Source organism: Nonomuraea cypriaca, from assembly GCF_015645445.1.
Taxonomy (GTDB): domain Bacteria; phylum Actinomycetota; class Actinomycetes; order Streptosporangiales; family Streptosporangiaceae; genus Nonomuraea; species Nonomuraea cypriaca.
The window spans coordinates 1-46,471 of the sequence record NZ_JADOGI010000065.1 but is presented as its reverse complement, the minus strand read 5'-3'; the positions used below and the strand labels follow the sequence as shown (position 1 = coordinate 46,471).

Annotated in this window: 42 protein-coding genes and 1 pseudogene; 22 read left to right on the top strand and 21 right to left on the bottom strand. The window is 70.4% G+C overall.

Annotated features, from left to right (window positions below; genetic code table 11):
• The 4 genes from ITP53_RS22255 to ITP53_RS22240 form a co-directional block, all read left to right on the top strand.
• On the top strand, positions 1–859 hold an 859-nt coding region (locus ITP53_RS22255; protein ID WP_207756268.1), incomplete at its 5' end, for a glycoside hydrolase family 18 protein.
• 36 nt (positions 860–895) lie between these two features.
• The gene (locus ITP53_RS22250; protein WP_195897351.1) at positions 896–2,011 is read left to right on the top strand and encodes a sensor histidine kinase; all 1,116 of its coding nucleotides are present in this window, start codon (positions 896–898) and stop codon (positions 2,009–2,011) included.
• Complete coding sequence (locus ITP53_RS22245) at positions 2,008–3,102, top strand: sensor histidine kinase (protein ID WP_195897350.1); 1,095 nt, start codon at positions 2,008–2,010, stop codon at positions 3,100–3,102. Before ITP53_RS22250 ends, ITP53_RS22245 begins: the two co-directional genes overlap by 4 nt.
• 148 nt (positions 3,103–3,250) lie before the next feature.
• The gene (locus tag ITP53_RS22240) at positions 3,251–3,850 is read left to right on the top strand and encodes a response regulator transcription factor (protein WP_195897349.1); all 600 of its coding nucleotides are present in this window, start codon (positions 3,251–3,253) and stop codon (positions 3,848–3,850) included.
• Positions 3,851–3,884: 34 nt separating this feature from the next.
• Here the strand turns inward: ITP53_RS22240 and ITP53_RS22235 are convergent, their stop codons facing one another.
• Positions 3,885–5,162, bottom strand: a complete 1,278-nt coding sequence (locus ITP53_RS22235) for a class I SAM-dependent RNA methyltransferase (RefSeq protein WP_328815368.1) — start codon at positions 5,160–5,162, stop codon at positions 3,885–3,887.
• A 65-nt stretch (positions 5,163–5,227) separates the two neighbouring features.
• Here ITP53_RS22235 and ITP53_RS22230 point away from each other — a divergent pair, with 65 nt between their 5' ends.
• Entirely contained in the window at positions 5,228–6,862 is a 1,635-nt protein-coding gene (locus ITP53_RS22230; RefSeq protein WP_195897348.1) for an alpha/beta hydrolase, read from the top strand.
• Between the two features lie 5 nt (positions 6,863–6,867).
• Here the strand turns inward: ITP53_RS22230 and ITP53_RS22225 are convergent, their stop codons facing one another.
• Positions 6,868–8,916: an APC family permease gene (locus ITP53_RS22225; protein ID WP_195897347.1), complete on the bottom strand. Its 2,049-nt coding sequence runs from the start codon at positions 8,914–8,916 to the stop codon at positions 6,868–6,870.
• A gap of 103 nt (positions 8,917–9,019) precedes the next feature.
• On the opposite strand from ITP53_RS22225, the gene ITP53_RS22220 reads away from it, so the two are divergent.
• The 4 genes from ITP53_RS22220 (at position 9,020) to ITP53_RS22205 (ending at position 12,818) form a co-directional block, all read left to right on the top strand.
• Positions 9,020–9,685 (top strand): potassium channel family protein, encoded by a 666-nt coding sequence (locus ITP53_RS22220; protein ID WP_195897346.1) that lies wholly within the window; start codon positions 9,020–9,022, stop codon positions 9,683–9,685.
• Positions 9,685–10,344 (top strand): potassium channel family protein, encoded by a 660-nt coding sequence (locus tag ITP53_RS22215; RefSeq protein WP_195897345.1) that lies wholly within the window; start codon positions 9,685–9,687, stop codon positions 10,342–10,344. The genes ITP53_RS22220 and ITP53_RS22215 overlap by 1 nt, the downstream gene beginning before the upstream one ends.
• Before the next feature lie 146 nt (positions 10,345–10,490).
• On the top strand, positions 10,491–11,279 hold the full coding sequence (locus ITP53_RS22210; protein ID WP_207756266.1) for a class I SAM-dependent methyltransferase: 789 nt from the start codon (positions 10,491–10,493) through the stop codon (positions 11,277–11,279).
• 225 nt (positions 11,280–11,504) lie between these two features.
• Positions 11,505–12,818 carry a cytochrome P450 gene (locus ITP53_RS22205; RefSeq protein WP_195897343.1) on the top strand — a complete coding sequence of 438 codons (1,314 nt, stop codon included), beginning with the start codon at positions 11,505–11,507 and terminating at the stop codon, positions 12,816–12,818.
• 39 nt (positions 12,819–12,857) lie between these two features.
• Here the strand turns inward: ITP53_RS22205 and ITP53_RS22200 are convergent, their stop codons facing one another.
• The 6 genes from ITP53_RS22200 to ITP53_RS22175 form a co-directional block, all read right to left on the bottom strand.
• Complete coding sequence (locus ITP53_RS22200; protein WP_328815364.1) at positions 12,858–13,529, bottom strand: DUF3159 domain-containing protein; 672 nt, start codon at positions 13,527–13,529, stop codon at positions 12,858–12,860.
• A 4-nt stretch (positions 13,530–13,533) separates the two neighbouring features.
• A complete protein-coding gene (locus tag ITP53_RS61715; protein WP_225289212.1) occupies positions 13,534–13,740 on the bottom strand; it encodes an OB-fold nucleic acid binding domain-containing protein in 207 nt (68 codons plus the stop codon).
• Positions 13,741–13,948: 208 nt separating this feature from the next.
• Positions 13,949–14,590, bottom strand: coding sequence for a DUF3710 domain-containing protein (locus tag ITP53_RS22190; protein ID WP_328815362.1), 642 nt, complete (start codon positions 14,588–14,590; stop codon positions 13,949–13,951).
• Positions 14,591–14,704: 114 nt separating this feature from the next.
• Positions 14,705–15,145 (bottom strand): dUTP diphosphatase, encoded by a 441-nt coding sequence (gene dut, locus ITP53_RS22185; protein WP_195897341.1) that lies wholly within the window; start codon positions 15,143–15,145, stop codon positions 14,705–14,707.
• Positions 15,142–15,342 carry a hypothetical protein gene (locus ITP53_RS22180; protein WP_195897340.1) on the bottom strand — a complete coding sequence of 67 codons (201 nt, stop codon included), beginning with the start codon at positions 15,340–15,342 and terminating at the stop codon, positions 15,142–15,144. The genes dut and ITP53_RS22180 overlap by 4 nt, the downstream gene beginning before the upstream one ends.
• 225 nt (positions 15,343–15,567) lie before the next feature.
• Positions 15,568–16,845: an AI-2E family transporter gene (locus ITP53_RS22175; RefSeq protein WP_195897339.1), complete on the bottom strand. Its 1,278-nt coding sequence runs from the start codon at positions 16,843–16,845 to the stop codon at positions 15,568–15,570.
• A 183-nt stretch (positions 16,846–17,028) separates the two neighbouring features.
• Here ITP53_RS22175 and ITP53_RS22170 point away from each other — a divergent pair, with 183 nt between their 5' ends.
• A complete protein-coding gene (locus ITP53_RS22170) occupies positions 17,029–19,200 on the top strand; it encodes a DUF6351 family protein (RefSeq protein WP_195897338.1) in 2,172 nt (723 codons plus the stop codon).
• Here ITP53_RS22170 and ITP53_RS22165 read toward each other — a convergent pair.
• Entirely contained in the window at positions 19,194–20,447 is a 1,254-nt protein-coding gene (locus ITP53_RS22165) for an MFS transporter (protein ID WP_195897337.1), read from the bottom strand. The genes ITP53_RS22170 and ITP53_RS22165 overlap by 7 nt on opposite strands.
• Positions 20,448–20,501: 54 nt before the next feature.
• Between ITP53_RS22165 and ITP53_RS22160 the strand changes: the two genes are divergently transcribed.
• Positions 20,502–21,020, top strand: coding sequence for an ArsR/SmtB family transcription factor (locus ITP53_RS22160; RefSeq protein WP_195897336.1), 519 nt, complete (start codon positions 20,502–20,504; stop codon positions 21,018–21,020).
• Positions 21,021–21,099: 79 nt separating this feature from the next.
• Here ITP53_RS22160 and valS read toward each other — a convergent pair.
• Positions 21,100–23,577: pseudogene (valS, locus tag ITP53_RS22155) on the bottom strand (valine--tRNA ligase).
• Between the two features lie 107 nt (positions 23,578–23,684).
• Between valS and ITP53_RS22150 the strand changes: the two are divergent.
• Positions 23,685–23,969: a DUF4235 domain-containing protein gene (locus tag ITP53_RS22150; RefSeq protein ID WP_195897335.1), complete on the top strand. Its 285-nt coding sequence runs from the start codon at positions 23,685–23,687 to the stop codon at positions 23,967–23,969.
• Here the strand turns inward: ITP53_RS22150 and ITP53_RS22145 are convergent.
• From ITP53_RS22145 to paaN, 4 genes are all read right to left on the bottom strand, one after another.
• Entirely contained in the window at positions 23,902–25,335 is a 1,434-nt protein-coding gene (locus ITP53_RS22145; RefSeq protein ID WP_195897334.1) for an alpha,alpha-trehalose-phosphate synthase (UDP-forming), read from the bottom strand. The genes ITP53_RS22150 and ITP53_RS22145 overlap by 68 nt on opposite strands.
• Before the next feature lie 17 nt (positions 25,336–25,352).
• Complete coding sequence (locus ITP53_RS22140; RefSeq protein ID WP_328815355.1) at positions 25,353–26,912, bottom strand: FAD-dependent oxidoreductase; 1,560 nt, start codon at positions 26,910–26,912, stop codon at positions 25,353–25,355.
• A gap of 74 nt (positions 26,913–26,986) precedes the next feature.
• Positions 26,987–27,850: a 3-hydroxyacyl-CoA dehydrogenase family protein gene (locus tag ITP53_RS22135; protein WP_195897333.1), complete on the bottom strand. Its 864-nt coding sequence runs from the start codon at positions 27,848–27,850 to the stop codon at positions 26,987–26,989.
• Positions 27,804–29,450 carry a phenylacetic acid degradation protein PaaN gene (gene paaN, locus ITP53_RS22130; RefSeq protein WP_195897332.1) on the bottom strand — a complete coding sequence of 549 codons (1,647 nt, stop codon included), beginning with the start codon at positions 29,448–29,450 and terminating at the stop codon, positions 27,804–27,806. Before paaN ends, ITP53_RS22135 begins: the two co-directional genes overlap by 47 nt.
• A 99-nt stretch (positions 29,451–29,549) precedes the next feature.
• Between paaN and paaI the strand changes: the two genes are divergently transcribed.
• From paaI to ITP53_RS22115, 3 genes are read left to right on the top strand one after another with little or no spacing between them, the layout of a single operon-like run.
• Positions 29,550–29,927: a hydroxyphenylacetyl-CoA thioesterase PaaI gene (gene paaI / locus ITP53_RS22125; RefSeq protein ID WP_195897354.1), complete on the top strand. Its 378-nt coding sequence runs from the start codon at positions 29,550–29,552 to the stop codon at positions 29,925–29,927.
• 1 nt (position 29,928) lies between these two features.
• A complete protein-coding gene (gene paaK, locus ITP53_RS22120) occupies positions 29,929–31,239 on the top strand; it encodes a phenylacetate--CoA ligase PaaK (protein WP_328815351.1) in 1,311 nt (436 codons plus the stop codon).
• Positions 31,240–31,243: 4 nt separating this feature from the next.
• Positions 31,244–31,846: a TetR/AcrR family transcriptional regulator gene (locus ITP53_RS22115; protein WP_195897331.1), complete on the top strand. Its 603-nt coding sequence runs from the start codon at positions 31,244–31,246 to the stop codon at positions 31,844–31,846.
• Positions 31,847–31,864: 18 nt separating this feature from the next.
• Here ITP53_RS22115 and ITP53_RS22110 read toward each other — a convergent pair whose 3' ends face one another.
• From ITP53_RS22110 to ITP53_RS22095, 4 genes are all read right to left on the bottom strand, one after another.
• Positions 31,865–32,692: a hypothetical protein gene (locus ITP53_RS22110; RefSeq protein ID WP_328815348.1), complete on the bottom strand. Its 828-nt coding sequence runs from the start codon at positions 32,690–32,692 to the stop codon at positions 31,865–31,867.
• A gap of 72 nt (positions 32,693–32,764) precedes the next feature.
• Positions 32,765–33,064 (bottom strand): DUF4193 domain-containing protein, encoded by a 300-nt coding sequence (locus ITP53_RS22105; protein ID WP_195897330.1) that lies wholly within the window; start codon positions 33,062–33,064, stop codon positions 32,765–32,767.
• Between the two features lie 309 nt (positions 33,065–33,373).
• Positions 33,374–34,642 carry a sensor histidine kinase gene (locus ITP53_RS22100; RefSeq protein WP_195897329.1) on the bottom strand — a complete coding sequence of 423 codons (1,269 nt, stop codon included), beginning with the start codon at positions 34,640–34,642 and terminating at the stop codon, positions 33,374–33,376.
• A gap of 38 nt (positions 34,643–34,680) precedes the next feature.
• On the bottom strand, positions 34,681–35,334 hold the full coding sequence (locus tag ITP53_RS22095; RefSeq protein WP_195897328.1) for a response regulator transcription factor: 654 nt from the start codon (positions 35,332–35,334) through the stop codon (positions 34,681–34,683).
• A 253-nt stretch (positions 35,335–35,587) separates the two neighbouring features.
• On the opposite strand from ITP53_RS22095, the gene ITP53_RS22090 reads away from it, so the two are divergent.
• Positions 35,588–35,752: a hypothetical protein gene (locus ITP53_RS22090; protein ID WP_195897327.1), complete on the top strand. Its 165-nt coding sequence runs from the start codon at positions 35,588–35,590 to the stop codon at positions 35,750–35,752.
• 53 nt (positions 35,753–35,805) lie between these two features.
• On the opposite strand, the gene ITP53_RS22085 is transcribed toward ITP53_RS22090, so the two are convergent.
• Positions 35,806–36,594, bottom strand: coding sequence for an inositol monophosphatase family protein (locus tag ITP53_RS22085; RefSeq protein WP_195897326.1), 789 nt, complete (start codon positions 36,592–36,594; stop codon positions 35,806–35,808).
• A complete protein-coding gene (locus tag ITP53_RS22080; protein WP_328815345.1) occupies positions 36,594–38,573 on the bottom strand; it encodes a S9 family peptidase in 1,980 nt (659 codons plus the stop codon). Before ITP53_RS22080 ends, ITP53_RS22085 begins: the two co-directional genes overlap by 1 nt.
• Before the next feature lie 116 nt (positions 38,574–38,689).
• Here ITP53_RS22080 and ITP53_RS22075 point away from each other — a divergent pair, with 116 nt between their 5' ends.
• Entirely contained in the window at positions 38,690–39,658 is a 969-nt protein-coding gene (locus ITP53_RS22075) for a ferrochelatase (protein WP_328815343.1), read from the top strand.
• Here the strand turns inward: ITP53_RS22075 and ITP53_RS22070 are convergent.
• A complete protein-coding gene (locus ITP53_RS22070) occupies positions 39,649–40,818 on the bottom strand; it encodes a lytic transglycosylase domain-containing protein (RefSeq protein ID WP_195897324.1) in 1,170 nt (389 codons plus the stop codon). The two genes, ITP53_RS22075 and ITP53_RS22070, sit on opposite strands and share 10 nt — an antisense overlap.
• A 92-nt stretch (positions 40,819–40,910) precedes the next feature.
• Between ITP53_RS22070 and ITP53_RS22065 the strand changes: the two genes are divergently transcribed.
• From ITP53_RS22065 to sepH, 5 genes are all read left to right on the top strand, one after another.
• Positions 40,911–42,113: an MFS transporter gene (locus tag ITP53_RS22065; RefSeq protein ID WP_195897323.1), complete on the top strand. Its 1,203-nt coding sequence runs from the start codon at positions 40,911–40,913 to the stop codon at positions 42,111–42,113.
• A gap of 105 nt (positions 42,114–42,218) precedes the next feature.
• A complete protein-coding gene (locus ITP53_RS22060) occupies positions 42,219–42,890 on the top strand; it encodes a polysaccharide deacetylase family protein (protein ID WP_236051072.1) in 672 nt (223 codons plus the stop codon).
• Positions 42,891–42,935: 45 nt separating this feature from the next.
• Entirely contained in the window at positions 42,936–44,213 is a 1,278-nt protein-coding gene (locus tag ITP53_RS22055; RefSeq protein WP_195897321.1) for a D-arabinono-1,4-lactone oxidase, read from the top strand.
• Between the two features lie 92 nt (positions 44,214–44,305).
• Positions 44,306–45,364 carry a S8 family serine peptidase gene (locus ITP53_RS22050; RefSeq protein WP_195897320.1) on the top strand — a complete coding sequence of 353 codons (1,059 nt, stop codon included), beginning with the start codon at positions 44,306–44,308 and terminating at the stop codon, positions 45,362–45,364.
• Between the two features lie 160 nt (positions 45,365–45,524).
• Positions 45,525–46,471 (top strand): septation protein SepH (sepH, locus tag ITP53_RS22045; RefSeq protein ID WP_195897319.1); only part of this gene is annotated, 947 nt, incomplete at its 3' end.

Below are 46,471 nucleotides of genomic sequence, written 5' to 3'. Positions count from 1 at the left end.
GCCCTCCCCCGCCGCCTCTCCCACGGTCGCCCCCACGGTGACGGCCAGGCCCGCCGTCGAGTTCGTGGGCTTCGTCGACACCGTCCGCGAGCCGCGCTTCGACCTGCCCGCCGAGTCCCGCCGCACCGGAGTGCGCCGTTACGCGCTCGGCCATCTCGTCGCCGGCGGTGACGGTTGCGTACCGAAGTGGACCGGCGCGCTCGACCGGGGCGGCGACCCGTTGCCCGGCCGGATCGCCAGGCTGAGGGCGGTGAGCGGCGAGGCGACGCCCGTCTTCGGCGGTCCCGGCGGCCGGGAGCTGGCCGCCGCCTGCACCAGGCCGGGCGCTCTCGCCGCCGCCTACAGCGGGGTGGCCGGGGCGTTCGGCTCCGGAGCCGTCGACTTCGAGGTCCGCGACGGCGAGGCGGGCGCCACGGTGCTGCGCAGGGCCAAGGCCATCCGCGCCCTGCAGCGGGAGCGCGACCTGCGGGTGACCTTCACGCTGTCCATGAAGCCGTACGGGCTGGCCGCGAGCGACGTCGCGATGCTGCGTACCACGCGGCGGGCGGGCGCGGAGATCGACACCGTCAACCTGCTGGCCACCGTGGAACCGCCAGGCGGCGACCGGCTGCGCGGGATCGCGGCGGGCGTACGGGCCGCCAGCGGGCAGATCGCGCGGGCCCAGGCCCTGGCCGGCCCCGAAGAGGCGTGGCGGCGCATCGCCCTCACGCCGGTTCTGGGGCGCGCGCGAGGCCTGACCGAGACCGAGGCCCGCAAGCTGTCCGCCTACGCCGCCCGCCACGGGCTGGCCTGGCTGTCGCTGCGCGGCGACGGCGCGGAGCCGGCCGCTTCGCGGATTCTTTGGCGGGGCCTTACCTGAATATAGGATTTGGGCTGAGAATCCCAGGGAGGTGGCATGGCGACGCGCCCGCAGAAGGCGAGGAAGCTGCTGCTCCTCTGGATGGACTCCGCGATGGCACTCCAGGCCGTGGTCTTCGTGGTAGTCATCGTCCAGCACGCCCTGAACGGCAGGATCGGCGCCCTGCAGGCGGCGGTCGCCCTGGCCGGCCAGCTCGGCTTCTTCGGCCTGTTCCCCTTCCTGCTCAGCGAGGCCTACGACGCCCGGCCGCGGCCCACCCTGAAGCTGCTGATCGCCGGGGTCTGCACAGCGGTCGCGATGCTGATCGTGCCGAATCATTCGGCGGACATGCCCACCTGGCTGGCGGCCAGCGCCCTGTGGCTGTCGACGGCCGCGCTCTACCTGCCGCTGATCGCCACCGTCTGCCTCAGCGTGGTCGTGGTCGGCCTGGTCAGCGGCTACGTCGTCCTCGTCACCGGCGCGGCGTGGCCGGGCGTCCTGATCCCCGAGGTGTTCAGCACCGTTCTGACGATCGGGTGCATGCTGCTGTGGCGCTGGATCTGGTGGGCCATCAGGGACGCGCACGACGGCAAGGAGGCCAAGGCCAGGCTGGCCGTGTCGGAGGAGCGGCTGCGCTTCGCCCGCGACCTGCACGACCTGCTCGGGCACAGCCTGTCGGTCATCACGCTGAAGAGCGAGCTGGCCGCCAAGCTGGCGACCAAGGACGAGGCGCGGGCGGCCGCCGAGATGGCCGAGGTGCGCCACCTGGCCGCGGAGTCGCTGGCCGAGGTGCGGCTCGCCGTCGACGGCTACCGGACCCTCGACCTCGACGAGGAGCTGTCGGGGGTGCGGGCCGCCCTGGAGGCGGCCGGCGCCCGCTGCGTGATCGACGCCAGAGCCGAGGACCTGTCGCCCACCGCCAGGACGCTGCTCGCCTGGGCGGTGCGGGAAGGCGCCACCAACGTGCTCAAGCACAGCAAGGCGGAGCGTTGCACGATCACGATCGACGGCGGCGTGCTCGAGATGCGCAACGACGGCGTGAACGGGCGGTCCTCGGTCCCCGGCAACGGCCTGCACGGCCTGTCCGAGCGGCTGGTCACGGCGGGCGGCTCGTTCTCGGCGGAGCCGACGCCGACCGGAGAGTTCGTGCTGCGCGCGGCGGTCCCCACGTGATCCGGCGCGCGACGAGACTCGACAAGATCCGCTGGGTGGTCGTCTACTCCACCGACCTCGTCCTGCTCGCGGCCGCCCTCGCCTATCTCGACCTGTTCCTTCGTTGGCAGGCGGGCATTCCCGTGCCCATGTTGATCATCGCCGCCGCCGTCCTGACCCTGGTCTTCAACGTGCTGGGGACGCGGCCGTTCAGGGTGGCCGTCAGGGACGGCCCTCGGCCCACGGCGATCCTGGCCGTGACAGGCGTGATCATGCTGCTGCTGTGCGCGTTCCTGGTCATTTGGGCGCTGCCGGCATGGCTGGGGATGCTGGCGCCGTTCGTGCGCAGACGCACCATCGTCGTGTTGTCCGCCGGGTCGATCGTGCTCGTCAACCTCTGCCTGGTCCTGATCACCGGCCTGTTGTGGGAGCTGCTGCTGGCCCAGACGATACTCACCGGGCTCACGGTCGGCGGCGTGCTGGCCAACCTGTGGTTGTGGCGGGTCGCCAAGGAAGGGCACGAAGGGCAGGAGGCCAGGGCGCTGCTGGCGGTCTCCGAGGAGCGGCTGCGCTTCGCCCGCGACCTCAACGACCTGCTCGGGCAGAGTCTCACCGACATCTCGGCCGGGGCGGCCGGCGCCGCCGAGACGCTGCGCGCCGATCCGGCCGCGGCGGCTCACGAGATGTTCGCGGTACGCGACCTGGCCAGGCGGTCGCTCCGCGAGGTGCGCACGGTCGTACAGAACTACCGGGCCATCGACCTGGACGAGGTGCTCGCCGGCGTGCGGGCGGTGCTGGAGGCGGCGGACGTACGCTGCACCGTGCGGGTGCGGACCGCCTCACTGACGCCGGAGATCCGCACCTTGCTGGCCACCGTCGTGCGGGAGGGCGCCACCAACGTGCTCAAGCACAGCAAGGCGGAGCGTTGCACGATCACGATCGAGGACGGGGTGCTGGAGATGTCCAACGACGGGGTGAGCGGGCCGGTGGGCGAGCACGCGCCGAACGGCCTTGCGGGGCTGGCCCAGCGGGTCCGCGCGGCCGGCGGCACCCTGGAGGCCCAGCCGGCCGGCGAGGGCCGCTACCTGCTGCGCGCGGCGCTACCCGCATGACCACGTACGCACTCAGAGGCCGCTGGAGCCCGCATGACCACCCTGCGTATCGCACAGGGGGTCGGAGCCCGCATGACCGACCGGCTACCGCACAGGGGGTCGGAGCCCACATGACCACCCGCGTACCGCACAGGGGGTTCGAGCCCGCATGACCACCCGCGTGCTGCTCGCCGACGACGAGCACCTGATCCGTGGCGCCATCGCGGCGCTGCTCGACCTCGAGGACGGCATCGAGGTCGTCGCCCAGGTGGGCCGGGGCGACGAGGTCGTGGCCGCGGTGGCCGCGCACCGGCCCGACGTCGCCGTGCTCGACATCGAGATGCCGGGCATGGACGGCCTGACCGCGGCCGAGCGGATCAGCTCCCAATGCAAGATCGTCATCCTGACCAGCCTGGGCCGCCCCGGCTACCTGCGCAGGGCCATGGCCGCCGGCGTCAGCGGCTTCCTCGGCAAGGACGCCTCGGCGGAGGAGCTGGCGATGGCCATCCGCAAGGTCCAGTCCGGCGGCCGCTACCTGGACGCGGAGCTGGCCGCCGCCGCGATGGCCGCAGGCGACAGCCCGCTGACCGAGCGCGAGCGCGACGCGCTGCGGCTGGCCGGCGACGGGGCCACGATCTCCAGGATCGCCGGCGAGCTACACCTCACCGAGGGCACCGTACGCAACTACCTGTCGAGCGCGATGACCAAACTCAACGCCCAGAACCGACTGGAGGCCATCCGCACCGCCCAGCGCATGGGCTGGCTCTGACGCGGGGGGCGTGCCCCCCGCGGGGCCTTTGACTTTATGGGGAGGTCGCGGGGGGCGTGCCCCCCGCGGGGGAGAGGAGTGCAACGACCTCGACATGGTGGGTCATCGGGAAGGCGTCGAAGGCGCGCAGGTCCGTCAGGGCGTATCCGCGCTCCCCGAGCCACTTCACATCCCGTGCGAACGTGGCCGGGTCGCACGACACGTACACGATCCGGAGTGCCTCCAGCCCGGCGATGCGGTCCACCACGTCGCGCCCGAGCCCGGCGCGCGGCGGGTCGACCACGACGAGGTCGGCGCGTTCGATCTGGAAGCGGTCGAGCGCCTCCTCCACCCGTCCGCGCTCCACCCGGGCCTGGGGCAGGTCGCGGAGGTTGGCGCGGGCGTCGCGGACGGCGGACGCCTCGGACTCCAGCCCGAACACCGCACCCTCCGGCCCCACGGCCTCGGCGAGGCCGGCGGCGAACAGGCCCACCCCGCAGTAGAGGTCGAGCGCCCACTCCCCAGGCTCAGGGGCCGCGTACGCGAGGACCGCGTCGAGCAGCGTCTCGGCGGCACCCGGGTGCACCTGCCAGAACCCGCTGCCCGCGACCCGGAACTCGCGGTCGCCCGCCTGCTCGTGCAGCACCCCCGAGCCGCGGCGCGGCACCGTGCGGCCCTTGCCCTGGTCGAGCAGGACCGAGGCGGGCGCGTCGAGGTCGGGGACGGTGACGCTGCGCCGGGGCCTGGGCGTGACCACCACGGCCCGGTCGCCAGAGGAGGAGGCGATGACCTCGATGCCGGCCGCCCCAGGCCAGGCGTGGACCTCCGCCCCGACCGCCTCCACCTCCGGATGGGCGATCAGGCAGGCGTCCACCACCTGGACGTCGTGGGAGCGATGCTTGCGAAAGCCCAGCTCGCCGCCGGGCAGTGCGGCGAACTGCACGCGGGTGCGCCAGCCGAGCCCGTCCGGGGCCCCGGGCACCTCCTCGACCACGACCTTCCGGTCGAGGCCCGCGAGCCGCTGCAGCTGCTCGGCCACGACCTGCGACTTGAGCTCCCGCTGGGCCTGGGGGGTGGCGTGCTGCCAGTCGCAGCCGCCGCAGCGGCCCGGCCCGGCGTACGGGCAGGGCGGCACGACGCGGTCCGGCGACGCCTCGAGGATCTCCACGGCGTCGGCCCGCAGGAACCGGGTCGTTTCCTCGGTGACGGCGGCGATCACCCGCTCGCCGGGCAGTGCGTGCCGCACGAAGACCACGCGCCCTTCGTGGCGTGCCACACACCAGCCGCCGTGCGCGACCGGACCGACCGTCAGCTCGAGAGATGCCTGTTTCACACCGATAACCCTATGCCCAGACCTGGACCGCTCCCCTCCGGCTCGAACCAGTACTGTAGATCGGCATGGAGAGGGTGGTACGGCGGCGGCTCGGCTTCGGCGGGACGCTGCTGGCCACGTTGTTCGCCTGCGCCTCGCTGACGCCGTCGCTGCTGCCCCGCGCGTGGGTGTACCAGGGGCTGATGTGCGCCGTCACCGGCATACTCGGATATGCCGTCGGCGCCACGCTGGGTGCGCTGGGCCGGGCGGTGATCTCGTACCGGCTGCCGGAGCGGGGCAGGCGGATCGCCTGGCGGATGCTGGCCGGCGGCTGCCTGGCGCTTACCGCGGCGACGCTCTGGTACAGCTTCTACTGGCAGCGTGACCTGCGCACCCTCATGGGCATCGAAACCCGCGACACGTGGTTCCCGCCGACGATCCTCGCGGTGACCATCACCCTGTTCACGCTGATTCTCCTGGTTTCCAGACTCGTACGCCTGGGCGGCCGCAGGCTCAACTCCTGGCTCGGCCGCTTCGTCCCCTCCTACGTGGGCCAGACCATCGGCGTGCTCGTCATCGCCCTGCTGGTCGCGGTCTTCGCCAACGACGTGCTGTTCTCCGGATTCATGGCCAGGACGAACGACTGGTCCTCGGTCACCAACAAGGGCACCGACCCTGGCGTGCGCAGGCCCGTCTCCACCGACCTGTCAGGCGGCCCCGGCTCCCTGGTGAGCTGGGATTCGCTGGGGCGGGAGGGCCGCCGCTTCACCGGCACCGCCCCCACGCCCACCAGGATCGCCGCGTTCTCCGGCCGTCCGGCCGCCACGCCCATCAGGGTCTACGTCGGGCTCGACGCCGCCTCCTCGCCGGAGGCGCAGGCCGCCCTGGCGGTGCGCGAACTGGAGCGCACCGGTGCGTTCGACCGGCCGGTGCTGGCCGTACTCGGCACCACCGGCACGGGCTGGGTCGACCCGCATGTGACGGACTCGCTGGAGTTCATGTACAACGGCGATTCCGCCATGGTCGCGCTGCAGTACTCGTACCTGCCGAGCTGGGTGTCGTTCCTGGTCGACAGGGACAAGGCGGCGGCCGCGGGGCGGGCGCTGTTCGAGGCCGTACGCGCCAGGTGGGCCGTCCTGCCGGCGGGGGACCGGCCCCGGTTGCTGCTGGCGGGCGAGAGCCTGGGGTCGTACGAGATGGAGGGGGCCTTCCACGACCTGAGCGACCTGGCGGCCAGGGCGGACGGGGCGTTGTTCATCGGCCCGCCGAACGCCAGCCCCATCTGGGACGAGCTCACGTACGGCCGCGATCCCGGCAGCCCGGTGTGGCGGCCCGTCTACCAGGACGGGAGGACGGCCAGGTTCGCGCTGCGTCCCGCCGACCTGGCGCGCCCCGCCGGCCGCCCGTGGCCGCACCCGCGCGTCGTCTATCTGCAGAACGCCACCGACCCCGTCGTGTGGTGGTCGCCCGAGTTGCTCTACAGCAGGCCGGCCTGGCTGGAGGGCACGCGAGCCCCCGGCGTGAACCCGGACATGGACTGGTACCCGGTGGTGACGTTCTGGCAGGTGCTGGTGGACCTGACGGCGGCGCTGTCCGTGCCGCCAGGGCAGGGGCACCGCTACGGCGCCAACGTCGTGGACGGCTGGGCCGCCGTCGCCCCGCCTCCGGGCTGGAGCGCGGACGACACCGCCAGGCTGCGCACCCTGATCGGCTCGTCCTGACCTGGTCAGCTCGACCTGACCTGGTCCTCTTCCTCCTTGACCGTCTGGTGCCACGGGCGGCGCACCGAGCCGGGCGCGAACGGCTCCGGCCTGCCCTTGAGCCGGTCGGACGAGTGGAGCTGCCACGGCACGCTGGTCACCATCACTCCCGGCTTGAACAGCAGCCGGGCCTTCAGCCTGAGGGCGCTCTGGTTGTGCAGGAGGTGCTCCCACCAGTGGCCGACGACGTACTCGGGGATGAAGACGGTCACCACGTCGCGCGGCGAGCGCCTGCGCAGCGTCTTGACGTAGTCGAGCACCGGCTGCGTGATCTCGCGGTACGGCGAGTCGAGCATCTTGAGCGGCACCGGGATGCCCCGCCGCTCCCACTCCTCCTGGAGCTTGCGCGCCTCCTCGCCCTCGACGCCCACGGTCACGGCCTCCAGCGTGGACGGCCTGCTGGCGCGGGCGTACGCGAGCGCCCGCAGGGTCGGCTTGTGGATCTTGGAGACGAGCACGATCGTGTGGTTGCGCGCGGGCAACATGGACGGCTCGTAGTCCTCGGTGATCTCCAGCTCGGCCGCCACGTTGTCGTAGTGGCGCCTGATCGCCTTCATCATGAGGAACAGGACCGGCATCGCGATCACCACGATCCACGCCCCGACCAGGAACTTCGTCAGCAGCACCACGATCAGCACGAGCCCCGTCATGACGCCGCCGAAGAAGTTGATCACTCGGGAGCGGTGCATCTGGAGGCGCGTCTTGGGATCGGTCTCGGTCTTCAGGTGGCGAGTCCAGTGGATGACCATGCCGGTCTGGCTGAGGGTGAAGGAGACGAAGACGCCGACGATGTAGAGGTTCAGCAGGCGGCTGACGTCGGCGTTGAACCCCCACAGCAGCAGGCACGCGCCGAGCGCCAGGATGACGATGCCGTTGGAGAAGGCCAGCCGGTCGCCCCTGGTGTGAAGCTGGCGCGGCAGGTAACGGTCCTGGGCCAGGATCGAGCCGAGCACGGGGAAACCGTTGAACGCGGTGTTGGCCGCGAGGAACAGGATCAGCGCCGTCACCGCCGAGATCACCACGAACGGCAGCGACCCGCCGCCGAACACCGCGTCGGCCACCTGGGAGATGATCGGCTGCTGGTAGTAGTCCTGGCCGACCGGCGTGCCGTCGGGCCTGAGCAGGTCCTCGGCGACCACGGAGGGCTCGGCCACCTTCACCCCGGAGGCCAGCCCGAGCGCGATGATGCCGCCGAACATGGTGATCGCGACCAGGCCCATCATGAGCAGCGTCGTGGCGGCGTTCTTGCTCTTGGGCTTCCTGAAGGCGGGCACGCCGTTGCTGATGGCCTCGACCCCGGTCAGGGCCGCGCAGCCGCTGGAGAACGCGCGCAGGACCAGGAACGCCGCGGCGAAGGCGGTGAGGTTGGCCTGCTCGGGCTGGATGGTGAAGTGCGCGCTCGGCGCCTCGATCTGCTCTCCCAGCACCAGCAGCCGGAACGCGCCCCAGACGATCAGCCCCAGCACGGCGATCATGAAGGCGTACGTCGGCACGGCGAAGGCTGCGCCGGACTCCCGGATGCCGCGCAGGTTGACCACGGTGAGCAGGATGACGATGGCGATGGCGACGGCAGGCCGGTGCTGCGCCACGAACGGGATCGTGGCGCCGACGTAGTCGACGCCGTTGGCCACGGAGACCGCGACGGTCAGCACGTAGTCGACCATGAGCGCGCTGGCCACGGTGAGCCCGGCGTTCCCGCCGAGGTTGGTGGTCGCGACCTCGTAGTCGCCGCCGCCGCTGGGGTAGGCGTGCACGTTCTGCCGGTACGACGCCACCACCGTGAGCATCACGACGATGACGGCGATGGCGACCCATGGACTGTAGGCGTAGAAGGAGACTCCGGCGAGCGACAGGATGACCAGGATCTCCTGGGGGGCGTACGCCACGGAGGAGAGCGCGTCGCTGGCGAAGACAGGCAGGGCTATGCGTTTGGGCAGCAGCTGCTCGTGGAGCTGCCCGCTTCGCAGGGCGCGCCCCACGAGCACGCGTTTGACAAGATCCGTCACCTTCGCCACGTAACGAGATGCTAGCCCCATGCCAAGGCGATAAACGAGCCGCTCCCCCATCGGGGTCATACTGGTGTGCAGCAACCGGCCGACCGCGAGGGTGCGGGGAGAAATGCATATTGTGATCATGGGATGTGGCCGGGTGGGATCCACCCTCGCGCACATCCTCGAGGACAGCGGCCATTCCGTCGCCATCATCGACCGTGACCCCCAGGCGTTCCGCCGGCTGCGTTCCGGGTTCCGGGGACGGCGGGTGACGGGCGTGGGCTTCGATCGCGACGTGCTCATCGAGGCCGGCGTCGAGTCCGCCGCCGCGTTCGTGGCCGTCTCCAGCGGCGACAACTCCAACATCATCTCCGCCCGCGTGGCCCGCGAGACGTTCGGCGTCGACAACGTGGTGGCCCGCATCTACGACCCCCGCAGGGCCGAGGTCTACCAGCGGCTGGGCATCCCGACGGTGGCTACCGTGCGCTGGACCGCCGACCAGATCATGCGCCGCATCCTCCCCGAGGGCGCCGAGCCGCTCTGGCGCGACCCCACCGGCACCGTCATCCTGGCCGAGGTCCCCGCCAATCCCGCCTGGATCGGCATCCGCGTCGTCGACCTCGAACGACGCGCCAGGACCCGCACCGCCTTCATCAACCGCATGGGAGAGGCCCTCACCATCGCGGACGACACGGTGGTGCAGGAGGGCGACGTGCTGCACGTCATCGCCGCGGAGAACGACATGGACCGGATCAACAAGGTGCTCGCCGCGGCACCGGAAGAGGACGAGTGATGCGCGTCGCCATCGCAGGAGCGGGTGCCGTCGGCCGCTCCATCGCCGCCGAGCTCCTGGAGAACGGCCACGAGGTCCTGCTCATCGACAACGACCCGCACGCCATCAAGATCGACAGCGTGCCGCGCGCCGAGTGGCTGCTGGCCGACGCCTGCGAGATCGCCTCACTCGACGAGGCCGGGCTCAACAACTGCCACGTCGTGGTCGCCTCCTCGGGCGACGACAAGGTCAACCTGGTGGTCTCGCTTCTGGCCAAGACGGAGTACGGCGTGCCGCGCGTGGTCGCCCGCATCAACCACCCCAACAACGAGTGGCTCTTCAACGAGTCGTGGGGCGTGGACGTGGCCGTCTCGACCCCCCGCCTGCTCAGCGCGCTGGTGGAGGAGGCGGTGAGCGTGGGCGACCTCGTACGCCTGATGACCTTCCGTCAGGGCCAGGCCAACCTGGTGGAGCTCACCCTGGCCGAGGACGCCCCGGTGGTGGGCCAGCGAGCCGGCTCCGTGCCGTGGCCGGTGGACGCCGCCCTGGTGGCCATCCTCCGGGAGGGCCGCGTCCTGGTCCCCACGGCGGACGACCCCCTGGAGGCCGGCGACGAACTGCTCTTCGTGGCCAACCAGGAAGTGGAACAAGAACTCGCCCACCTCCTCTCCCAGCACTGAAAGCTCCTGGGGGCGCTATGCGCTCGGGACAGCGCCTCCCAGGGGGCTGCCGGCTGACGAGGACCGCGCCAAGGGAGTCAGACCATGCCGATGTGGGACCGGTGGGCCGAGATCAGGCGCGGCGCACGGCCGCGGGAAGAGGAGCGATGATGATCAGCCTGACCGCCGAACAGGAGACCCTCCTCATCCCGCTGTACGACAAGGCGACCATGAAGGAGATCATCGACGACCCGACGGCCGCGTCCATCGTGGCGCAGGTCGACTACGATTTCTCCGCGCTCCGCCAGCCATGGGTGACCAGGGCGACGCTGGCGATGCGGGCCAGGAAGCTGGACCAGTGCGTACGCGACCACCCGGCGCCGCTGGTCCTCCACCTGGGCTGCGGCCTCGACGCCCGCGTCGACCGGGTCGCCCCCGCGCAGGGGACACGCTGGTACGACGTCGACTTCCCCCAGGTCATCGAGTTACGCCGGCGGTTCTACCGGGAGACCGCCGATAATCGCATGATCGGCTCCTCGGTCACCGATCACTCCTGGATGGCCCAGGTCGACGGCGAAGGACCGGCCCTCGTCATCGCCGAGGGGCTGCTCATGTATCTCCACGTGGCGGAGGTGAAGGCGCTGGTGCTCGCCCTGCGCGACCGCTTCCCCGGCGGCCAGATCGCCTTCGACGCCTTCACCACGTTCGTCACCCGGCGCATGTCGCGGCATCCCTCGTTACGGAAGACCGGCGCCCAGGTGCACTGGGGCGTCGACGATCCCATGGAGATCACCCGCTGGGCGCCCGGCCTGGAACTGGCCGAGGAATGGACGTTCGGCGACCCCACCGCACTGACCGGGCTCGGCCCGTTGCGGCGGATGCAGATGAAGGCGATGTTCGCTCTCCCCGTCGCCAGACACACCCACCGCATCCTGCGCTACCGGCTGGGCGCCTGACTCCGTCGTGCGAGTGAGGGGCGGTTCGCACGGAGGTGTTCTCTGGAACGGTCTCCCGCTGAGGTCTTTCGACCTGCGATCCGGGCTCCGATGCCACGCTTACCTATCCGCCAAGCAAGTCCGAAATATTGCTCTGGTGGATATATCTGTTTCTGAGTAGCCCGATGATACGGGCGTTATCCGAAACGGGGCCGGATCGTGCCAAAATCCTTGAATTCTGTTCCGATGGCCCGGGGCCGCCTGCCGCTGGCGGGTCACCTCCTGAGTCTGGCGAGGGACCCGCTCCGTTTCCTGACGTCGGTGGGCTCGGACGGGTCCGGTCTGGTGCGCCTTGACCTGGGCACCACGCCGATGTACCTCGTCACCGCGTACGAGCCCGCCGACGACATCCTGGCAGGACAGGCCGGCGCGTTCGGCGTGGGCCGGATGTTCAAGCAGCTCAGCTCCCTCATCGGGGACAGCCTGGCGACGCTGGAAGGCGAGTCGCACCTCAAGCGGCGCAGGTTGCTGCAGCCGCCGTTCCTCAGCCGGGAGCTCCCCGGATACGGCGGCATCATGGTCCGCCGCGCCCAGTCCCTGAGCGACTCGCTGCGGGAGGGCCGGTCCACGCTCATGGACCGCTCCTTCTACCGGCTGACCCTGTCGGCGGCGGCCGAGGCGCTGTTCTCCGTGGACCTGGCCGGGCCGGTCGTCGCGGAGGTGGACCGTTCCCTTCCCGTGGTGACCAACGGGGTGGCGCTGCGGGCCTTCCTGCCGAAGGCGTTCGAGTCGTTGCCGCTACCCCTGAACCGCCGCTACGACCTGGCCGTACGCCGCCTCCGCGCGGTGATAGAGACCGCCATCGATCAGCACCGGGCCGCCGCGCCGGCCGGGGCGAACCTGCTGTCCGCGCTGATGGCGAGCCGCGACGCGGACAGCGGCGAGGGGCTGAACGACGGGCAGATCCGCGACGAGATCATCACCATCATGCTGGCCGGCACCGACACCCCCGCCGCGCTGCTGTCCTGGGCCCTGTACGAGCTAGAACGCCACCCCGCCGCCGAACGCAGGCTGCACGAGGAGCTCGACGAGGTCGTCGGCGACCGCCCGGCCGAGCTGGCCGACGTGCCGAGGCTCCCGTTCACCGCGCAGGTGCTGAACGAGGTCAGCCGCCTCTACTCGGCCCTGCTGATCATGCGGCGCTCCACGTCACCGGCGCTGGTCGGCGGAGTGGAGGTGCCGCCAGGCACCGACCTGCTCATCTGCCCGTACGTGATCCACCGCGACCCCCGTTTCTTCCCCGAGCCGGGCAGGTTCGACCCGGACCGCTGGTCGTCCGAACGCGCGCACAGGCTGCCCAGGAAGGCGTATCTGCCGTTCGGCGCGGGCCCGCACAAGTGCATCGGGGACTCCTTCGCCTGGGCCGAGCTGGTCATCGTGCTGGCCACGGTCTGCTCGCGGTGGCGGCTCAGGACCGCGACCGGGCACGCGGTGTCAGCCGTGCCCGGCGTCGTGCCCCGCCCGAACAGCCTGCCGATGATCCCCGAGCCGCGCTCCTGAACCCTTGGAACGCTCTCGTGCGGTCTCCCGGCCGGGCTCTCAGGCTGGGGCGACCGGCGGCTTGATGGGTGTGCGCCCGCGACCGAGCAGCCACAGCATGGCACCGAGCGCGGCCACCTGGAGCGGCCACCCCATCACGATCTTGGCGAAGCCGAGCGCGGCCACCGCCTGATCCCCGCCGCCGAACAGGTAGACCGGCCCCTGGACGGCCACCCTGACCGCGCACGGCAGCATCAGCAGCCAGGTCAGCCGCGTGCACAGCTTCACGATGCCGGGGTCCCTGTGCCAGGCCGTCGGATCGCCGGTGACCGACCCGATCAGGAAGCCGACGACCGGCCACCGGGTGACGATCGACAGGAGCATCCCCACCATGTAGCCGGCGTTCCACAGGATGCCAGGCAGGAAGTAGTCTTTCGCGTCACCCGTGCGGCTGGCGAAGAACGCGCCGATCGCGATGCCGATCAGGCTGTTGATCACGAACTGCGGCGTGGACCGCTGCACGATCCGGCCCAGTAGCAGCAGGACCGACAGCGAGATGCTGACGATGAGCGACAGCTTCAGGTCCTCGGCGATGATCCAGCACACCGTGAACGCGATGGTCGGGATCGCCGCCTCGATTATGCCGCGCACGCCGCCGAACGCCTTGGCGAGCTGGGCTCGCACCGCGGCCTCGACGGTGTCGTGGGCGACCTCTTCCGCCTCAGCACTCACCTGATCAACTCCCTGGGCGCAGTTCGTAACGCGGATTGAACATCACCTTGCGCCCGTCCTGCATGCTGACGAGGCCCTCGGCCTTGACCGTGCGGCCGGGCTCGATGCCCGCGATCTTCCGGCGGCCGAGCCAGACCAGGTCGATCACATCTGACCCGTCGTAGAGCTCGGCCTCGAGAGCGGGGGCACCACCCCTCGGACGCAATGTCACCGTACGTAGCGTACCCGCCACGCAGAAGCGCCGGCGCCCGCCACACCTGACAATCGGCGTCGCACCGACCTCATCGGCGTCCTCACGCAGTTCCTGGGCTTCGATTTCGGACTGGGGGGACGCCAGTCGGCTGAAGAACCCACGCAATCCTCCACGTTTCGGAGGCTCTGCCGTACTCATGATGACTCAGCCTATGTGATGTCAGCCCTTAGCGAATCTCGCTGATTTCAGGTCCTCGTTTGAACGGGCTGAGGCCGGGCCCCTCCGCCTCCGTCTCGGCCGACTGCTCGTTGGGGCGGCTCAGCGGAATCGGGGCCTCGCGCGCCATGGGGTCGTCGCCGCGTACGACCACGACGTCCTTGATGTACTCCACGAACGCTCCGGCGATCGACTCGTCGAACGCGCCCTTCCCCGAGATCACCCCGAGCAGCAACCAGCGCGGGCCGTCGACGCCGAGGTAACGAGCCGGCCTGACGTTGCCGTCGGCCTTGAGCTCGCCGTGCAGTTCGGTGCCGAACGGGCCCTCCTGCTCCTCCAGCTGGCCCTTCGCCTGCGCCATGATCTTGGTCTTGGTGTCGTCCCACAGGCCCGAGCTGCGCGGCGCGGCCAGGGCCTGCAACTGCAGCGTGGTGTCCTTGTAGATGACGACGACCGCGACGTGCTGGTCTCCGAGGGAGGCCAGGCGTAGGTCGAAGTCGGGGTTGTGCGGCAGCCGCAGGCCGCCGAGATCGATCCTGTCGCTCTCCGGGTGGGGCTCGTCGGCGTCCCACGGACCGGACTCGCGCGTGGGGGCGGCAGGCTCCTGCTCGGCCACCGGTTCCGGCTGCTCACGACGACGACGTCGGAACACGTTCCTCACTCTCCCTGTTCGGCGGGCCCGCGTGCGACCCGCTGCTCACCGGGCCGCAGCGCGACCCGCTACTCCCCGGGCCGCGATGGCGGCCCATTGCTCCCTGGGCGCCAGTCAGCGTCCCGTCGATCCGAATCCGTTGGCGCCGCGTATCGAACCCGGCAGGCGTTCGACCTCGTAGAAGACCGCGCGCTCGACCCGCTGGACCACGAGCTGGGCCACGCGGTCGCCACGCTGGAGCCGGAACGGCTCCTTGGCGTCCGTGTTGATCAGCGTCACCTTGATCTCACCCCGATAGCCCGCGTCGACCGTCCCCGGCGCGTTGACCATCGTGACACCGTGCTTGGCCGCCAACCCCGAACGCGGGTGAACGAACGCCGCATATCCGTCAGGCAGGGCGATCGCCACCCCCGTCCCGACGACGGCCCGCTCGCCGGGCGGCAACTCGACGTCCTCCGCCGCGAAGAGGTCTGCCCCCGCGTCGCCCGGATGGGCGTAGGACGGGAGCGGCAGCTCGGCGTCGAGCCGGTGGATGAGGACCTCCGTACTGCTCAAGGATTCACCTCGTAGTCCTGGTGTTCTGCGGCGATGGCGGCCGGATCGGCGCGCTGGGCGAAGTGTCGCATGCTCACCTCGATCAGCGCCGCCGCGCGGACGGCGTCGGGGACGCCCATGCACCCCTCAACCTCAAGGTACGCCTTCCCGCCTGTGATGCCGTTGCACCAGGCACGCAGGTGGAGTGTCGTACCCATGGGAACCGGGAGTCGGGCACCCGGCGCCGGAGCGGTGAGGGAGGAACGGGTCACGAGTGACGAGGTTACTCCCAGTTGGGGACCGACCTCGTCCACACCGCCAGAAGCGGCGACCCCGCCAGCACATCCGCACCGCCACACGCCCATCCCGGAGGCCGGATCACCGCGCCCGGCGGCTGCATCCCTGCGGGCGGATCGCCGCCGTGTGTGCGCATCCTGCCCGCGCTATACCCGTGCCCCGCCAGGCGGGACCTCGCTCTCGCCATGGGGGCTGTCGTGGCCGGCGGGGCGCGTGCCGCCAGGGCGCTCGCCGGTTCGCCGGGGACGGTCTCCGCCGGACGGCCTGTCGTCGCGTGGGCGGTCCGGGCCGGGGCGTTCGGCTCCGGGGCCGCCGCGCCCGGGCGGAGGCTGGTCGCCGGACGGCAACTCCTCGTGGTCCGGCGGTGGCAGGGCCGGTTTGTGCCGGAGCTCAGGCAGCGCTCGGTAGAGCACCGCGGCCACCGGCACGGCCACGGCGGCGCCCGCGATGCCCGCCAGAATGCCCCCGATGGCCAGCACCAGGATGATCGCCAGAGGATGGAAGTTGAGCGCCCGCCCCACGATCAGCGGCTGCAGCACGTGGTTTTCCAGCTGCTGCTCGACGATGAGGATGCCCAGGAAGATCAGCGCGTAGACGAGCCCCTTGGCCCCCAGCGTGACGAGGGTCGCGACGGTGCCCGCGAAGAAGATGCCGACGATGGGGATGAAACTGGCGAAGAAGATCAGCACGGCCAGCGGCGCCCACAACGGCACCCCCATGCCCGCGAGCACGATCCCCATCACCAGCCCGTGCACGGCGGCCACCGCCACCGTGCCCTGCACGTAGTGGGAGAGGGTGGTCCACGCGGCCCGCCCCGCCCGGTCGACGCGCGGCGACACGTCGCCGAACCCCCTCAGCACCCACGCCCAGATCCGGTCGCCGTCCTTGAGCAGGAAGAACGTCACGAACAGCAGGAGCACGATGGAGGCGAGCACCTCGACGGCCACCGCGCCGGCGCTGAGGACGGTGCCGGTGATGGCCGTGCGTTGCGCGTTGACCAGGGCGACGATCTCGTCGACGTAGCCGGTGATCTGCGCCTGCTGGAGATGCAGCGGGCCGGTGATCAGCCAGTCCTGCACGGACCTGGCGGTCACCTGCACCTGCTTGACCAGGTTGGGGAACTCCTCGCTGGCCCGCACGCCGACCAGCCAGCCGGTGCCGGCGAGCACGGCGATCGCCACCAGCATGGTGATCCATGTGGCGTAGATCGGCCGCATCCCCGCGCCGCGCAGCATCCTGGTCAGCGGGAACAGCAGCGCGGTCAGCAGCAGCGCGATCGCCACGGGCAGCGCCACGAAGGTGAGCCTCGCGATGACCTGGACGAAGAAGTAGACGACCACGCCGACGAGGATCAGGCATACGCACCATGCGGCCATCTTGGCCAGCACGGGTGGCACGAGCTTGGTTGGGCGGTCGGGCAGCACATGTTCAAGACTGGCATGTCCGCGCCCGGGATGCGCGCGGTTAAACGATCGGGCCTGGCCACGGGGCGTGTTCGCCGTACACGAATGGCGTGTTCGCCGTACACGAACAGGGAAGAGGGCCGCCTCTCACAACGGCGAGATCGGGCCTGTGCAAGTGCCGGACCGCGTGTCACCGTCATGGTCATGAAGGCTGTGGTGGTCCTCATCATGCTCGCGTCCCTCATCGGCTACCCCACCCCCGCGTACGCCTCCCGCGCCGACCTGGCGCTGGAGGTGCTCTCCAGCCGCCCCGACCAGGTAACGGGCGGTGACGCCCTCGTCAGGGTGCGCCAGACCGGCGGCGCACAGGTCCGGATCCTGCGCAACGGCCAGGACGTCACCTCGTCCTTCACCCGGACCGGGGACGGGCTCACGGGCCTGGTCACCGGCCTGGCCGACGGCGACAACACGATCACCGCGGTGGCCCGGCCGCGGAAAGAGACCCTGAAGCTCCGCAACCACCCGATCGAAGGCCCGGTCTTCTCCGGCGCGCACCAGTACCCGTTCCTGTGCAAGACCGAGCGTGGCGGCCTCGGCCCGCCCACCGTGGACAACCAGGACGGCCAGGGCATGCGCGTCACCGGCGGCTGGAGCAGGGACTGCTTCGCGCCGACAGTCAAGGACCGGCTGTACCGGTCGACGGACGGCACGTTCAAGGCCATGCCCACCGAGGGGCCCACCGAGGGGCCTACCGAGCGGCCCGCCGACATGGCCACGACCACGCTGCTCGACGGCCGTACGGTCGACTTCGTGGTCCGCAGGGAGCGCGGCGTGATCAACCGCTTCCTCTACTCGACAGCCATGATCGAGGACGGCTGGAACGGCCGGGCGATCTACCGGTTCGACGGCGGCGTGGCGATCGGCCACGACCAGGGCACGCTGGGGAGCGGCGCCCTCGACCCGTACGGTCTGGGCCAGGGCTACGCGATCCTGCACTCCTCGGGCACCCGCACCTCCACCCACTACAACCTGATCCTGGGCGGCGAGACGGCCCTCATGGTCAAGGAGCGCTTCATCGAGCAGTACGGCGTCCCGCTCTACACGGTGGGCGTGGGCGGCTCGGGCGGCGCCATCCAGCAGTACATCTACGGCCAGAACCTGGGCGACAGGGTGATCGACGCCGCGATCCCGCAGTATTCCTATCCGGACATGGTCACCCAGACCATCCACGTGGGCGACTGCGAGCTGCTCGAACGCTACATGGACCACGACCCGCGCTGGGCCAGGTGGGACGACAGGACGGCGCTGATCGGCATGAACGCCAGCGACACCGTGGCCAACCCGTACACCGGCCGGGCGGGCTCCGACGAGTGCGTCAACGGCTGGCGCGGACTGACCCCGCTGACCATGAACCCGCTGTGGACCTCCAACGACGACCCCGAATGGGAGCGCATGGACCCGCCGGGCGTCAAGGACACCGTCCAGTGGACCCACTGGGACGACCTGCGCAACATCTACGGCACGGACGAACGCGGTTACGCCCGCTCGACCTGGGACAACGTGGGCGTCCAGTACGGACTCGCGGCGCTCACCGGTGGCGTGATCACACCGGCCGAGTTCCTCGACGTCAACGCGAAGGCGGGCTCGTGGAAGGACTCGGCCGACATGGTCCAGGAGGGCTGCCCGTTCGTCAGCACCGCCTGCCCCGCCGACTTCGACCCGTGGAGCGCCCGCAACGCCGACCTGGGCGACCCGGCCCCCAGGCGCGCCGGGGACCCGATCGCGATCAGGAACGTGCAACGCAGCGGCCTGGTGTTCACGGGCGACATCGACATCCCGGTGATCGACTGGCGCCACTACCTGGAGGACCAGCTCGACATGCACAACGCCCACCAGTCGTTCGCCTCCAGGCAGCGGATGCTGAACCACGACGGCCGGGCGGGCAACCAGGTCATCTGGTTCACCGATGCCCGCCCTGACGGGCCGAGGTTCGAGCAGACGCCGGAGGCGCTGCGGGTGATCGACGCCTGGATGGCCAACATCCGGAAATATCCGGCGCGCGGCGTGACCGGCAACAAGCCGCCCCAGGCCGTGGACCGCTGCTTCGCCACGGACGGCACGCAGATCGCGGCGGGCCCGCACGTGTGGGACGGCGTCCTCGACCGCCGCGCCCCAGGCGCCTGCACACAACGCTTCCCGCTCTACTCCACCACCCGCGTCGTGGCGGGCGGCCCGCTGGAGGGAGGCGTCTACAAGTGCCGGCTCCAGCCGGTGGACAGAGCCATCGCCAAGGGCCTGTACGGCGACTGGCGGCCGACGCGGGACGAGCGGGCGAGGCTGAAGCAGATCTTCCCCACGGGGGTCTGCGACTACTGAGGACTCCCGTGGGCGTCCACTGACGCGGCGGGCAGTTCGCGCATCGTGCGCAGGGGCGAGGTGAGCAACCACAGGACCGCCAGGCCGCCGCCGCACGCGGCGACCAGCAGCGTGTTCCTGATCCCGATCACCTCGCCCAGCACGCCGCCGAGCAGCCCGCCCAGCGGCAGCGTGCCCCAGACGAAGAACCGTATGGTCGCGTTCATCCGGCCCAGCAGCGGCGCGGGGGTGATGGACTGGCGGAAGCTGACCTGGGTGACGTTGTAGACGACCGTCCCCGCTCCGATCCCGAACTCCGACAGCGCGAACAACCCCAGCCGCCAGTCGGCCTCCATCCACGGCAACGCGAACATCAGCGGCACCGGCACGGCGATGCCCAGCCACATCGTCGGCCCCTGCCCGAGCCACCGGGCCAGCCTGGCGTTGACCAGGGCCCCGGTGATCCCGCCGAGACCGCCCGCGGCCATCAGCAGCCCGATCGTGCCCGCGCCCAGGCCGAGCTCCCTGGCCAGCAGCAGCAGGATCATCGGCTGGGCCATGGCGCCGAACAGGTTCGCGGTGGCGGTGCAGCCCGCGATGCGGCGCAGCAGCCGCTCCCCCAGCACGAACCTGACGCCTTCCGCGATCTCCTTGCCCAGGTGGGCGCGGCGTTGCCGAGGGCGGGTCTCCCGCCGCCGTATCGTCCTCAGGCACAGCGCCGACCAGGCGAACCCGGCCACCGTGGTGACCAGCGCGAAGGGCGCGGTGAGGAACTGGATCAGGTAGCCGCCGACGCTCGGGCCGCCGAGCATCGCCACCGTACGGACGACCTCGAGGGCCGAGTTGCCCTCGACGAGCCGCTCGCGCTCGACCAGGTACGGCAGATAGCTCTGGTACGCGACGTCGAAGAACACGGTGAACACGCCGAGCACGAGCGCCACGGCGTACAGCTGGTAGATCGACAACAGCCCCAGCCACCACGCGACCGGCACGGACGCGAGGGCCAGGGCCCGCGCCCAGTCGCTGACCACCAGTACCGCGCGCTTGCTCAACCGGTCCACGACAGCGCCCGCGGGCAGCCCGATCACCGCGAACGCCAGCGTCTGGCACGCGCCCAGCAGGCCGACCTCGAACGCCGAGGCCCGCAGCGCCGTCACCGCGACCAGGGGCAACGCCAGCATGAGGACCTGGGTGCCCGCCTGGCTGGCGGTGTCGGCGAGGAACAGCCGGCGGAAGTCGTGCTCGCGTAACAGTCCGAATCGGCTCACCCGATGAGAGTCGTTGACTGGTTGGGAAAAGTCAATCGGAACTAGAGTCTCTTCATGGCCACCAATCGCCGCCCCGCCACCGAGGCAGAGGCCCGTGCCCTGGCCTCCTCGGTTCGCCTGCGCATCCTGCGGCTCTGCCTGGAGCAGGCCCTCACCAACAAGGAGATCGCCGCGCGCCTCGGCGCGCACCCGGCCACCACGCTGCACCACGTGCGCAAGCTCACCGGCACCGGCTTCCTGGTCGCCGAGCCCAGCCGCCCGGGTCCGCGCGGCTCCACCGAGATCCCCTACCGGGCCACCGGCAAGTCGTGGGCGATGGACGTCCGTGAGAGCGGCGTGACCGGGGGCAACGCGGCGATACTCGACGCCTTCCTCGAGGAGGTCGAGCTCGTCGACATCGAGGAGTGCGACTTCACCAGGCTGGGCCTGCGGCTCAACGCCGAGGGGCGGGCCGAGCTGCACCGGCGGATGGCGGAGGTGCTGGAGGAGTTCCGGCGGATGCGACCGCCGCCGGACGGGGAGGCGTACTCGCTGTTCCTGGCGCTGCACAGGGACGTCGCCCGCGACGCCTGAGCACCGGCGCCAGACGCGGGGACCGCAGAAACGCACCGCGCCGGACACAGGGAGCGCAGAAGAGCGCGGGCACCGGACGTCAGCCCAGGTGGACCTCGGTGGCGAGCACCTCACCGTATTCCAGGACGAACTCCTCCACGTTGCCGGCCGCGCAAAGGTCGTCCTGCGCCTGCCGCACCAGCTCGATCTCGGGCGCCGAGACGGTCAGCCTGGAGACCTCGGCCCGCATCGACAGCTTGGCCCCGGACTTGGCCTTGCGCACCTGCCCGAGCACCTCGGACGCCACGGCCAGCACCGCCGGGTCGCCGGCGCCGCGTTCGGCGGCGGGCCAGGCCGCCCGGTGCACCGAGCCCTCCCGCCACCACGACCACACCTCTTCGGTCACGAACGGCAGGAACGGCGCGAACAGCCGCAGCAGCACGTCGAGCGCCTGCCGCAGCGCGGCGTGGGCGGAGGCGGCCGCCGGACCGGACTCGTACGCCCGCGTCTTGACCAGCTCCAGGTAGTCGTCGCAGAACGCCCAGAAGAAGCGCTCGACGGCCTCGATCGCCCTGGTGTGGTCGTAGGCGCCGAGCGCGTCCCCGGCCTCGCGCACCACGCCGGACAGGGCCGCCAGCATCGACAGGTCGAGCGGCTCGGTGACCTCACCGTCGGTCGCGGCCAGCCCGAGCACGAACCTGGACGCGTTGAGGATCTTGATGGCCAGCCGGCGGCCGATCTTGAGCTGCCCGGGGTCGAAGGCGGTGTCGACGCCGTAGCGCCCGTTGGCCGCCCAGTAGCGCACGGCGTCGGAGCCGTGCTGCTCCAGCAGGTCGAGCGGAGTGACGACGTTGCCCTTGGACTTGGACATCTTCTTGCGGTCGGGATCGAGGATCCAGCCGGAGATCGCGACGTCGCCCCACGGCAGGACGCCGAACTCGTAGTGCGACCTGACCACGGTCGAGAACAACCAGGTGCGGATGATCTCGTGTGACTGCGACCGCAGGTCGGCGGGGAAGACCCGGCGGAACAGGTCGTCGTCGGTCTCCCAGCGGCCGGCGATCTGCGGCGTCAGCGACGAGGTGGCCCAGGTGTCCATGACGTCGGGGTCGGCCATGAACCCGCCGGGCACGCCGCGCTGGTCCTCGGTGTAGCCGGGCGGCACGTCGGACGACGGGTCGATGGGCAGCAGGTCCTCGGCCGGCACGATCGGCGCGTCGCGGACGGGCTACCCGGACTCGTCGATGGGATACCACACCGGGAACGGCACGCCGAAGAACCGCTGGCGCGAGATCAGCCAGTCGCCGGTGAGCCCCTCGACCCAGTTGTCATAACGCACCCGCATGTGCGGCGGGTGCCACACCGGCTCGCCCCCGCGCGCCAGCAGCCGCGCGCGCAGCTCCTCGTCGCGGCCGCCGTTGCGGATGTACCACTGGCGGGTGGTGACGATCTCCAGCGGCTTGTCGCCGCGCTCGTAGAACTTCACCGTCCGCCGCACGGGCGTGGGGTCGCCGTCGAGGTCGCCGGACTCGCGCAGCAGCTCCACGATCCGCTCCCTGGCGCTGTGCACGGTCTTGCCTGCCAGCTCTTTGTACGGCTCCCCGTCCACGCCCTCCGGCGGCTCGGGCAGCAGCCGCCCGTCCCAGCCGATGACCGGCCGGGTCGGCAGGTGCAGCTCCCGCCACCAGGTGACGTCGGTGATGTCGCCGAACGTACAGATCATCGCGATGCCGGAGCCCTTGTCCGGCTCGGCCAGCCGGTGGGCCAGCACCGGCACCTCGACGCCGAACAGCGGCGTCAGCACCGACGTGCCGAACAGCTCCTGGTAGCGCTCGTCGTCGGGATGGGCGACCAGCGCCACGCACGCGGGGATCAGCTCGGGCCTGGTCGTCTCGACCCAGACCGGCCCCTTCTCGCCGTAGAACGAGATGCGGTGGAAGGCGCCGGGCCACTCCCGGTCCTCCAGCTCGGCCTGGGCGACGGCGGTGCGGAAGCTGACGTCCCACAGCGTCGGCGCCTCGGAGAGGTAGGCCTCGCCGCGCGCCAGGTTGCGCAGGAACGCGCGCTGCGACACGGCCCGCGACTCGTCGCTGATCGTGGTGTAGAGCAGCGACCAGTCGACCGACAGGCCGACCCGCCGCCACACCTCCTCGAACGCCTGCTCGTCGACGGCGGTCAGCTTGTGGCACAGCTCCACGAAGTTGCGCCGCGAGATGGAGACCTCGCGTTTGCCCGGCTTCTCCGGTGGAACGAAGTCGGGGTCGTAGGGCATCGACGGGTCGCAGCGCACGCCGTAGACGTTCTGCACCCGCCGCTCCGTGGGCAGGCCGTTGTCGTCCCAGCCGATCGGGTAGAAGACCGACTTACCGATCATCCGCTGGTAGCGGGCCATGATGTCGGTGTGGGTGTAGGAGAAGACATGACCGACGTGCAGCGCGCCGGACACGGTCGGCGGCGGCGTGTCGATGGAGTAGATCTGCTCGCGCGGCTTGGACCGGTCGAAGCGGTAGATGCCCTCGGCGTCCCAGCGAGCTACCCATACCTGCTCCAAGCCGTCGAGGGTCGGCTTTTCCGGCATGGATGCATGGTGTAGTCGCTGTTGAGTCATGCCTCCTTATGGTACGGCTTCGCAGCCCTACAGGCGGTACAGACTAGTGTTCGTAACCTACGGGAAGGGAGATCGGCATGGCGGAGGACAAGCCCGACGTCGCCTGGCGGGTCATCGGCGGCCTGACGGGCCTGGCGACCGCGTGGGCGGCGAGGAAGATCCTCGCATACGTCTGGGTGAAGGCGACCGGGAAGGAGCCGCCCGTCGACACCGACTCATCCGAGGTCAGCCTGGGGGAGGCGATCGGCTACGCGGTCCTCATGGGCGTCGGCATGTCCGTGGCGCAGATCGTGGTCAACCGGACCGCCAAGAAGCGCTACGACGCGTGGAAGTCTGTGAAGCAGGTGTCTCAAGAGCATTGAGGAACTCGCTCGCCCAGCGGTCCACGTCGTAGGTGGCCACCCGGCGGCGCATGGTGCGCATGCGCCGGGCCAGCTCGTGCGGCGTGGCCCGCATCGCGGCCAGCATCTGGCGCTTGACGTCCTCGACGTCGTACGGGTTGACCAGATACGCCTGCCGCAGCTCGTCGGCGGCCCCGGCGAACTCACTGAGCACCAGCGCGCCGTGCAGGTCGTGGTGGCAGGAGACGTACTCCTTGGCGACCAGGTTCATGCCGTCGCGCAGCGGGGTCACGACCATCACGTCGGCGGCCAGGTAGAGCGCGGCCAGCTCCTCGTGGTCGTAGGACTGGTGGAAATACTGCACGGGCTGGTAGCCGAGCTGCGCGTGCTCGCCGTTGATCCGGCCGACCTGCAGCTCGATGTCGTCGCGCAGCCGCCGGTACTCCTCCACCCGCTCCCTGCTCGGCGTGGCGATCTGCACGAACACGGCCTCGTTCGGCCGTAGCCGCCCGTCCTTGAGCAGTTCGCCGAACGCCTCCAGCCGCTGCCCGATGCCCTTGGTGTAGTCGAGCCGGTCCACGCCGAGCAGCACGTGCTCGGGGTCGCCGAGCTCCACCCTGATCTCCTTGGCGCGCGCCATGATGTGTGGCTCGCGAACGATCGAGTCGAGCTGCGCGAAGTCCACGGAGATCGGGAACGCCTGCGTCGTCACCACCCGGTCATCCAGGAAGATCTCGTTCCCCTTGTACGGCAGCCCGAGCAGCCGTCGGCACAACCGGCGGAAGTTCGAGGCCCCGCCGGGCAGCTGGAAGCCCACCAGGTCGGCCCCGAGCAGCCCTTCGACCAGGTCCTTGCGCCACGGGAGCCGCCAGAACAGCTCGGTCGGCGGGAACGGGATGTGCAGGAAGAACCCGATCCGCAGGTCAGGCCTGAGCCTGCGCAGCATCGCGGGCACCAGCTGGAGCTGGTAGTCCTGCACCCAGACGACCGCGCCCTCCTCCGCGGCCTCGGCGGCGGCGGTCGCGAAGCGCTCGTTGACCGTCCGGTACGCCTCCCACATCCGGCGGTGGTACACCGGCGGCGCCACCACGTCGTGATAGAGCGGCCACAGGGTGGCGTTGGAGAAGCCCTCGTAGTAGAGCTCCACCTCGCGGTCCGACAGCGGGATCGGGATGAGGCTCATCCCGCCCTGCTCGAACGGCTCCAGCTTCTCGTCGGGCGCCCCGTGCCACCCGGCCCAGGCTCCGTGGCGGCGCTGCATCACCGGGGCGATCGCGGTGACGAGTCCGCCGGGACTCCTGCGCCACGAGGCCGTTCCGTCGGGCTCGATCCTCCGGTCCACCGGCAGCCGGTTGGCGACGATCAGAAACGAGCTACGGCCAGTCACGCAGTCCTCCTAAGGGCTCAAGGGTCGTCAGGAGAGCCGCCGAGAGCGCGGCTCACAGCGGCCACCACCGACTCCGGCCCCGCATGGGGGATGATCGCGGCGATATGGGCATCGGGCCTGATGAGCCATGCCTCACCGGGCCCGGCGCCGAGCCTCTCGGCGAGCGAGCCGGTCCCATCGATCTCCGCGAGCTCGCGTACGGCGAGCGGCGCCGTAATGACCTTGCCCAGGACCTGCACAAACAAACCCGAATCGCACATATCACCCAGTAGTACAAGAAAACCGTCACGGCACATCTCCCGCAATCTGCCGCCGGGCAGGGGCAGGTCCGGAAGGATCACGCCGGGCGCGGGTTCGCACGACCTCCCCTTCGGCGGCCGGCCGTGGAAAGGCCGCTCAGGCGACGGCGTGGTCAGCGGCGAGCCGACGTACCAGTACGGCTCCGCGAACCGCCCCGAGTCCACCTCCTCGGCCACACCCCCTTCAAGGACCGCCCGCCTGCGCATCCGCTGCTCCACCGTCTTCGGCACGAGGAAGCGCAGAGTGGCGGCCGTGACCTCCAGGTTCTCCAGCGCCGCCGCGTGCCGCTCGGCGTGGTACGACTCCAGCAACCCCTCCCCCGCCCAGCCGTTGAGCGCGAAGGCCAGCTTCCAGGCCGCGTTCTCGGCGTCGGGCACGCCGGAATTGAGGCCGCGCGCGCCGAACGGGGCCAGCAGGTGGGCGCAGTCGCCGGCCAGCAGGACGCGGCCGACGCGCATGCGGGAGGCGATCCGGGAGTGGAAGCGGTAGGTGCTGTGCCAGAGCAGTTCGTACGGCCGATCCCCAATGATTTGTCTTATTTTTCGCGAAATATCCGTTTTTGTTGGGATGAAGTCCGGCGCTATCTGCCAGTCGATTCTGTACGTGCCTTCCGGGCAGGGGTGGATGAGCACTTGGCGGCCGGGGTTCCAGACGGGGTCGAAGTAGAAGCGGCGCTCGTTCTCCCATCCGGGCAGGTCGGCCCTGATGTCGCAGATCAGGAACTGGTCGTCGAACGCCTCGCCGTCGAACGTGACGCCGAGCGCCTGGCGTACCTGCTGGGCGCGGGCGCCCGCACAGGCCACCACGTAGGACGCGCGCAGCAACCGCTGGCCGCAGTGGACCGTCACGCCGGAGGCGTCCTGGGTGAGGCCGGTGACGTCGTGGTTCCAGCGGACCTCGATGAGCGGCTGGGCGGCGACGGCCTCGTCGAGTATCCGCTCGGTGCGCGCCTGCGAGATGTTCACGCACGCCGGCAGCGTCCCTTCGCGCTCGAACGACCAGGAGAACAGCTCGCGGTCCCGGTAGTAGGTGCGGGCGGTGGTCCAGGCCAGGCCCTCCTCGGCCACCCGGCCCGCGCCGGCGGCGGCCCAGATGTCGAGCACGTCACGCTGCTGGCAGATCGACTTCGACCCGGTCGAGTCCCGTCCCGGCCGCCGGTCGAGCACCAGCACCTGCACCCCCCACCGGGCCAGCAACAGCGCCGTACTCAACCCCACCGGCCCCGCACCGATCACGACGACCTGCACCTGCGGGGACACCCCGGCCTGCGGGGACACCCCGCATACCCCGAACAATGGAAGAGACCCCCCAACCCTGACCTGCGGAGATGCTCCGCATCCCCGGCCGAGCGTCACCACTGATAGAACCCCTTTCCGCTCTTGCGGCCCAGTTCTCCGGCGGCGACCTTGTCCCGCAGCAGCCTGGGCGGCTCGAACCGGGGCCCGAGCCTGGCGTGCAGGTATTCGGCGATGGCCAGCCGGACGTCGAGCCCCACCAGGTCACTCAGCCTGAGCGGCCCCATCGGGTGTCCGTAGCCGAGCGCCATGGCGGCGTCGATGTCCTCGGGCGAGGCGACGCCCTCCTCCACCATGCGGATGGCCTCCAGGCCCAGCAGCACGCCCAGCCGGCTGGTGGCGAAGCCAGGCGAGTCGTTGACCACCACACTCGTCTTGCCGAGACGCTCGACGTACTGTCTGGCCCGCTCCAGCACGTCGCCTGGGGTGGACGGGGTGACGACGATCTCGACCAGGGGCTGGACCGGGACCGGGTTGAAGAAGTGCAGGCCGATGAGGTGTTCTGGACGCTGCAGCGCGGCGGCCAGCTCGGCGATGGACAGCGAGCTGGTGTTGGAGGCCAGGACGGTCTGCGCGGAGACCCGCGACTCCGCCTCGCCCAGCACGTCGGCCTTCAGCGCGGGATCCTCGGGCACCGCCTCGATCACCAGCTCCGCCTCTGCGGGCACGGTGCCCATGGTCAGCCGGGCCAGCGCCGCCTCCTTGTCCGCCACGCCCTTGGACTCGGCGACGGCCAGCCCCTCGGCGATCCGCCGCCGCGCCGCCTCGGCCCGCGGCTCCTGAACGGTGACGTGATCGCCCCTGGCCAGGAAGACCTGCGCGATCCCCGCCCCCATGCGCCCGCCGCCGATGACCGCCACGTTCACGACGGCCTCATGCCGGACGCCTCGACTGCACCACGTGGAAGCGGCCCGCCACATAGCCGGGGTCGGTGAGCGAGGCGGTGGCGGCCGGGTTGGCGCCGCTGCCGTGGTAGTCGCTGAACGCGGCCGACTGGTTGACGAAGACGCCGCCGGTGAGGTTGCACGACAGGTTGACGCCCGCGTCGACGGCGGCGCGTTCGGCCTGGCCGAGCACGTCCTCGGAAGTGGAGTAGGCGGCGGCGGTCAGCGCGCCGCGGGCCTTGATCGTGTCGCGCAGCACGTCGAGGCTCTCCTCGGTGGAGCCGGTCGGGATGACGAACGAGATGGGCCCGAAGTGCTCGTGGCCGTACACGTCGGTCCTGGACGGATCCACGCGTACGATCACCGGTGTCCTGACCACCGCGTCGGGGAAGGACGGGTGCTTGGGCGCCCGCGACTCCAGCACCACGTCGCCGAGCGAGGGGGCGGCCTCCACGCGCGCGAGCACGCCGGGGTTGACGATGGCGCCGGTCAGCTCGACCGCGCGGGCGTCGTCCCCGAGAAGCTTCCCCACGGCCGCGGCCAGGCCGGCGGCGACCTCGTCGAAGCTCTTGTGCCCCTCGTCGGTCTCGATGCCGTGGGCGGGCACGAGGATGTTCTGTGGCGCGGTGCACATCTGGCCGCTGTAGAGCGACAGCGAGAACGCCAGGTTGCCCAGCATGCCGCGCCAGGAGGCCGTGGAGTCGACGACGATCGTGTTGACCCCGGCCTTCTCGGTGTGCACCAGCGCCTGGGTGGCGTTGCGCTCCAGCCACTCGCCGAACTCCGTCGAGCCGGTGAAGTCCACGATGCGGACGTCCGGGTGGGTGGCGAGCGTCTTGGCCAGGCCCCGGCCCTCCTCCACGGCCAGCGACACGAGCGCGGGGTCGAAACCGGCCTCGGCCAGCACCTCGCGGGCGATCAGCACAGTGATCGCGAGCGGCAGCACGGCGCGCGGGTGCGGCTTGACGATCACCGGGTTGCCGGTCACCAGCGAGGCGAACAGCCCCGGGTACGCGTTCCAGGTCGGGAACGTGTTGCAGCCGATCACCAGCGCCACTCCCCTGGGCACCACGGTGAAGCGCTTGTCCATGACCAGCGGGGCGCCCTTGGCCGGCTTCTCCCAGCGGGCGGTCGCGGCCGAGGAGGTCATGGCGGCGTAGCCGTACGCGATGGCCTCCAGTGCGCGGTCCTGCGCGTGCGGCCCGCCCGCCTGGAACGCCATCACGAACGCCTGCCCCGTCGTGTGCTGCACCGCGCCGGCCAGCTCGAAGCTGCGCCGGTGGATCCGATCGACGATCTCGACACAGGTCAGCGCGCGGGTGTCGGGCCCGGCGTCGCGCCAGGCGGGCAGCGCCGTGGTGGCCGCGCGGACCAGCTCCTCCGCGACCGGCTCCGGGTAGGTGATGCCGAGGTCGATCCCGTACGGCGACCGCTCGGCGCCGATCCAGGCCCCGGTGCCCGGCTGGTCGAGCGGGAACGGCTTGCCGAGATACGACTCGAACGCCTCCTTGCCGCGTTCTGCCGCTCCCTCGCCGTGGACCCGCGGGCTCGGCGACTCCGGATAGGCGCTCCAGTAGCCTCGCTCCGCTATCGCGGACAGAGCCTTCTCCAGAGTGTCGCGGTGCTGTTCGAACATGTTGCTCACCCTCTTGACAGGGATCGGCCGGACGGTGAAGTGTTTACCGAACATTCGGTCAGTTGACAAGGGAGACCTGCCTTGGAGAGCGCGCGTCGCATGATGGCCGCCGACACCGCCTCCGCCGCTCTGGGCATCGAGCTGACGGAGCTGGGCGAGGGCCGGGCGGCGTGCCGCATGACCGTGACGGGCCAGATGATCAACGGACACGACCTGTGCCACGGCGGTTACGTCTTCCTGATCGCCGACACGGCCTTCGCCTGCGCGTGCAACACCCACGGTCCGGTCACGGTGGCGGCGGGCGCGGAGATCACGTTCGTCTCCCCCGCCCGCGCGGGCGACGTGCTGGTGGCCGAGGCCGCCGAGCGGACCCGCTACGGCCGCAGCGGCATCTACGACATCACGGTACGCAGATCGGACGGCCAGGTGGTCGCGGAGTTCCGCGGCCGCAGCAGGGAACTGAGACAGGAGCGGTGAAGTGGGACTCGGCGACCCCCCTACGCCGGAGCAGCTCGACCCGATCGAGCGGGCGTCACGTGACGAGCTCATGGCGCTCCAGCTCGAACGGCTGCGATGGACACTCAGCTACGCCTACACAAATGTCCCGCTTTATCGGGATAAATTCGACAGCGCGGGCGTGCATCCGAGCGACTGCAAGGACCTCGAAGACCTGGCCGGGTTCCCCTTCACCACGAAGCAGGACCTGCGCGACCACTACCCGTTCGGCATGTTCGCGGTCCCGCGCGAGCAGGTCGTCAGGATCCACGCCTCAAGCGGCACCACGGGCCGGCCCACCGTCGTGGGCTACACCAGGAAGGACGTCGACACCTGGGCGGAGGTCATGGCCCGCTCGATCCGCGCCTCGGGCGGCCGCCCCGGCGACATCGTCCACGTCGCGTACGGCTACGGCCTGTTCACCGGCGGCCTGGCCGCACACTACGGCGCCGAGCGGCTGGGCTGCACGGTGGTGCCGGTCTCCGGCGGCATGACGGCCCGCCAGGTCCGGCTGATCACGGACTTCCGTCCGGACATCGTCATGGTGACGCCGTCGTACATGCTGGCCCTGCTCGACGAGTTCGAGTCGCAGGGCCTGGACCCGCGCGCCTCCTCACCGCGGATCGGGATCTTCGGCGCCGAGCCGTGGACCGAGCGGATGCGCGCGGAGCTGGAGGACCGCTTCGGCCTGCACGCCGTCGACATCTACGGCCTGTCGGAGGTGATGGGCCCCGGCGTGGCCAACGAGTGCGTGGAGAGCAAGGACGGCCTGCACGTCTGGGAGGACCATTTCTACCCGGAGACGGTCGATCCGGTCACCGGCGAGCCCGCCGACGCGGGCGAGTTGGTCCTGACGAGCCTCACCAAGGAGGCCATGCCGGTCATCCGCTACCGCACGCGCGACCTGACGAGGTTACTGCCCGGCACCGCGAGGCCGGCGTTCCGGCGCATGGAGAAGGTGACAGGGCGCACGGACGACATGATCATCCTGCGCGGCGTGAACGTGTTCCCGACCCAGATCGAGGAGCTCGTGCTGCGCACGCCGGGCCTGTCACCGTACTTCCAGCTGCTCCTGACCCGCCCTGAGCGCCTGGACGTGATGACGGTCATGGTCGAGGCGCGGCCCGGCGTCGAGCACCGGGACGAGGCGGGTCTGGCGCTGCGCCGGGCGGTCAGGGAGACGGTCGGCGTACGCGTTGACGTCGAGGTGGTGGCCCCGGAGACGCTGGAGCGCTCGGTGGGCAAGCTCAAACGCGTCATCGACCAGCGAGGGCTGGCGAACAGGGATAATTAGGCATATGGCCACCCCGACCCCCACCCGTCAGCGCCGGCGCGGGCACGATCCCGAGTCCGTGCTCTCCATCGCGGTCGACGTCTTCAACGAGCGCGGCTACGACGGGACCAGCATGGAGGACCTGGCCAGGGCGCTCGGCGTCACCAAGTCGGCCATCTACTACCACGTGCCTGGCAAGGAGCAGCTGCTCGCGCGGGCGCTGGACCGGGCGCTGGACGGGCTGTTCGAGATGGTCGCCGACGAGCGCGCCGCCGCGGGTCCCGCGATCGACCGGCTGGAGTGGGTCGTTCGGCAGAGCGTCCGCATCCTCATCGACCGGCTCCCGTACGTGACGCTGCTGCTGCGGGTGCGCGGCAACAGCCGGACGGAGCAGGCGGCGCTGGAGCGGCGCGGGGAGTTCGACACGTTCATCGGCCGCCTGGTCACGGAGGCGGCGGCGGACGGGAGCATCCGGCCCGACCTGGATCCGGCGCTGGTGACCCGGCTGCTGTTCGGCACGGTCAACTCGATCACCGAGTGGTACCGTCCGGCGCCAGGCGGTTCGCCGGACGACCTGGCGGACGCGCTGCTCAAAATGACGTTCGGGGGTCTGCGGGGGTCGGTGTGACATCAGGGCACGGAGTGGTCAGGGGTTGAGTTCGTCGGGGCGGCGGGATTCGACCTCGGCACGCGGCGGGTCGTACCGCTCCGGCTGCTTGATGCGCAGGTCGTTGCGGATGGCCGCGCCGAGCCGCTTCGTGGCCATCCGGTTGAGCGTGCCGCCCGCGACCGCTCCGGTGAGGAAGGGGCCGAGCGTGGTCAGGTGGCGCCCGAGTGTGCGCATGAGCCGGTTGCGCAGAGCCGTCTTGGTGGCCACGCCGAGCGCGAGCGTCACGGAGGCGGGCGCGAGGGGGTCGATGCCGCGCTGCTTGGCCCAGGCGGCCGTGAAGGCGACCGCGCGCTGCGCGCCTGAGCCCTGGACGCTTACGCCGTAGACCTCGTGCAGCTCGGCCAGGAGCTTGACCTCGATGGCGGCGACGACGATGGTCTCGGCCACGAGCTGCGCCGGAGCGGAGAGCAGGAGAGGGGGGGCGGCGAACTCGGCCGCCGCGAGCGCTCCGCCGATGGCACCGACGGTCATGGTGGCCTTCTGGGCGGTCCGCACCAGGTCGTCGGCGAGTTCCTCGCCGGTCAGGCCGTGATGATGCTCGGAAAGGGTGTGCAGGTCCCGGATCGGGATGCGGGGTGCGATGTTGAGGAAGACGTCGGCCAGCCAGCGTCCCCGGCCGGCACCGGTCCTGCGGGCCCGCTTCGCCCCGGCGGACAGAGCCTGAGCGAGTCGGCCGAGCAGCCTGCGCCGCTCGGCCGGCTCGAGGTCTCCGGGCGTGGCGAGTCTTTCTACGAGCTCGCCGACCTCCTTGTCGGGGTCGGCGATCTCGTTGCCCGGTTGACGGTCCTTCTCCGGTACGGCCACGCGATGCCTCCGTCCTCTTGGTCGCGCTCGCTCAGGGGTCGCCAGGATCGCTCGCCCCGAGCTCCTTCGATGTCAGGCGGCGCATTCGCGGCAGACCTGCTGACCGTTCTTCTCGGAGGCCAGCTGGCTGCGGTGATGCACCAGGAAGCAGCGTGAACAGGTGAACTCGTCGGCCTGACGGGGGATCACCCGCAGGGAGAGCTCTTCGTTCGACAGATCCGCACCGGGCAGTTCGAGCGACTCGGCCAGGTCGGTCTCGTCGATGTCGATGCTGCCTGACGACTTGTCGGTGCGCCGCGCCTGGAGTTCCTGGAGACTGTCCTCCCCCAGGTCGTCTTCTGTCTTGCGCGGGCTGTCGTAGTCGGTAGCCATTGTGCTTACTCCATCCCCCTCATCAATATGTCTTCGCGCTCATCGCGCGTCTTCTAACGTCCGGGAGGCCCATCTTGTGCCCGTTCCGCCGGGGAGATTTCCCATCGGTACCCCGGGAGAACGAGCAACGAACCTCCCAACACGTCAGGGCCTGCTGCCGATGGCAATGGTTAGCCAAATATGGCGAAACCCACAGCCTTGGCGTCGTGCACCACCGTGTTCGACGGCACATCCAACCACATGTACGGCGAGAACGAGACGCCCCCCGTACATCAACACGCGGGCGAACACACCGGAGCACCGTACAGGTCAGTTCCTCGGAAGCCGAATGGTCACGACCAGTCCCCCGCCATCACGCGGCACCGCGGTCACGTTTCCCCCGTGTGCCTGGATCACCGCACGGACGATGGACAGCCCGAGACCCGATCCCTTGGCCGAATCCACGCGATCGGCATGGAGCCTCCTGAACGGTTCGAACAGGCTGTTCACCTCGTACGCCGGGACATGCTGCCCCGTGTTGGCCACCTGAACAACCAAGGCACCGTCCACCATTCCCGTACGGATCCACAGTTTTCCGTTTTCGGGCATGTTGTACTTCACCGCGTTCTCGAGCAGGTTGCTGACCGAGCGCTCCAGCAGCACCGGATCGCCTATGGTAGGCGCGCTGACCAGTTCGGTCGTCACGGTGACCCCGTGTTCCCTGGCGAAGGGCAGGACCTGTTCCACCGCCGTCTGAGCGACTTCCTGAACGTCGAGCGGTTTGCGCACAGCCAGTTCGCGTTCGCTCCTGGCGAGCAACAGCAGTCCCTCGATGAGCTTCTCGTTACGCGCGTTGACTTCGAGGAGGGTACGGCCAAGCGCTTTGAGATCCTCTGACGCCGCCGGATCCGACAGGGCGATCTCCAGGACCGTCCGGTTAATGGTGAGGGGGGTCCGCAATTCGTGGGAGGCGTTGGCCACGAATCTGCGCTGGGTGTCGAAGGCGACGTTGAGCCTGGCGAGCATGGCGTCGAAGGTGTCGGCCAGCTCCTTCAGCTCGTCGCTGGGGCCCTCCAGGGCGATGCGCTGGTGGGCCAGGTTGCTCTCCGACAGCTTGCGCGCCGTTCCCGTCATCCGCGCCACCGGCCGCAGCGCCCGGTCGGCGACGAAATAGCCGAGGATCAGCGCCAGCAGGCCCACGCCCAGCAGCGCCATCAGCGAGCTCTGGAAGAGCGCGCCCTGGGCGCTCTCCACCGCCTGCTGCCTGAGCGTGCTCCATTGATTCTGCAGGATCGTGGCACGAACCGCATCGAACCCGTCGGTGTTCAGCGGCAGCCACGCCTCCGCGATCGCCCTGCCGACGATGGCGTAGACGGAGAACAGCAGCACCGCCGCGGCCACGAAGAACAGAAGGCTGTAGGTCAGGGTCAGCCGCCAGCGGATGCTGACCTTGCCGGGAAGCGCCTTCACGAGATCCATGGTGCTGCGCTGGACCGGCGCGTGCGCGAGCGGGGGCGGGCCGTCCCAGGCGGGCGGGCCGCTGGGCGGCGGCGCCTCCTGCACGCGCGTCGTCTTCCGCGCGGAATGCGGGCTGATCATGGGATGCGTCGGCCCCGCTTCATGATCCGGCCGTTCAGTCACAACTTGTACCCAACCCCGGGCACAGTCTCGATCACCTGAGGCTCGCCCAGTTTCTTACGCAGCGTCATCATGGTCACCCGGACCACGTTCGTGAAGGGATCGATGTTCTCGTCCCAGGCCTTGTCCAGCAGGTCCTCCTGGCTGACCACGGCGCCTTCCGCCCGCATCAGCTCCTCCAGGACCGCGAACTCCTTCTTGGTCAGCACGACCTCCCTGCCGTCCCGCTCCACCAGCCGCTTGCCCGGGTCGAGGCGGATCCCGCCCCGCTCCAGGACCGGCGGCAACGCGGGGGCGGAGCGGCGGCCGAGCGCGCGCACCCTGGCGACCAGCTCGACGAACACGAACGGCTTGGCCAGGTAGTCGTCGGCCCCCAGACCGAGCCCCTCCACCTTGTCGTCCACGTCGCCTGAGGCGGTCAGCATCAGGATCCGCGAGGCGGTCCGCTCCTCCACCAGCCGGCGGCAGACCTCGTCGCCGTGCACGACCGGCAGGTCACGGTCCAGCACGATCACGTCGTAGTCGATGTAGGAGGTCCGCTCGAGGGCGCCGCCGCCGTCGTACGCCACGTCCACCGCCATCGCCTCGCGCCGCAGCCCGGTCGCGATCGCGTCGGCGAGCACCCGCTCATCTTCCACCACCAGCACTCGCACGCCTGGCACCTCTCTCCGATTCTGGGCACCCATTCTGCCCACAGCGTCGATAAGCGCACGGTAAGGCATGTCAAGGGGTGGGTGGCCCCCGGTGAGGGCCGGGGAGACCCCCGCGACACACCCGTAAGACACGGCATGGCGAAATTAATGTTTCGGAACGCGACCCGCCGGGGTATGCCTGCGGGACACCCATTGCCCGGCAATGGGGACGCTTCACCCCAAGCCCATATCGAACGCGTAGAGAGTAGGTGAGATGGGCGAGTTCACGACCACCATTGAACACCGCCTCGACCAGGCTTACGAAGGCCTGCGGGAGGCACGCAGCGTCGGCGACGACTACCTCGCCGACACACTCACCGCCGAGATCGAGGACCTGCGCCGCATAGCCGACGATCACGGTGTTCCGTTGCCCCGCTAGCCACGCGAAACGGCCGGAGCCTGGCTCCGGCCGTTTCGCATACCGTCAGAACGTCAGGCGTCACGCTCAGGATCGAGCGGCGCCAGCAGATCGTGCAGTTCCTCGAACAGCCCGGGGGCGGCGCACAGCGCGAAGTCCGGGCTGACCGGCCGGCCGCGCAGCCCGCCGAGCCTGGCGCCCGACTCCGTCGCCACCAGCCCCGCCGCGGCGAAGTCCCAGTGGTTGACGCCCCGCTCGTAGTAGGCGTCCACCCGGCCGGCCGCGAGCGAGCACATGTCGATGGCGCACGATCCGCCGCGCCTGATGTCGCGTACGCGCGGCAGCACCGCCGCGACCACCTCGCCCTGCACGGCCCGCCTGGCCACCGAGTAGCCGAACCCGGTCGCCACCAGCGCCTGCGCGAGCGGCACCCCGGTGTTGCAGCGCAACCGCTCGCCGCCGAGCCTGGCGCCCTCGCCGAGCGCCGCGGTGAAGACCTCGCCGCGCATGGGCACGTTGACGACTCCGGCCACGACCTGGCCCTTCACCTCGACGGCTATCGACACCGCCCAGTCGGGCAGGCCGTACAGGAAGTTGACGGTGCCGTCGATGGGGTCGACGATCCAGCGCACGTCGGACTCGCCGGGCGCCTCCCCGCCCTCCTCGCCGAGGATCCTGTCGCCGGGCCTGGCGGCCAGGATGCGCTCGCGGATGAGCTCCTCCGACGCCGTGTCCAGCGCGGTGACGACGTCGGTGGGACTTGACTTGGTCTCGATCTCCTCGGACATCGTGGGCCGTTTGGCGAGGATCATGTCCCCCGCCTCGCGGGCGATGTCCTCGGCCAGTCGCAGGAAGTCCGTCATCAGGCCACCGAGTCCGGGCGCTTCCACTCCTCGCCGAGCACGTGCTGGGCGAGGAAGGCGAGCACGGTCTCGTACCAGGCGACGGCGTTGCCCGGCTTGAGTATCCAGTGGTTCTCGTCGGGGAAGTACAGGAACTTCGACTCCACCTCGGTGCGCCGCAGGTCCCACCACAGGCGCAGCGCCTCGCCGATGGGCACGCGGTAGTCCTTGTCGCCGTGGATGACGAGCATCGGAGTGGTGATCTTGTCGAGCCCGTGGTGCGGGGACAGCAGGGCGTACCGCTCGGAGCCGGGCGCGCCGAACTCGCGCTGCCAGTACATCGAGGCGTCGGTGGTGCCGGCGAACTGGTCGAGGTTCCAGAGTGAGGCGTGGGTGACGATGGCCTTGTAGCGGTCGGTGTGGCCGGCGAGCCAGTTGGCCATGTAGCCGCCGAAGGATCCGCCCATCGCGCCGATGCGCTCGCTGTCGATGTCGTCCCTGGCCAGCGCCACGTCCACGATCGCGTCGAGGTCGGCGTGGGTGCGCGGGCCCCAGTTGCCCCAGCCGCGGTCGATCATCTCCTGACCGTAGCCGGTGGACAGGCACGGGTCGGGCATCAACACGGCGTAACCGTGCTGGGCCATGATCCAGGCCTGCCAGCGCCACTGCCAGTCGTTCCAGGAGCCGATCGGTCCGCCGTGGATCCACAGCAGGAACGGCGCGGGGGCGTCGGCGCGGGCGCCTTCCGGCAGCACGAGCCAGCCGCGGATGGTGGCGCCGTCGTCGGCGGTGGCGGAGATCTCGGTCAGCGTTCCCGGCACCTCGGGGCGCGGCGCGGGCGCGGGCAGGTCGGTGATCTCGCCGGTGACGGCGTCGATCCTGGCCGGGGCGGGCGCGAGGTCGATGGCGCTGCGCAGGGCGTAGACGAAGCGGCCGTCCTCGGAGGCGTTCAGCGCGGCGTACGCGGCGTCGTCCTGAGTGAGCCTGACCGCCGCCTCCCCGTCAACGGGGACGCGGAAGATCGGCCGGCGGCCCTGGTGGTCGGCGACGATGTAGACGGCCGAGGAGTCCGGCGCCCACGCGATGTCCGCGGGGAACAGGCCGGGCGCGTACCCGCGGCCCTCGCCCGTGGCCAGGTCGGCGATCCACAGGTCGCTGCGCACCGAGACGTCCGGCCCGGTGAGACGCTCGCGTGAGCAGGCCACCCGGGTGCCGTCGGGGGAGATCGCGATGGGGTGCGTGTGGTCGTGGCGCTCCTCGCTGAGGAGCGTGCGCCGCTCCCCCGTGGCCACGTCGACGGCCACGATGTCGGTACGCCACTCGCCCTTCGGCAGGTACGCGCGCCAGGTGACGACCACGGTGGCACCGTCCGGCGTGAGCTCGAACGTGGCGTCGCGCAGCGCGTCCCCCGCGTCCGGGGTCAGGTCGCGCACGTCCTCCAGGCGGTCGGCGCCGAGCCTGGCGGCGAACAGCCTGGTCCGGCCTGGACCGAGGTCGTGGTCCCAGTAGCGGACCGGGTAGCCGTCGTGCAGGATGGCGCTGATCCCGGCGTCCTTGCGGGCCTTGCGCTTCTCCTCCTCGGCCGCCTCCTCGCCGTCGAGCACGTCGGCGGTGAACACGACCACGTCGGCGGCCGTGCGTACGGCGCCGATGCCGCCCGGGCGGGTGGCCACCTGGCGGGCCTCGCCGCCCGCGCGGGGCAGCAGCCACAGCGCGGGCACCTCGTCGCCGGCGTCCTTGACGGTGGGGTCGGGGCGGGCGGAGGTGAACAGCACGTCCCCTGTCGCGGTGAAGACCGCGGCCGTCTCGCCCTTGGCCGACCGGGTCAGCCGGTACGGCTCGCCGTCGATCGGGAGCCCCCAGAGCGCGGTGCCGAAGGACTTGCCGTCGGGATTGAGGGACTGAACCGTCGAGACCAGCCTGGAGCCGTCTGGCGAGAGTCTCAGCGAGAGAACCCGGGGAATGGCCACATAGTCACGTATGTCGTTAAATGCGCTCACCCGACCGAACTTACCTCGCGAGAAGAAACATCGGCACCCGTAACCTGCGCGGTTCGGAGAGAGTGCGAGGTTCGCCGGGTACGAGGGCGACCTCCCTGCGGCATACGCTGGATCACGTGGGAAGCTACGACGCGTTGCTGGTCCTGTCGTTCGGCGGGCCCGAGGGCCCTGACGACGTGCTGCCGTTCCTGGAGAACGTCGTCCGAGGCCGGGGGGTGCCGCGCGAGCGGCTGCTCGAGGTGGCCGAGCACTACCAGCACTTCGGCGGGGTCAGCCCGATCAACCAGCAGAACCGCGACCTGATCGAGGCCCTGCGCCCGATCGCCGGCGTGCCGGTCTACTGGGGCAACCGCAACTGGCGACCGTTCGGCGAGGACACCGTGCGCCGGATGAAAGCCGACGGCGTCAGGAAGGCGGCCGTCTTCCCCACATCGGCGTTCGCCGGCTACTCCAGCTGCCGTCAGTACTACGAGGACATCGCCAGGATCTCGATCGAGGGCGGCCCCGAGCTGGTCAAGATGCGCCACTTCGGCGACCACCCCGGGTTCGTGGCCGCGATGGCCGACCACACCGGCGCGGCGCTGGAGCGACTCGGCCGCGACGACGCCAGGCTCGTGTTCACCGCGCACAGCATCCCGGTCTCCATGGCCGAGACGGCCGGCCCGTCCGGCGGTCTCTACGAGGCGCAGATCCGCAGGAGCGCCGAGCTGGTCAACCAGGCGCTGGGCCGCACGACGCCGTGGGACCTGGTGTGGCAGTCGCGCAGCGGCCCGCCGCACGTGCCGTGGCTGGAGCCGGATGTCTGCGACTTCCTGCGCAAGACGGACGCCCGCTCGGTCGTGCTGGTGCCGATCGGGTTCGTCTCCGACCACATGGAGGTCCTCTACGACCTCGACACCGAGGCCAGGGACGTGGCTACCGAGCTGGGCCTGCCCATGGAGCGAGCGGCGACGGCCGGCACGCACCCGCGTTTCGTGCGGATGGTCCGCGAGCTGATGGACGAGCCCGAGCCCGCCCCATGCCCGCTCACCTGCTGCCCGCCGCCCCGCCGAAGACCTCAAGCGCCTCAGCCGCCTCAGGCGTAGGTGCGCGCGTACGCCTCCGCGAGGCCCATGACCTTGTTCACGTAGTCCCACGAGTGGTTGTAGAACCAGATCGCCTTGCGCAGCCTCTCGCCGCCCTCGCCCGCCTTGTTGGCGCACAGGTAACCGGCCGCGCCCGGCACGGCGTCGTACGGGCTCCAGATGTCCTTCTTGCCGTCGCCGTCGCCGTCCACGCCGTAGTGCTTCCAGGTGGCGGGCATGAACTGCATCGGCCCGAGCGCGCCCGCGCTCGACGGGCCGTTGTTGCGTCCGTGCCCGCTTTCCACCTGCCCGATCGCGGCCAGCACGGTCCACGACAGCCCAGGGCAGCGGGTGGCCGAGGCCTGGTAGAGCTCCAGGTAGCTGCCGGGCCTGCCCACGTTCACGGTCGCCTGCTTCTGCTGCTCCCGCTGCTTGGGCACGCGGTCGGCCGCGTCCAGCATCACGACCTGGGATCCCTTGCCGAGCAGCTTGTGCACCCGCGACTCGCTGATCTTGCCGGGCTTGCCGTGCAGCAATACCGCGACCCCGGGCGCGAACCCCAGCGACCGGCCCAAGTCCGCGCTCACCAGTCCGTCCACGCCCTTCAGCCCGAGCGTGGCCGACGCCGCAGCGCGCAGCCTGGGACCGCCGTCCACCTGGTACATGGCGCCAAGGATCATCCCGAACTTACGCATCGCGCCCGAGTCGGCCACCAGCTCGCCCCTGGCCAGCGCGCTCCACACGGCGGGCTGGTCGGCGACGGGCTGCGGCGTCCACGACCGGAAGTCGGCCGGGTCGACGGCCAGCAGGTTGAGCGCGGTGCCGGAGACCTTGACCGCGCCCGCGTCCACCACGATCGCCTTCTGCACCTGCTCCAGCTCGCCCAGCTTGAGCCTGATCGCGTCGGCCACCGTCGCCGGGGCGATCGCCAGCACGCGCGGCGGCGTGACGGTGACGCCGGGGCCGCCCGCGCCGAAGTCCTTGACCGGCTCGGCGGTGGGCACGAGCTGGTCGAGGCGGGGTGCGGGCTCCTGCCTCGGTTGCGGCCTGCGTACGGGCTCTTCGGCGGTTCTGACCAGGTCACCGTCCAGGATCACGGCGAGGCCGCCCGCGGCCGCGGAGACCACGAGCACGGCGGTGATCATGAGTATGACCGCGCGCAACGAGGGAAGACCGGACACTCGGGACACGTTAACCCACTCTCCCGATAAACACTTGCTCCTATGACACTCGGTGCGTAATGGTTAGCTGCCGAACGTAAGGAGGAAACAGGGTGCTCGGGCCTTACCGGGGGATCTTCGATGGGCCCGGTGTCAAGGGGTTCGTGCTGGCCGGATTCGTCGGGCGGATGCCGATGTCCATGCTCGGCATCGGGATCGTGTTGCTGATCTCCACGCTCACCGGCTCGTACGCCACCGCCGGAGCGGTCGCCGCCAGCACCAACGTGGCCTACGCGTTCGCCGCTCCCCTGACGAGCCGGCTGGCGGACAGGTTCGGGCAGAGCCGGGTGATCACCCCGTTCGCGGTGCTGAACGCGCTCGGGCTGGCCTCCCTCATGCTCTGCACCGCCTTCGAACTGTCCGAATGGACCCTGTACGCCTCGGGCCTGCTCATCGGGGCCACCTCGATGTCCATCGGCTCCCTGGTGCGCGCCCGCTGGACGGTCATCCACGGCGGCACCAGCAGGCTGCACACCGCGTTCGCGTTCGAGTCGGTCGTCGACGAGGTCGTCTTCGTCACCGGGCCGGCACTGGTCACGGTGCTGGCCACCGGCGTGAACCCGTACGCGGGCCTGATCGTGGCCCTGATCTGCATGTTCGCCGGATGTCTCGTGCTGGCGGCGCAGCGGCGTACGCAGCCGCCGGTCCAGGAGGTCAAGTCGGCCTCCGGCACGCCCATCCTGATCCCCGGCATCGCCCTGCTGTCGTGCGTCTATCTGGCGCTGGGCGCGGTGTTCGGCTCGGTCGATCTGATCACCGTGGCGTTCGCGGAGGAGCAGGGGGTGAAGGCGGCCTCCGGGTTCCTGCTGGCGTCGTTCGCGGGCGGCTCGATGGTGTCGGGGCTGTGGTTCGGGTCCAGGCACTGGAGGATCTCGCTGCGCGGCCGGTTCGTACGGGCGCTGGGCGTGTTCGTCGTGGGGCTGCTGCCGATCACGTTCATCGGCGACGTGTGGGTCATGGCGGTGGCGCTGTTCGTGGCCGGGTTCGCCATCTCCCCGACGCTCATTACGGGCTTCTCGCTGACCGAGCGGCTGGTGCCGCCGTCCCTGCTCACCGAGGGCATGGCGTGGATCTCCACCTCGATCGGGTTCGGCGTGGCGGCCGGCGCGTGGGCGGGCGGGCGGCTCACGGAGGCGTACGGCGCGTCCAACGCCTACACCTTCGCGCTCGGCGCGGCGGCGCTGGCCGTGGTGGTGGGAATCGGAGGTTCGGGTTTGCTGAGACTTCCCGAGGCTTCTTCACCCGCGAAGAGCTGATCCGCTACCGTCAGGACATCCCTCGCAACACCCATCACATTGGAAGCTCTATTTATGTCCCGACAAATCAGTTCAATTCTGGCCATTGCGGCTGTTTGTGTCACCTTGGCACCGGCACCCGCTTTCGCGCAGGCTCCCAAGAAGGAACCCGTCGACTGCACGCAGGTCAAGTGCATCGCGCTGACCTTCGACGACGGGCCGGGCAAGTACGCGGGCACGCTGCTCGACACCCTGAAGAAGTACGACGCCAAGGCGACGTTCTTCCTCGAAGGGCAGTACGCGAAGAGCCGTCCCACCTACGTCAAGCGCATGGTCACCGAGGGCCACGAACTCGGCAACCACAGCTACAGCCACCCCGACTTCACCAAGAGTGACGCCGGCAAGATCAAGAGCGAGATCCAGAAAACGCAGGACGCCGTCAAGAAGGCGGCGGGCGTCGAGCCCAAGCTGCTGCGCCCGCCGTACGGCCTGGCTGACCTGCAGGTCTCCGACATCGCGGCCGAGTTCGACATGCCGATCATCCTGTGGACCGCCGGCTCGCAGGACTGGAGCAGCAAGAACGTCGAGGCCATCCAGAAGCAGACGCTCGCGGTGGCCGAGCCCAACGGCATCATCCTCATGCACGACTGGGTCAAGCAGACCGTCGACGGCATGCCGGCCCTCATCAAGACCCTGAAGAACAAGGGTTACCACCTGGTCACCGTGTCCGACGTGATCAAGAGTGAGAAGCTGGAGCCTGGCGACGTCTTCCCCCTTCCCGAGGGCTGGGCGCAGTAGGAAGTATCGTTCGCGTTTGACGGAACGAGCCTCCGGAGGGTGCTCATGGCCTTCGTGAACTGGGCGCGCAACCAGTCGGGCACCCCCGCGGAGGTGCGTACTCCGGCGTCCGTGGCGGACGTCGTACGCGCCGTGCGGGACGCCGCAGCCTCCGGGCGGCGGGTCCGCATGGTCGGCACGGGCCACTCCTTCACCGGGGTGGCCCTCACCGACGGCATCATGCTGCGCCCCGGCGCGCTGACCGGGATCAGGTCGTACGCCGGCGACCGCGTCACCGTCCTGGCCGGCACGCCGCTGCGGGCGCTGAACGAGCAGCTCCACGAGCGCGGCCTGGCCCTGGCGAACATGGGCGACATCACCGAGCAGACCGTCGCCGGCGCCATCCAGACCGGCACGCACGGCACCGGACGTGACAGCGGCGGGCTCGCGGACCAGGTCGCCGAGCTGGAGCTGGTGCTCGCCGACGGCTCGGTGACGACCGCGCGGCCCGGCGAGGACCTGTTCGACGCCGCCAGGGTGGGGCTGGGGGTGCTCGGGGTGCTGACGGCGGTGACGTTCCTGGTGGAGCCCGCGTTCCTGCTGCACCACAGGCGGCGCGCGATGACACTCGGCGAGATCCTCGGCTCACTCGACGCCATGACCTCCGCGAACGAGCACCTCGACTTCTTCTGGTTGCCGCACACCGACGCCTGCCTGGTCAAGACCGGCAACAGGAACCCGGGCCCGCCCCGGCCGCCTGGCGCGTTCCGGCACTGGCTGGACACCGTGTTCCTGGAGAACACCGTCTTCGGGGCCGCCTGCGCGGCCGGTGCCCGCTTTCCTTCCCTCATCCCGCGGATCAACGAGATCAGCGCGGCGGCGCTCGGGGAGTCCGAATCGGTGGACGTCTCGTACAAGGTGTTCACGGCGCGGCGGGACGTGCGCTTCCTGGAGATGGAGTACGCCGTCCCGCGCGAGCGGCTCGCCCAGGCGCTGCGTGAGACGCGGGACCTGATCGAGCTGATGGACTGGAAGATCACCTTCCCGGTGGAGGTGCGGGTCACGCCGGCCGGTGACGCGTGGTTGTCGACCGCGTACGGACGGGCGTCGGCGTACATCGCCTGCCACGTCTACCGCCCCACGCCGAACCCCGCCTACTTCGAGGGCGTGGAGGAGATCATGACGCGTTTGGAGGGGCGGCCGCACTGGGGCAAGCTGCACACCAGGGACGCGGCGTACCTGGGCACGGCGTATCCGCGTTTCGCGGACTTCCTGGCCCTGCGTGACCGGCTCGACCCGCGACGCCTGTTCACCAACGACCACCTGGACGTCGTACTCGGCTGAGCGCCCGTGTTAGGTAAAGAGCCGGCGTGTTAACGGCTGTGAGGGCGTGTCACGTTGCCTGTCCCGGCTGGTCACGGGCACCCTCGTAACTCGTGCCCCGACGACTCGGCCTGCCCTCCGTGTACCTCGCCGCGGCTGTGGCGACGGCCGCCACGACCGCCGTACCGCTGGCCATGACACCCGCCTCAGGACTCGCTCTGCGCCCGGCCTCTACCGAACCCACCCGGCCCTACGTCGTCGTCGCGCGCGGGCGGGCGGCGGCCCGCGATCTCGTCGGCGAGGTGCGCTGGCGGGTACGCCGCTACTACGCCGCGGCACTGCCCGGCTTCGCCACCTTCCTCACCGCCGCCGAACTGGCCGAACTGCGGGCCGACCCGCGCGTCCTGGCGATAGAGCCCGACCACCGGATCCACGCGGCGCCTGTCCACGCGGCCGTCCGTCCGATCCCCGGTGATGCCACGGGCGCGGGCACCACCGTGTACGTCCTGGACAGCGGCGTGGACGCCCGCCACGCCGAGTTCGGCGACCGGGCCTGGCGCGCCTTCGACGCCACCGGTGGCGCCGGCCGCGACTGCGACGGCCACGGCACGCGCGTCGCCGGCCGCGTCCACGCGACGGCTCCCCAGGCGAGGATCGTCTCCGTACGCGTCCTCGGCTGCTCGGGGTACGGGACGCTGGCGGAGGTGCTGGCGGGGCTCGACTGGATCCAGCGGCACGCGCGCGGCCCGTCCGTGGCGAACCTGTCCATCTCCGACCACGGCGGCTCGCCCGCGCTCGGCGCGGCCATGTCGGCTCTGGTGCGGTCGGGCGTGTTCGTGGTCAGCGCAGCCGGCTCGGACTCCGGCACCGGCTCGGGCACGCGCACCGGCACGGGCACGGGCACGGGCACGGGCACGGGCACGGACTCTGGTACCGCCACCGGGTCGGGCTCGGGCTCGGGTATCGGTTCTTGCCGGGTGATGCCGGGCGGGGCGGCATACTCGGAGTGGGCCCCGCACCTGGCCGCGACCGCCGCCCGCCACCTGGAACGCCATCCGTCCGCGAACCCGTCGGTCCTGGCCTCCTGGCTCAAGTGCACCACGGGAGACGCGGAGATCCGCCAGAATCCGTCAGAGGCCGCTGGCCTCCCCGTGCGCGACGGCGGGCAATAGCGGGATGGATTCCACAAATGTGACCGGCGTCACATCGCCCCGGGGCTATCCCAGGAAGGCGATGTTCGGACATGCCGGGTACGGTGCTGGCAGGCAACCGGCACACGCGAGAGACTCAAGGGTCCGGGGGAAGAATGGCGACGCTGACGAAGGGACTCGCATGCAGGAGCTCCGACTCGTCGCGGTGAGTGAGGACGGCACCTATCTCGTGCTGGCTACTGCCGGACGAGGTACGCGCTTCACGCTTCCCGTGGACGACCGGCTCCGTGCTGCCGTCCGCGGCAACTTCTCCCGTCTCGGCCAGTACGAGATCGAAGTGGAGAGTCCGTTGCGTCCCAAGGAGATCCAGGCCCGCATCCGAGCCGGAGAGACGGCGGAGGAAATAGCCGCGACCGCCGGAATCCCGGTCGAGCGCGTCCGCTGGTTCGAGGGACCGGTGCTGCAAGAGCGCGAGTACGTCGCTCAGCAAGCGCAACGGGTGTCCGTCCGCATGCCCGGGGAGTCCGCCCCTGGCCCCACCCTCGGCGAGCTCGTCGCCGAGCGGCTGACCAGGCGCGGCGTGCCCACCGACGAGATCGACTGGGACTCCGCCAAGCGCGACGACGGCCTGTGGCGGGTCAAGCTCGGCTACGTGTGGAACGGTCACACGCGGCACGCCGAGTGGCTCTTCGACCCACGCAAGCGGCACGTGACGCCGCACGACGACGAGGCCATGCGGCTGTCCTCGGCCGACTTCGACCCGGATCCGGCGGCCGTGGAGGACACGACGGTGACGCCGTTCGCACCGCGCGTGGCCAAGCTGCAGCCGGTGCCGCCGCTGACGTCCGACGCGCTGCCGTTCCCGTCGGTGGTGCGCCGCGAGCCCGAGGAGCCGGCGGTCGGCTACAACTCCCCGGCCCGCTCATCGGAGGCGTACCAGCGAGGGTCCGACGGGCCGTCCCGCTCTTCGGAGACCCCGTACTCACGCGGGGCGGACACGCCATCCCGGCCTTCCGAAACCGCGTACTCACGCGGGGCCGACGGACCAACCCGCTCTTCCGAAACCGCGTACTCACGCGGGGCCGATGGGCCGTCCCGCGAGGTCCCGTTCGACCGCGCCGCCCCGCC

Excerpts from the sequence above, each read along its gene's own strand:
- ITP53_RS22250 (WP_195897351.1), top strand. The coding sequence starts at position 896 with ATGGCGACGCGCCCGCAGAAGGCGAGGAAGCTGCTGCTCCTCTGGATG.
- ITP53_RS22240 (WP_195897349.1), top strand. The coding sequence starts at position 3,251 with ATGACCACCCGCGTGCTGCTCGCCGACGACGAGCACCTGATCCGTGGC.
- ITP53_RS22230 (WP_195897348.1), top strand. The coding sequence starts at position 5,228 with ATGGAGAGGGTGGTACGGCGGCGGCTCGGCTTCGGCGGGACGCTGCTG.
- ITP53_RS22220 (WP_195897346.1), top strand. The coding sequence starts at position 9,020 with ATGCATATTGTGATCATGGGATGTGGCCGGGTGGGATCCACCCTCGCG.
- ITP53_RS22215 (WP_195897345.1), top strand. The coding sequence starts at position 9,685 with ATGCGCGTCGCCATCGCAGGAGCGGGTGCCGTCGGCCGCTCCATCGCC.
- ITP53_RS22210 (WP_207756266.1), top strand. The coding sequence starts at position 10,491 with ATGATGATCAGCCTGACCGCCGAACAGGAGACCCTCCTCATCCCGCTG.
- ITP53_RS22205 (WP_195897343.1), top strand. The coding sequence starts at position 11,505 with ATGGCCCGGGGCCGCCTGCCGCTGGCGGGTCACCTCCTGAGTCTGGCG.
- ITP53_RS22180 (WP_195897340.1), bottom strand. The coding sequence starts at position 15,342 with ATGGGTACGACACTCCACCTGCGTGCCTGGTGCAACGGCATCACAGGC.
- ITP53_RS22170 (WP_195897338.1), top strand. The coding sequence starts at position 17,029 with ATGAAGGCTGTGGTGGTCCTCATCATGCTCGCGTCCCTCATCGGCTAC.
- ITP53_RS22160 (WP_195897336.1), top strand. The coding sequence starts at position 20,502 with ATGGCCACCAATCGCCGCCCCGCCACCGAGGCAGAGGCCCGTGCCCTG.
- ITP53_RS22150 (WP_195897335.1), top strand. The coding sequence starts at position 23,685 with ATGGCGGAGGACAAGCCCGACGTCGCCTGGCGGGTCATCGGCGGCCTG.
- ITP53_RS22135 (WP_195897333.1), bottom strand. The coding sequence starts at position 27,850 with ATGTGGCGGGCCGCTTCCACGTGGTGCAGTCGAGGCGTCCGGCATGAG.
- paaN (WP_195897332.1), bottom strand. The coding sequence starts at position 29,450 with ATGTTCGAACAGCACCGCGACACTCTGGAGAAGGCTCTGTCCGCGATA.
- paaI (WP_195897354.1), top strand. The coding sequence starts at position 29,550 with ATGATGGCCGCCGACACCGCCTCCGCCGCTCTGGGCATCGAGCTGACG.
- ITP53_RS22115 (WP_195897331.1), top strand. The coding sequence starts at position 31,244 with ATGGCCACCCCGACCCCCACCCGTCAGCGCCGGCGCGGGCACGATCCC.
- ITP53_RS22105 (WP_195897330.1), bottom strand. The coding sequence starts at position 33,064 with ATGGCTACCGACTACGACAGCCCGCGCAAGACAGAAGACGACCTGGGG.
- ITP53_RS22100 (WP_195897329.1), bottom strand. The coding sequence starts at position 34,642 with ATGATCAGCCCGCATTCCGCGCGGAAGACGACGCGCGTGCAGGAGGCG.
- ITP53_RS22090 (WP_195897327.1), top strand. The coding sequence starts at position 35,588 with ATGGGCGAGTTCACGACCACCATTGAACACCGCCTCGACCAGGCTTAC.
- ITP53_RS22085 (WP_195897326.1), bottom strand. The coding sequence starts at position 36,594 with ATGACGGACTTCCTGCGACTGGCCGAGGACATCGCCCGCGAGGCGGGG.
- ITP53_RS22055 (WP_195897321.1), top strand. The coding sequence starts at position 42,936 with ATGGCCTTCGTGAACTGGGCGCGCAACCAGTCGGGCACCCCCGCGGAG.